This window comes from Hymenobacter convexus, assembly GCF_030580955.1.
Lineage (GTDB): Bacteria > Bacteroidota > Bacteroidia > Cytophagales > Hymenobacteraceae > Hymenobacter.
The window spans coordinates 115,344-173,014 of record NZ_JAUQON010000011.1 but is presented as its reverse complement, the minus strand read 5'-3'; the positions used below and the strand labels follow the sequence as shown (position 1 = coordinate 173,014).

Genomic DNA, 57,671 nt, shown 5'->3' with positions numbered 1-57,671 from the left:
GAAAGCCTTGGTGAAACGGCAGGCCGGCGCGCAGCACGGTGGCTAGAATGGGGAAATCGTGCAGCAGCTTGCCGGTGGTTTCGGCCAGCGGCGTCTGGATGGTTTTGTCGGTGTAGCTGAGGTGGGCGCTAATGCGGTAGGCAATGATTTCGCCCAGGCGCTGCAGGTTGCGGCGGAACCGCAGGCTGTCCTTCTGCACGTCTTTGTCGCGCAGCTCGGCCAGGAAATGGTTGGCGATGCTGGGCTCGGCGCACACCACGTGGATGTTGGCCAGGGCGTTGGCTGCTTCGGAAGGGCCCGAGGCGGCAGCAGTGGAGAGCGGAGCAGTGGCCATGCGAAAAGGAAAAGGATGGTGACGCTGGGAAACAGAACCCGGCAGGGGCCCCGAAGTTGGCACAAAAACCGGCGGCAGGCAAGAAACGGGCGGCGAAATCGTCTTATTGGTAAGGCCCACTGGGCTGGCCCCGGCGAGCCCGGGCTCCTCCTTGCCAACGATGGCCTGCGTAGGTTTGTTAAAAAATTGCCGCCGGAGCCTGCGGGCCGAAGGTGCCGGGTTACTTTATCAGAAGCATTATCTCTATTTATGCATAAACCTTTGCTTTTGGGCGCTGGACTGGCGCTGCTGGCGGGCCCCACGCTGGCCCAAACGGTGCCGCCGACGACAGCGCCCGCTCCGGCCGAAAAATCGCCTTGGGTGGTGTTCGACGGGCCCGTGCCCGAACCGGCACCGCCGCCCATCAAGACCACGCAGGGCGCCAACTACGTGCCCTACGACCTGGACACCTACCGCCTAATTGACCGCTACGCCATCAAGTTCGGGCCCGACTCGCTGCACGACCCACACACCAGCGTGCGCCCCTACACCCGCGCCGCCGTGGCCCGGCTCGGCGAGCGCATGCTCTCGCCGGACAGTGCGGCGCGCTCGGGTGGCAGCCTTTCGCGGGCCGACCGGTTCAATGCCCAATATCTGCTGAAAGACAACTGGGCCAACAGCCGGCGGGGCGCCGCGCTCAACGAAAGTACCAAGCCGTTTCTGGATTACTTCTACCGTAACCAGACCGACCTCTACCACGTCGAAACCGAGGATTTCACCCTCCGCGTGAACCCCGTGCTGCTGCTGCAGGGCGGCAAGGACAGCGACCTGAGCGGCCTGCGCTACGTGAGCACGCGGGGCGTGCAGCTGGAAGGCACTATTGACCAGAAATTGGGTTTTTACACCTTCCTGGCCGACAACCAGCAGGCCGTGCCGGGCTACGTGCAGACGCGCATCGAGCGCGACCGGATAGTGCCGCACGAAGGCTACTGGAAGTTTTTTAAGACCGTGGGCGGCAGCCAGTACGACTTTTTCACGGCCCGGGGCGGCATCACCTACGCGGCCGGCAAGCACATCAACCTGCAGCTGGCCCACGACCGCAACTTCATCGGCAACGGTTACCGCTCGCTGATTCTGTCGGACTACAGCGCACCGTATTTCTTCCTGAAGGTGAACACCCGCGTCTGGAAATTCAACTACCAGAACCTGTTTGCCGAACTCACGGCGCAGCGCACTTACGACGCCGCCGGCAGCCCCACCGACGCGGTGTACCCCAAAAAGTATCTGGCCCTGCACCACCTGAGCTTCGACGTGACGCCGAATTTCAACATCGGCGTGTTTGAGAGCACCGTGCTGGGCGGCCGGGGCATCGACAGCACCATTGTGAACGGCAAAATTGTGCGCCAGCGCCAGGGCTTTGAGCTGCAGTACCTGAACCCGGTCATCTTCTATCGGGCCGTGGAGCAGCAGGTGGGCTCGGCCGACAACGCCGTGCTTGGCCTCGATTTCAAATGGAACATTCTGCACACGGCGCAGCTGTACGGGCAGTTGGTGCTGGACGAGTTTAAGCTGAGCGAAATCCGGGCGGGCAACGGCTGGTGGTCCAATAAGCAGGCGGTGCAGCTGGGCGCCAAGTACATCGACGTGGCCGGCCTGCGCAACCTCGACTTGCAGGTGGAATTCAATTACATCCGCCCCTACACGTATCAGCACGAAGATTCCTACACCTCCTACACCAACTACCAGCAGCCCCTGGCCCACCCCATGGGCGCCAACCTGGCTGAGATTCTGGGCGTGCTCAGCTACCAGCCGCTGCCCCGCCTGATGCTGGTGGGCAAGGCCTTCTACTCGGAGCAGGGCCTTGATGTGCTGGCCAACGGCACGCCGGTGAACTACGGCGGCAACGCACTGATTTCATACAACCAGCACCCCATGGAATACGGCAACCGCGTGGGCCAGGGCAACAAAAGCCGCCTGCTGCACGCCGATTTCACGGCCACCTACCAGCCGCGCCTCAACCTGTTTCTCGACGCCAAGCTCATTGCCCGGCACCAGACTTACACCCTCACGCCCGCTTTCAACGGCAACGAAACCTACGCCTCGCTGGCCCTGCGCTGGAACATTGCCCAGCGCTTGCACGAATTTTAAATCATGGCCAACACCACCGATTTATTTCGTCCGGTTAACCAACAGGAACTGGACCTGATTGCGGCCAGCGGCTGGCGGGCCTTTCCGCCGCGCCTGCCGGAACAACCCATTTTTTACCCGGTCACAAACGAGGATTACGCTAACCAAATCAGCCGCGACTGGAACGTGCCTTATTACGGCGTGGGCTACGTGGTGCGGTTTGCGGTCGAGACGGCTTACCTAAGCCAGTTCCCGGTGCAAAACGTGGGCGACGCCCAACACAACGAGCTATGGGTGCCGGCCGAACAATTGGCCGAATTCAACCAGCATATTCAGGGCTTAATTGAAGTAACTGCTGAGTTCCGGCGTCCTTAACGGCACCTCTTTTTACGCCATGAAAACCTACCTGCGCATCCTGCAGTACGCGCGGCCCTACGCCGACTTTCTGCCGCTGTACTTCGTGCTGACGGTGCTGACCATCGTGTTCAGCATCTTCAACTTCACGCTCATCATTCCGCTGCTCAACGTGCTGTTTAACCAGACCGAGACGGCGACGAAGATACCAAAGGCGCTGCCGCACTTTGCCTTGAGCGTCAGCTACGTCACGGATGCCTTTTACTATTATTTCGGGCAGGTAATTGCGGCCTACGGGCGCATGGGGGCGCTTTCGTTTGTGTGCGGGTCGGTGGTGGTGTCGGTGTTTTTCAGCAACCTGTTTCGCTACCTTAGCCTGCGGCTCATTGCCCGGGTGCGGGCCCGCGTCATTCGGGGCCTGCGCTTCGATTTGTACCAGCGCATTCTGCAGCTGCCGCTCAGCTTTTTCAGCGGCGAGCGCAAGGGCGACCTTATGTCGCGCTTCACCAACGACGTGCAGGAAGTCGAAACCTCGGTGGTGAACACGCTGACGGGCGTCATTCGCGACCCACTGACCATTGTGTTCTACTTCGTGGTGCTCTTCACGATGTCGGCCAAGCTCACGCTGTTTTCGCTGATTCTGCTGCCGATTTCGGGCGGCATCATCGCCTCGGTGTCGAAGCGGCTGCGCAAGCAGGCCAAATTGAGCCAGAAAACGCTGGGCACCATGCTTTCGGTGATTGACGAGACGCTGGGCGGCGTACGCGTCATCAAGGCTTTTAATGCGCAGCGGTACATTCTGGGCAAGTTCATGGACCAGAACGACCAGTACGCCCGCACCTCGCGCAACATCGACAACACCCGGGATTTGGCCTCGCCCTTCTCCGAATTTGCGGGCGTGACGGTGGTGGCCGGCTTGCTCTATTTTGGGGGCATGCTGGTGCTGGGCGGGCAGTCGGACCTGACGGCGGCCAAGTTCATCGGCTACATCATCCTGTTTTCGCAGGTGCTCACGCCGGCCAAGGCGCTGTCGAGCTCGTTCGGCAACATCCAGCGCGGGCTGGTGGCCGGCGAGCGGGTGCTGAGCATCATCGACACCGAGCCGGCCATCCGCGACCGGCCCGATGCGGCCGTTTTGCCGCCCTTCGAGCGCGAAATCGAATTTCAGAACCTCAGCTTCAGCTACGGCGAAACGCCGGTGCTGTTCGACATCAACCTGACCATCAAAAAAGGCCAGACGGTGGCGCTGGTGGGCAGCAGCGGCGGCGGCAAAAGCACCCTGGCCGACCTGCTGCCCCGCTTCTACGACCCCAACGCCGGCCAGATTCTCATCGACGGCCACGACGTGCGCGCCTGCACCCTGCACTCGGTGCGCGACCAGATGGGCATCGTGACGCAGGAAAGCATCCTCTTCAACGACACAATTTTCAACAACATCCGCTTCAACACCCAGGCCACCGAGGCTGAAGTGATGGAAGCCGCCCGCATCGCCAACGCCCACGAGTTCATCGCGGCCAGCCCCGAAGGCTACCAGACGTTCATCGGCGACCGGGGCTCGCGCCTCTCGGGCGGGCAGCGGCAGCGCCTGAGCATTGCCCGCGCTATTCTGCGCAACCCGCCCATTCTGATTCTCGACGAAGCCACCTCGGCCCTCGACACCGAAAGCGAAAAGCTGGTGCAGGAAGCCCTGCAGCGCCTGATGCAAAACCGCACCTCGCTCGTCATCGCCCACCGCCTGAGCACCGTGCAGCACGCCGACGAAATTGTGGTGCTCCAGCACGGCCGCATCGTGGAGCGCGGCACCCACGACGAGCTGGTGCGGCGCGAGGGCGGCGTGTACCAGCGTTTGAGCTCCATGCAAACCAACGCCGCGCTGGTGTGAAGCAGGGCAAAACGACCGTCATGCCGAGCGCAGCCGAAGCATCTCGCGTGCCGCCACTAGCCCAATCGTTGAGTTAACAGCCCAAGCGAGATGCCTCGGTTGCGCTCGGCATGACGGTCTACCCCCAACTTCTCGTAAACCCCTATATTTCGCCCTCAACCAACTTTTTCGCCATGCTCGCCCTCAAACGCATTGTTACCGTCGCCGTAATGGTTTACCTCTTGCTGGCGCTGCTGTTTGTGCTGGCCCCGGCCGTGCGCACCACCCTGATGGACATGGGTTCGGGCCTGTCGGTGCTGGAAAAAGAGCGCAGCTTCTACTACACCCTGTTTCTGATTGGCGCTGGCTTGCTGGCCCTGCACCTCATCACCGAAAACCTGGACAGCGTGCTGCTACGCCGCTCGGTGAGCCAGCAGGAAAACAAAATCAACGAGCTCAAAGCCAAGCTCTACGACCACCAGCAGCGCGCCGCCACGCCCGTGGGTGTGCCCAGTGCCCGCACCATCGACGGCCGCACGCTGAACGAGCCCCTGCCGGCTCAGCCCATCCAAGGCCAGGCGGCCGGCCCGGTGAGTGCCACCGAATACCGGACGCCCGACCACCTGCCCAATCCCACTTTCCCGCAGAGCGACCCCAGCCTGACCAACACGCCGCCCGCCGAGCGTCCGCCGCTGGCTTAGTTATGAATATATGTTTGTCATCCTGAGCGCAGCGAAGGACCTTATCATGTTCGAACGTTAGTCGTTTAACGGCGATAAGGTCCTTCGCTGCACTCAGGAAGACAGGCTTTTTTCTCAATTCGAACAACACTTCCACCCACAGTGCCCGACGCTCGCCTTTCCGACCTCATTCACGCCGAGCTCAACGAAGCCCGCTCCGTGCTCGACCAGTTTCTGGCCGACCCGGCGAACCTGGCCCGCATTGCCGCCGCGGCTGAAGTATTTGCCGCCAGTCTGCGCGCCGGCAACAAGGCCCTTACCTGCGGCAACGGCGGCAGCCTTTGCGACGCCCAGCATTTTGCCGAAGAGCTCAGCGGGCGCTACCGCCAAAACCGGCGCGCCCTGGCCGCCATCGCCCTCACCGAAGCCTCGCACATGACCTGCGTGGCCAACGATTTCGGCTTCGAGTTCGTGTTCAGCCGCTTCGTGGAATCCCTGGGCCGGCCCGGCGATGTGCTGCTGGCTATCAGCACCAGCGGCCACTCGCCCAACATCCTGCGTGCTGCGGAGGCGGCCCGGGAGCTCGGCATGAAAGTCGTGTCCCTCACTGGCAAGGACGGCGGGGCGCTGGCCGGCCTAAGCGACGTAGAAATCCGCGTGCCGCACTTTGGCTACGCCGACCGAATTCAGGAAATCCATATCAAGGTGATTCACATCCTGATTCTGCTGATTGAGAAGCTGGTCATTACAGCCTAAACCACACAAAAAAGGCCGCTCACAAGCGGCCTTTTTTCGTGAATTAACCAACCGGGCGCGGCGGCTATTCTATTACCACGCGGCGGCTGGCGTGGATTCCTGCTGCTTCGGCTTCGGCCAGATACAGGCCGGCGGGTAGCGCAGGCCATGCCATTGGCTGGCCATTGGGCGCCACGACGCGGCTTACCACGCGGCCAGTAGCGTCGCGCAGCGTCAGTCGGAGCAGCTGGCCAGCCGCCACGTTGGCCAGTGAAAAATGCGGCGCCTGACCCCGGGCCACGGGGTTGGGCCAGGCCGTGAGGCCACCGGCAGCCACTTCACGCGGGGCGGTGGCGGCCAGGGCCAGGTTGGTTTCGGCCGAATAAGCGGCGGCGGTTGGTGTCCCGAAGCTGGCGTCGGGATAGCTGAGGCCCAGCATGTACTGAGCGGAATTCTGACGGTAGAAATACTGTGTGAAAGAACGGCTGATACTACCCTGGGTTTGGCCCAGCGCGCTCAGCAGCACGGCCGGCGCGGGCTGCCCGCTCAGGTAGAAGCTGTCTTGCTCGATGTAGCGGCGCTGCACCAGCAGCACCGGCATGGCAGCCGAGCCGGTGGTGGTGCCAGCCACGGGCACGCGCAACGTGCCCCAACCGGCCACCGAGTCGACGGTGGTGACGCGCTGCACGTAACGCAGCGGTGCCTGACTGATGCCGAAGGCCTGCACCGTGAGCAGCGAGTTGTTGAGCACGCGGCTGGCCCGCACCACCCGGCTCGTGCTGCTGAGCGGCAGCGGCACGAGCAACGTATTCACGACAATGTTCTGAGCCGGAATGGTGAGCACGTCGTTCGGGCCGCCCGTTATGGTTGCCAGCGGGAAGGTTTGGGCAGAAAGCGCGGAGCCGAGCTGGCTGAAGCCCGCCGCATCGAAGCCCTGGTAAGCCGTGGCCGGGATGGTGAACGGCCCGAGCGCCAGCGAGAAGGTATACGTGCGAACACTGCCGGCAAAGGGCGGCGTGCCAGTCACTGCCGCATAGGGGCTGGCCACCACGGCGCCCTGCGGCGTGAGGCTGCGGTAGTCCCAGGTGCGGTTGGCGCCCGTTTGGGGAGCCGTCAGGCCGGTAGCAGTGGCGGGCTGGAAGCGGTCGACGGTAGCCGCCGTGGCCGGAAATTGGGCAGTGGTAATGGTGATAGGGCTTTGCGCAGAAGCCGTTGCGCTGCCCGCCAGCAAGCAGAGAGTAAACAGTTTTTTCATAGAAGGAAGCATGGATGAACGATGGGGCAAAAATAATTCGCGCCCGAAAACAGCAGCCCCGTAGAAATACGCTATTATTCAAGAAATAAAAAATATAATTCAAAAGCAACCTGGCTAATGCCGCGGAAATAGAAAATCCGGAAAGTTGACCAGCTCAGCTATGTGCTCGATTGAGCGCAGCCGCGTCGCTAACTTCGCCAAACGTTTCAGCTTCACTTGTTAGCCTCTACCTCGTTCCATGCTCACTAAAACCTTCGGCTCGGCCGTGCAGGGCGTCAACGCCTACACCATCATCATCGAAGTGGTGGTTTCGGCCGGAACGGGGTTCAACGTGGTGGGCTTGCCCGACAATGCCATTAAGGAGAGCCAGCAGCGCATTGAAGCGGCGCTGAAGTTCCGCGGCTACCGCATGCCGCGCACCAAAACCGTGGTGAACATGGCCCCCGCCGACATCCGCAAGGAGGGCGCAGCTTATGACCTGCCCATTGCGCTCGGCATTCTGCACGCCTCGCAGCAGCTGACGACAGAACGGCTGCCGGAGTATGTGATTATGGGCGAAATGTCGCTCGATGGCGAGCTGCGGCCCATCAAGGGTGTACTACCCATCGCCATTCAGGCCCGCAAAGAAGGCTTCAAGGGCATCATTCTGCCCAAGGCCAACGCCGAAGAAGCGGCCATTGTGAACAACCTCGACGTGATTGCCGTGACCAGCATGCAGGAAGCCATCGACTTCTTCGAGGGCCGGCTGGACATCACGCCCACCACCGTCGACACCCGTGAGCTATTTCAGCACGCTGTCAATAAATACACGGCCGATTTTGCCGACGTGCAGGGCCAGGAAAACATCAAGCGGGCGCTGGAAATAGCGGCGGCCGGCGGCCACAACGTGATTATGATTGGCCCACCCGGCGCAGGCAAAACCATGCTGGCCAAGCGTCTGCCTAGCATCTTGCCGCCGCTGAGCATGCAGGAAGCCCTGGAAACCACCAAAATCCACTCCGTGGCCGGCAAGCTGGGCGGCGGGGGCCTGCTGAGCAGCCGGCCCTTTCGGGCACCGCACCACACCATTTCGGACGTGGCGCTGGTGGGCGGCGGCGGCAACCCGCAGCCGGGCGAAATCTCGCTGGCCCACAACGGCGTGCTGTTTCTGGACGAGCTGCCCGAGTTTAAGCGTACTGTGCTGGAGGTGATGCGCCAGCCGCTGGAGGAACGCCGCGTGACGATTTCGCGGGCCAAGGTCAGCATTGAGTTTCCGGCCAATTTTATGCTCATTGCCAGCATGAATCCGTGCCCGTGCGGCTATTACAACCACCCAGAGAAGGAGTGCGTGTGCGGCCCCGGCGTGGTGCAGAAGTATTTGAACAAGGTATCCGGCCCGCTGCTCGACCGCATCGACCTGCACGTGGAAGTGACGCCCGTGACCTTCGACCAGATGACGGAAACGCGCAAGGCCGAAACCAGCGCCGACATCCAGCCGCGCGTGGACAAGGCCCGCGCCGTGCAGGAAACCCGCTTTCGGGACTACGCCGACATCCATTCCAACGCCATGATGCCCCCGCAGATGGTGAAGGACATTTGCGCCATCAGTGAGGAAGGCCGCACGCTGCTGAAGACGGCCATGGAGCGCCTCGGCCTTTCGGCCCGCGCCTACGACCGGATTCTGAAAGTGGCCCGCACCATTGCCGACCTGGCCGGCACCGAAGACATTGAAATAAACCATCTGGCCGAAGCCATTCAGTACCGCAGCCTCGACCGCGAAGGCTGGGCGGGCTAACCCACCATGTACAAAGCCCTCGTCAAACCCCTCCTCTTCAACCTCGACGCCGAGCGCGCCCACCACCTGGTTTTCGATAACCTGCGCCGCGCGGCTCGGGTGCCCGGCACCCAAGCTCTGCTGCGCGGGCTCTATGATTTTCAGCATCCCGGCCTGGCTCGGGAGGTTTTCGGGCTGAAATTTCCGAACCCAGTAGGGCTGGCGGCGGGGTTCGACAAGAACGCGGCCCTGACGGATGAGCTGGCCACGCTGGGCTTCGGCTTCGTGGAAATTGGGACGGTGACGCCCCGGCCGCAACCCGGCAATCCGCAGCCGCGCCTGTTCCGGCTGCCGCAGGACGAGGCCCTGGTGAACCGCATGGGCTTCAACAACGAGGGCGCGGCGGCCGTGGCGGACCGCCTGGCCCGGCGGCGCAACCGGCCGCTCATCATCGGCGGCAACATCGGCAAGAACAAGGACACGCCCAACGAGCGCGCCGCCGACGATTACGTGGCCTGCTTCGAGGCGCTGGCGGAGGAAGTCGACTATTTTGTGGTGAACGTGAGCTCGCCCAACACGCCCAACCTGCGTCAGCTCCAGGAAAAAAAGCCGCTTATTGAGCTGCTACAGCAGGTACAGGCCCGCAATCTGAGCCGCGCCCAGCCGCGCCCCCTGCTACTCAAAATCGCGCCCGACCTCACCGATTCGCAGCTCGACGACATCCTGGAAATAGCCCACGAAACCCAGCTCAGCGGCTTGGTGGCTACTAACACCACCATCAGCCGGGCCGACCTGAGCACCGAGCCGGGCTATGTGGCCTCGCTGGGCGCGGGTGGGCTGAGCGGGCGGCCGTTGCGGGCGCGGGCCACCGAAGTCATTCGCTACCTGTACCAGAAATCCGGCGGGGCGCTGCCCATCATCGGCGCGGGCGGCATCCACTCGGCCGCCGATGCGCAGGAGAAGCTAGCGGCTGGCGCCTCGCTGATTCAGCTCTACACCGGCTTTATTTACGAAGGGCCGGCGCTGGTGAGCCGGATAAATCGGAGCCTGGTGCCAGCGTAACGCGCTGCCCGCGCACCCGGCGCTGCCACCACGCAATGACGGGCACGCCCAGCGCCGTGGGCCACAGGAAATTGTAGGGGAATGGAATGAAGTGCAGGCTGGTGACCGAAAACGCCGACACCGCCGCGATGTACGAAGCCATGAACCCGGAAATGTGGTTGAGCAGCCACTGGTTCTTGGCCCAGCGGCCGGCGTTGGCGTAGCCGCGCAGTTGGCGTGCGGCCGTGGCCGCCCCAATGCCGCCGAACACACCCACCGGAATGTTGCGCGCTATCACGGCATAGCCCACCGTGCCCAGGAACACCACTAAGCCAATACCAGCCACGGCCCAATCGAAGGCCGCCACTTGGGCGTCCCAGGCCAAGTGTTTCAGAAACAGGGAGCGGTAGCCGAACGCTGCCATGTAGAGGCTAAAAACCGCCGTAAGCAGCAGGAAAAGGCTATGGATGTGCTGCGCGCCCACCAGCGCCGTGGTGCCGGCCACGGCCATGGCCCAGAAAAACACCTTGCCCCACCGCTTGTGTGCCGGGCCGCCCTTGCGCACCGCCAGCGCCACCGGCGCCACAAAAAAACCTGTGAAGCCCGCCAGAATGTGCACGTAGCGGTTGACTGTAAAAAACGTTTCCATAGCACCGGGCGCGGCTCTTGCTGAGCCACGGCCTAAAGATGGAAAGCCCGGCAGGCTTCGTTCATGCGGATGTTGCCGAAACGTCGAATCAGCCCGCCGAACCGTTGTTTAGGGCGGATGCCGCCGCGGGGCCGCTACAGCTTCGCCCCTACTTTGAACTCGATAACATCGGCCGCGCCGCGGTGGATTTTTAGGTCGATGGCGCCGAAGAGTAGTTTGGTAAAGTGATACTTCAGGCCCAGCCGCTCGTAGTAGGGCGTGCTCGATTTGTAAGGCGCGTACACGTAGAAGCCCAGGTGCGAATCGAACGCCAGCCGGCCAAACAGCAGCTCGTGGCCCAGGAAAACGCCCGCCTTTTTCACGTCGGGCTGCGTGCCGCCGGCGCGGGTGGTGTCGTTCAGGGTCGCTTTCAGGCTGCGGTCGTTGAAGCCTTCGAGGCCCAGCAGCAGGTTGGACTTGCGGTTCATGCGGCGGCCCACGGCCAGCGTCACGGAGCTGACGAGGTATTTCTGCTTGTCGCCTTCGGTGCGCTGCTTGTAGCCCAGGCTGGTGCTCACGTTGTAGAACAGCTTGCCCACATCGGCCGGCGCCGGCGCGTTGGGGTTGGCCTGGAGCGGGTGGCGCTGCTCGTGGTAGTTCAGCCCCAGCACCACCGAGGGCAGGTTCACGCCGAAGTTGGGCTTGGTGGTGGCGCCGTTGGAGTAGTGGTTCAGGCCAGCGCCCACCAGCAGGCCCAGGTGCGGCGTGAGGGCGTAGTCGTACTCGAACCGAAACTGCAGCGTGGCGTTCAGGGCCGAGCTGGCGATGGTGTTTTTGTGGTTGGTTTCTTGGTTGTAGGGGTTGGTGAGGTAGGCCAGGCCGGCGCCGAGGCGGAAGCTGAAATCGTGCTTTTCGCCCCGCGAAAACGTCTTGCTGATGTAAGGACTGGCCGAAAAAGCGTAGCCCAGAATGGGATTGTGAAAGTCGTAGTAGGTGAGCGCCAGGCCGATTTTAGGGTACTTATACCAGCCGTGCCAGGCCGCCGCGCCGGTGGTCTGGCGCTGCAGGTTCACCTCGAAGCCCGTGGGGTGCGACGCCACCAGGTGCCGGATGGCATACGTGTGCGCCATGATGATGCTGCCCTGCGCGTAGGCCCCCACCACAAAGGGCGCGGGCGGGGCGGCCGCCAGCACGGCAGTGGTATCAACGGTTTGGGCCTGCGCTTCAGCGACCAACGAAAGAAATATCGCCGGCATCAATATCGAGCTTGTATAATACTTCATGGCAAATAATCCATTGAGAAACTGTGCGTGCCGGCCCAAGGTCAAAAATACGACTGGCAGGAGGGTGCGCTACAAGCAAAAAATTAATATGATTTGCGCAACCCGCGCCCCGTTCTAGCCGCTATAAGCCCCGATTCTGTTGCTCTTTAGAATTCCTTCAGAATTCACCTTATCATTCTTATTATCATGAAAAAAACAATTCTATCATTGGCAATGCTCCTGGGTATGGCTGGTGCTGCTAACGCTCAAACCGGTTTGAAACTGGGTCTGAAAGGCGGTTTCAACATGGCTACGTTCTCCGGCGCTGATTCGAAAGGCTCGGAGTACAAGGCGGGCTTTGCGGCTGGCGGCTTGCTCAACTACGGTTTCACCGATATGTTCTCCGTGCAAGGGGAATTGCTGTACTCGCAAAAGGGCGGCTCGCGCGACGGCGCCACCTACCTGTCCGGCACGACGGTTAAAACCGACGGAACCTACAAATCCACCCTCGGCTACATCGATGTTCCCATCCTGCTGAAAGTGAACACGGGCGACGACGGCAAAGGCTTGTTTTTCGAAGCAGGCCCGCAAGGCAGCTTCGTGATGCACCAGCGCTCCTTCACGGAAGACGGCAGTGGAAAACAAGTTGGCTCCTCCGATACCTCCACCGACCAGCTCAATAAAGTGGTGATTGGCTACGTGGCCGGCCTCGGCTACCAAATCACGAGCGGCCTGGGCCTGGGCGTGCGCTACACCGGCGATTTCTCGCAAGTAGCCAAGGACCAAAGCACTACGGTGGGCGGGGTCACGATTTCCAACCCCAACATTCACAACTCGGTTTTCCAGTTCCAGGTGCACTACCTCTTCGGCGGCAACTAAGAACCGCTTTCCCGGCAGAAACGCCCGGCTTCTTGCGAAGCCGGGCGTTTTTTTTATTTATTCATTCCATAATTCAATTCCGACTATACTAATCTCCATAGCCGAAACATTTTCCCTTAGCTTTGCGCCACACTTCACCTTTCACACTTTTTTTCTTCAAACCCATGAAAAAAGTAATTCTATCACTCGCGTTGGCCGCTGGCATTTCGGCCACGGCCTCGGCCCAGGCTACCATTGGCGTAAAAGCCGGCGTCAACTTGTCGAACGTCTCCGGCGATGGCTCGGGCGATGCTAAAAATATTGTAGGCTTCAATGCGGGCCTGATGGCTGACATCAGCTTCAGCGACCTGCTGTCGTTCCACCCCGAGCTGCTGTACTCGCAGAAGGGCGCCAAGCTGGAAAGCGGCAACATCAAACTGCAGCAGCGCACGGGCTACCTCGACGTTCCGCTGTTGCTGCGCGTGAAGGCCGACGGCTTGTTCTTCGAAGCGGGCCCGCAGGTTGGCTTTCTGATTAACCAGAAGAACGAGTATACCAACTACCCCTTCCTGGGCACGGGCTCCAACACCAGCACCGACGGCACCCGCAAAGTAGACATTGGCTACATCGCCGGCCTAGGCTACCGCCTGGAGCAGGGCCTGGAATTCGGTGTTCGCTACAACGGTGGCATCTCCGACCTGAGCGACCCGTCGGGCGGCGCGAAGACGCGCAACTCGGTGTTCCAATTCCAGGTAGGCTACTCGTTTGGCGGCAACTAAATCGCAAAACGCCTTCTGGAAAAAGCCCGGCGCTGCAGGCAGCGCCGGGCTTTTTTTTTGGAAACGGTTTGTCTCCACCCGATTCCGGTAGCGAGTTACGCTATAGCTTCGGGTCTACCTTTATTTTTTAATGCTACAATGAAAAAACCAATGCTTTCCTTGGCGGTGCTGATGGGCCTGACCAGTGCTGCGCACGCCCAAAGCGGCTTCCGCATCGGCCTTAAAGGCGGCGCCAACCTGGCCAGTTTCACAGGCACCGATAAAAAGGATACCAAATCGAAATATGGCTTTAGTGCCGGGGCCACGTTCAACTTTCCGCTTTCGGATTTGATTTCCATCCAGCCCGAGCTGCTGTATTCGCAGAAAGGCGCCAAGCTCGACTACTCGGGCAGCAGCAACAGCGATGCCTCAGTATTCAAAAACTCGAACTCCGTTTCGGGTACTTTCGGCCAGACGCTGAGCTACATCGACGTGCCTTTGCTGGTGCGCGTGAACACCGGCGGCAGCGACGGTTCCGGGTTGTTTTTCGAGTTTGGCCCACAAGGCAGCTTTCTCATTGCCCAGCGCGGTTTCATCGACAGCGGCGACAAAGCCACCGTGGTGCTGATGGGCGACCAGCGCAACAACGCGAACGCCTCGCCGACGCCTACCAGCTTGCCGGCGGTGGCCGTTGGCACCAGCACCGACGATTTCAACAAGGTCGTCGTTGGCTACGCGGTGGGCCTGGGCTACCAACTCACTAACGGGCTGAGCCTGAACGTGCGGTACAGCGGCGATATTTCGCAGGTGTACAAGGACGGCATGGGCACGGCCGATGCCTACAAACCCTACCAGGCTTTCGGGAGCAAGTTTACCAACCCCAACTTGCACAACTCCGTGTTCCAGTTGCAGGCCGGTTACGCCTTCGGCGGCAAATAAGTCGCTAAATACTTTCGGAATAGCCCGGTACTGCCCGCAGTGCCGGGCTTTTTTTGTGCCCGCCACTGCAGGCAGCGCTTCAGAGGCTGGCAGGCGCTTCCCACAACCATTGTCAGCAAGCGCTAGTATAAGCATTACAAACATAACCACCACATAATCAACTTCATCTAATCTTCATCTTTGCGCATTGATATGAAAAGAACCATCATCACCCTGGCCCTGCTGATGGGCGCCTTCGGGGCCGCCCAGGCCCAGAACGCCACTACGTTCGGCGTCACCGTGGGCTACGGCCGCGACCGGATTCTGAGCAACAACCAGTACACGTCGGTGAGCCATTCGGCGTACCAGGCGGGCCTGACGGCCGATTTTAACGTGTCGGAAAAGGTATCCTTCCACCCGGAAGTGCTGTACAGCAAGCGCTACTTCGACACGTCGAACGACGCGAACCTGAACCGCGACATCTCGTCCATCGATGTGCCGCTGCTGGTGCGCTACCACCTCAGTGGCTTGTATTTCGAAGCCGGTCCGGAAGTGGGCTTTCCCATCAAGGCCGTGAACGAGGACGCGGCCGACACCAAGAGCGAGCTGAACAGCGTTGTGCTCAACTACATGGCCGGCGTGGGCTACCGCTTCGGCAAAGGCCCGTCGCTGGGCGTGCGCTACGACGGCGGCGCCTCCAACATCTTTAAGAGCAACACCTCGACGGTGCTGGGCGCGGGCAAGTTCAAGTCGAGCGCCGTGTGGGTGGTACTGGCGTACTCGTTTGGCGGCTAAGCGGCCCGGCGGCACCATATCACTTTCGACAAAAGCCCGGTTTCCATGATGGAAACCGGGCTTTTGCCGTTGAGAGGGGCCGTAGCCGGGCGCCGGGGGCGAAGGGGCGGCGTAGCTTTGCGGCACCTATCCATCCACTTATTATCTATGAAAAAAATTGTTTTTACTCTCGCCCTGCTGGCCGGCGTGGCGGGCGCGGCGCGGGCTCAGGATGTGTCGTTGGGCCTGAAGGCAGGCCCGACCTATTCCTCGTTTGTGGGCACGCAAGCGCCCAACCAAACCTACGTCTTTGGGTTTCACGCGGGGGGCTTCGCCAATATTGGGCTCACTAAGCTGTTCGCTTTCCAGCCGGAAGTTCTGTATTCCCAGAAAGGTTCGGACCTCGGTGTGGTGGACTTCCGGCTGCATTACCTTGATGTACCCCTGGCTTTCCACGTCAATGCCGACGGACTATTCTTTGAGGCCGGGCCCCAAGTAGGCTTCCTGCTGGCGGCCAAGGCCAAAACGGGCAACACGTCCACGGACATCAGAAGCAGTTACAATACCGTGGATTTTGGCTACCTGGCGGGCCTGGGCTACCAGCGCAAAACCGGCCTGGGCATTGGCTTGCGCTACAACGGCGGCTTCACCAACATTGAAAAATCCTTCACGGTGGGCAACGTGACGGTGCAAAACAACATCCGCAACAGCGCGTTTCAGCTGTACCTGACGTATTCGTTCGGCGGGTAATCGTTGGTTCGCACCTTCGCAAAAAGCCCGGTTTCCGCAGTAAAAACCGGGCTTTTGCGTGCACAGCGCCGGAGGCAATATTTACTTGCCTTCGGTAGTTTCAAGCCTATTCCTTCCACCTTTCCTTTTCTACATGTTTAAAACACTCCTTTCCCTCGGCGCCCTTCTCAGTCTGGCGGGCGCAGCTTGCGGCCAAACCATTCGCTACGGCCTGAAAGCGGGCGTGAGCCTGGCCCGCCAGACCGACTTCGACGTTACCGGCATGCGCAACAAAGTGGGCGCCACGGCCGGGCTGATGGCCGATGCTATGCTGAGCGAAAAGCTCTCGCTGCACCCGGAACTGCTGTTTTCGCAAAAGGGCCAGCGCTTCGAGGGAAGTGGGCCGGGCGGCTATACATACAGCTACGTGTTTCGCAGCAATTATCTTGACTTGCCCGTGCTGCTACGCCTGAAACTGAGCAGCTTCTTTGCTGAGGCCGGCCCGCAGGCCGGCTACCTGCTGAGCGCGAAAGGCACCGAAACGCGCAGCTCCAGTTCCATTCCAACGCCGGTTAGCACCACTTACAGCAGCACCGAAGGGCTACGCCGGCTCGATGTGGGCTTTGTGGTGGGCGTGGGCTACCAGCTGCGCGAGCGTTGGGAGCTGGGCGCGCGCTACAACGGCGGTATCCTGGGCACCAACTCCTACAACACCACGCAACGCCGCAATTCGGTTTTCCAGTTTCAGGCAGGCTACTTATTTGGCGGCGAGTAGCGCGCCTGATGCGCGCCACGCAAAACGCCCGGCTTCTGCGCAGAAGCCGGGCGTTTTGGTTTTATCATGGACTGCTTTTGCCTTACTCGGCCGCCGCGTAGTTGCGGTAGAAGTGCGGGATGGTTTCGATGCCCTTCAGGAAGTTGAACACGCCGAAATGCTCGTTGGGCGAGTGAATGGCGTCCGAGTCGAGCCCGAAGCCGAGCAGGACAGTATCGAGGCCCAGCTCCGACTTGAACATGGCCACAATGGGGATGGAGCCGCCGCCGCGTGTGGGCACCGGGCGCTTGCCAAAGGTAGTTTCCATGGCGTCGGCGGCGGCTTTGTAGGCTACCGAGTTGGTGGGCGTCACCACGGGCTCGCCGCCGTGGTGGGGGCGCACTTCCACCGTCACGCCCTGCGGGGCGATGCTTTCGAAGTGCTTCCGGAATTTCTCGGTGATTTCGGCCGAAGTCTGGTGGGGCACCAGGCGCATCGATATTTTGGCGTGGGCCTGCGAGGCGATGACGGTTTTGGCACCCTCGCCGGTGTAGCCGCCCCAGATGCCGTTCACGTCGAGCGTGGGGCGGATGCTGGTGCGCTCCATGCTGCTGTATCCTTTCTCGCCGTAGCTGTCGGGCAGGCCAATGCTTTGCTTAAACTCCTCTTCGGAGAACGGGGCTTTGGCCATTTCGGCGCGCTCGTCGGCGCTCAGCTCGTCCACGTTGTCGTAGAAGCCGGGGATGGTGATGTGGCCGTTGGCGTCGTGCAGGCTGGCAATCATCTCGCACAGCGCATTGATGGGGTTTTGCACGGCGCCGCCGTAGAGACCGGAGTGCAGGTCGCGGTTGGGGCCGGTCACGGTCACTTCGTGGTAGCTCAGGCCGCGCAGGCCCACCTCGATGCTGGGCACGTCGTTGGCCAGAATGCCGGTGTCGGAGATGAGGATGACGTCGGCTTTCAGCTTCTCCTTGTTGGCCTTCACGAAGATTTCGAGGTTGTTGGACCCAATTTCTTCCTCGCCCTCGAACATGAACTTGATGTTGCAGGGCACCCCGCCCTGGCCGTCGCGCATCATCATCTCGAAGGCCTTGACGTGCATGTAGACCTGGCCTTTGTCGTCGCAGGCGCCGCGGGCGTAGATTTTCTCGTCCTTAATCACCGGCTCGAAGGGCGGCGAAGTCCACAGCTCGTAGGGGTCGGCGGGCTGCACGTCGTAATGGCCGTACACGAGGACGGTTTTGGCCTCGGAGCTCACGATGTAGTCGCCGTATACAATGGGGTTGCCGGCCGTGGGGCAGATTTCGACGTTCTGCACGCCGGCTTCTTCGAGGCGGGTTTTGAGAAAATCGGCGGCATTCAGCACGTCGCCGTGGAACTTGGGGTCGGCCGACACGGACGGGATGCGGAGCCAGTCCATGAGCTCATCGAGGAAGCGGGTTTGGTTATCGGCGAGGTAATTGGCCATGCGGAGCGGAATTTTAGGGGTTGGGAATGCGGAGGTAAAAGTAGCAGGCCGCCGTCTCAAAACTCTTTTTGGTAGAAATGCTCCTTGTCGAGGATGGCGGCAATGCTCCGAAGGCGACGGCGCAGGTCGGCCAGCGGGGTCACGGTGCGCTGGTCGTGGCTACTCAGCACGCCTTCGCCCTGCACGGGCGAGGCTAGCATCAGCAGAAAGTCGCCGGGGGTGGCATTATTGGTGCCGAAGGGAGAGCCTAGCTTTTTGGTTTCCTCGTCCGCGGCAAAATCAACGTAGCGTAGGTGGAAAATGGCGTCTTCGCCAACCTTGATGCGCGGCGCCCCGGCATACGTTATGCCGAGGCCGTCGCCAATCGGCCCGGTCACCAGGCGCACCACAACGGTATCGGCGGGCCGTCCCTGCCAGGTTTCGGCTACCCGGATGGTGTAGCGGGAGTGGTAGCATACGTTGCGACTCGAATCGGTGACCAGACGGAGCACCGTGCCGCGCACCACCACGTCAGCGAATAAGGAAGACTCCTCGTAGGGGGCCGCTCCGTCGATGCGAATGAACCGCTCCATGGCCCGCAAATCGATGCCGGCGCGTCGCAGGTCCGCTTCTTTGGTCACGTCGATGCGGGACTTGTAGTAGTAGCCGTCGGCGGGTCGTTTGAAGCCGGCCTTGCGCACCGCTACTGCGAAGGCAGCCTTGTGCCGGGCCGCTGCCTCGTCGGAAGCAAAGGCGGCGCGGGCGGTAGTGGGCTGAGCACGGGCCGCCGGGCCACCCAGAGCGACCCAAAGCAGGAAGGCGAGCAAAAATCGAGTTTTCATCGGCGGTTTATAAGCGTGAATCCAGCACCAGTTCGTGCACCATCACCTCGCCCAGCTTCCAGGCTTCGGCCCAGTCTTTTTCGGGGCTCTCGAAGGTGAGTAGGTAGAGCGTGTCGGTTTTGGCATTGGCCAGGGCCAACTGATACACCACGCGGGACTCGGCGTCGGGCGGGGCATCGCGGTAGCGCACGGTCCATTTGCGCCAAGAGCCTTCGACGGCGGACGCTTTTTCCAGCTGCTGCTGACCTCGGCCGAAACCGGTTCGCATCATTAGCAGTTCAGCGTACTCGGGGGCGGGGCGCCGGGTCTGGGTTTTGGCCTTGCGCACCACCTGCAGCGAGAGGCCGGTCTGGAACTCGCCGCTCTCGCCTATTTCTTCCTGCGTGAGGTAGTAGGTAGCGCCACCTTTCTGCGCCTCGGCCCGGTAGTACCAGCCGGTGGGCAACAACGCAGCGGCCTTGCTTTCGGGCAGCGGCTGCCAGCGGAACCCGGTGGGCGGCGCGGCCAATTTGGTGTCGTAGCGCTGGGCGGCGGCGGGCTGCACCAGCAGCAAAGCCACCACCGAAACGAGAAGAAAGCGAAACATGCCGGCGAAGCTAGCGCCCGCTAGACTTTTGCATCGAGCCGCAGCTGCTTTATCATCTCCTCGCCGAATTTCCAGGCCAACGGCCAGTCTTTTTCGGGGCTTTCGAAGAGCAGCAGGTAGAAGGTGTCGGTGGTGGTGTTAGCAATGGCCCACTGCTGGATGATTTTGGCGTTGGCCCCCGCATTGGCCACACGGTAGCGCACGCCGTAGAGGCGCAACGGCCCTTGCGCCTTGGTTTCCTGGCCCAGCACCTGCATGCCTGCCCCGCGGCCGGTGCGGGCGCTGAAGGCCCGGGCGTAGGCATCAGCCGCCTGCTTAGACCGAACGCTGATGCGCCGCACCACATTCAGCGACAAGCCGGTTTGGAACTGACCGTTGCCCACAATCTTCTCCCGCGTCACGAAATAGGCTTGCGCGTCGCGGCTGGCTTCGGCCTTGTAGTTCCAGGTGAAGGGCTTGAGCACGGCCGCATTCACTTCGGGCAGCAACTGCCAGTTGTAGCCCACGGGCGCCGCTACCGAGCGGCTGGCTGTGGGTGGCGGAGAGGTTTGAGCAGTGGCCGGGCGCATCAGCAGTAGGCCGCACACGGCCAAAAGGGCAGAACGTAGCATAAGGCAAGGCGTGATTGGTGGAGCTTACTTATACGGTTCAGGTCTCTCCCATGGCCGGCCTGCGCCAGCTCAATAACTCTTCGCCGGAATGCCGCTCAAAGCACAGCTGTACTTACAGCGGCACCTGCTTGGAATTCTTAAGCAGCTTGTTCCAAATAGCATCGAAGGGGAAATTAGCCCGCTCTTCAAACTCATCCCGAGAGAAAACACGGTCGGAATCCGTCCATAAGCCATAATTGCGAGTGGTTGGCGCAAACAGAATGGGCTCATGTTGCGCGGTGAATCCAACCTCGCGCATTGGGTACCCATCCTCGTCTATCTCAACCAGCCAGTAGCTGACCATTCGCATACGCCCATCGTAATCGGGGCTGGCTTTGAGCGGCAGCATTTTCTCCAAAACCCAAGCAAGGGCTTCCAGTAAGATGCCACTCTTACCGGAGGGCTCTTTATGTACTTCGGGTACTTTAATGACAGCCATTGGAAATTAACGAGTGCTGCCCCTCCCCTACTTCTTCGCCCACGGCAGCGGCACGCGGCTTTCCGTACCGGTGCGCAGCCGGCCGATATTGGCCCGGTGGGTGTAGATGAGCAGCGCCGCCAGCAGAAACCCCACCCACACCAGAAACGGCTGCTGCGGCCGGAACTGGGGCAGCAATTGCAGCAGCGCGAAGCACACCCCGGCCGTCATCGAAGCCAGGCTCACGAAGCGGAACAGCAGCAGCATCACGATGAACACGAGGATGCACACGCCCACCGTGGCCGGGGCCACGCCCAGCATCATGCCCAGGATGGTGGCCACGCCCTTGCCGCCCCGAAACTGCGCAAACACCGGGTAGATGTGCCCCACCACGGCCAGCGCACCGCAGGCCAACCGGTAGTACAGCTCGTGCTCGGGCGCAATGGCGCCCTCGCCCACCAGCCACTGCGGCAGAAAAAACGCCGCCACAAAGCCCTTTAGCGCATCAACGAACAACACAAAGGAGCCCGCCTTGGGCCCCAGTACCCGGAAGGTGTTGGTGGCGCCGGCGTTGCCGGAGCCGTGCTCCCGAATGTCGGCCAGGTTGAAGAAGCGGCGGCCTACCCACAGGGCCGTAGGGATGGAACCGAGCAGGTAGGCGGCAAAAAGGGCGAGGGCGATGTAGAGGTAGTTCATGCGGGGATAAAAGTAGGGGCTTGTTCTGACGTTCGCCTCACCCCCCGGCCCCCTCTCCTCAGGGAGAGGGGGAGCCAGACGATATTTCGGCAGAGGAGTAGCAGTGAATGGAAACAGAAAAGGTCCGCAATTGCAGACCTTTCTGTTTCCATTAAGTCGTTTGGCACCCCTTCTCCCTGAGGAGAGGGGGCCGGGGGTGAGGCGAACGTCAGAACGAGGCTTAGCTGTCCCCAAACGGGTCGTCGGCTTTCTTCTTCTTTTGCTTCTCCTCTTCCTTCTTCTTTTTCTCTTCTTCCTTTTTCAGCTTTTCGGCTTCCTTGGCCTGGCGCTCGGCCTCTTTCTTGGCTTTGGCGGGGTCGGCTTCGGGTTCAGTGGCCGGGGCGTCGGCGGCGGGAATGGCGTCGGCGGCTTTGTCCTTTTCCTTGGCCTTTTCCTTCTTGGGCTCGGCGGCGGGGGCATCGGCGGCAGCGGGCTCGGCGGCTTTCTCCTTGGTCTTCTCTTTCACCGGAGCCGCAGCCGGCTCGTCCACGGCGCCATCGCCGAAGGGGTCGTTCTCCTTCTTCTTCTTTTTCTTGGTCGAAGCCGGGGCAGCCGCTTCGGCGGGCGCGCTGCCGGGGTTGGCGTTGGCGTCTTCGCTGCCGAAGGGGTCGTCGGACTTGCCCTTCTTCTTTTTCTTCTTATCCTCGAAGTTGTCGAAGTTGCCGGTGGGGGCCGGGGCGGCGGGACGGGCGGCCAGCTTGCCGGTTTTGCCCAGGTAGTCCTTCTGGAAGTGCGAGCGGAAGTTGTCCACGTCGGAGAATTCGCCCAGGAATACGCCGTAGGTGGTGGCCGTCTGGTAGTCGCCCTTTTGCTTGGCGCCGATTTCGCCGTCGAAGGCCTCGCTGGAGGCCTTGGCCAGCAGCAGGTTGTTGGCGTATTTCAGGTAGAACCAGGTCTGGGGCTCGGGTTCGAGGTACACCTCTACCACGTCGGTCGAGTTGTCGCGGCGGATTTCCACGTGGCCCTCCACCATGGCGTTGAGGGCGGTTTTGCCCACTCCCGACAAGCCGATGGGGCCCACCGAGTACCAGGCGCGCCGCTTCTCGCTCCAGCGCAGGTTCACCTTGCTCAGCACGATGGTGTGGGCCAGCTTGGGCGAAAGGCGGATAAGCGGGTCGGCGGCGCCGCGGTGACTGGCGTAGCCTTCCACGCCCTTGTCGCCGATGAACTGGCCCAGCTTGTACAGCTCGTTGGTAGAGCCGTCCTGGGCTTCCATCGAGCCTTTCGTAACGCGGGCCAGTTCGGCGCCCATGGCCTCGATGGCCTTAGGCGGCATGTTGATGTCGAGGCCCAGCAGGGCATCCACCGAGTAGCGGGCGCTGTCGGGGTTGGCGGTGCCCACGCCGCTGGCCACCATCTTGTAATCCTTACTGGTGCCGATGAACGACATCGGCCCGCGGAAGCTGAGCGAGTTGGTTTCGTCGGTGTAGGTCATGGCCGCGCCCTCGTAGGCGTTCACGTCGTCCATGTCGCGGCGCGAAATGCTGTAGATGCCCTTTTTGTCGTCGTAGCGCAGCTTGCCATCCACCTTGAAAATCGGGATATCGGTGGTATTGGGCACCGTGGCGGCGTAGAGCGGGTACACTTTGTTGCTCTGGTCCGACATGAACAGGCCCGTCACGAGCGGTGTGCCGTCTTCGGCCTTGATGTCCTGCAAACTCAAGCTAAAGTTCTTCGGGTCGATGGAGTCCTTCACCGCAATCCACTCGGCCGACGCGCGGTTTTTGCCGAACTGCAGCTGCACCTGGCCATCGAAGGCGAAGCCGCGCCGCTGCGAGTTCAGCTGCACGTTGCCCCGGTAGCCGATGCGCGGCGTGAGTTGAAACTTGCTGTTCGAGTTCACCACGGCGGTGGCCACGGTGGGCGGGCCCACGGGCGTTTCGCCGTCGGCGGCGGGCTTGGGCTTGCTTCTGAGCAGGCCCTTGCCGCCTTTTTTAGCGTCGGCCACGGCGCCGGAGTCGGCTTGGAAGTTGGAGAAGCGCAACGCCACCGAGTCGCGCGCGGTTTTGAAGGTGTACTCGGCCGTACCCGTGAAGGTCGTTTTCGACACCACCTCGATGGCGCCCTTGCTTAGGCGGTGGAACTTGGCCAGCGAGTCGAGCACTACGGTGGCGTTGCGGAAACGCTGCAGCTTGCCGTTGGCGCCAATACTCACCTTGCCCGAATCGGGGTATACCCAGGCGTCGGCCGAGGCGATGTAGGGCACGCCGCCCACCTGCATGCGGTATTTGGCCAGGTCGTACGTGGCCGTGGCGGCTTTGAACTTCAGGCCCTGCTGGTCGGGGTTGGTGGAGTAGAAGTACGACTTCGTGGAGTCGGCATTGGCCGCCACACGCAGCTTCACCTGCTTCTTTTTGAAGTCCCAGTGTCCATCGCTCAGCGTGGTTTTAAACTTCGAGTACGGCAAATCGATGCTGGCCTTGCTGCCTTCTTCGCGCTTGAAGTCGGCGTAGCCTTTCTGCAGGTTGTACTCAAACGCCACGTCGTTGGCCGTCAGAGCCGGCTTGTTGGTTTCGGCCGATTTCACGCTGAGCGCGGCTTTGCGGCCAGAGTAGCTGTCGGTTTTGAAGGTGAACTCCGGCGACTTAATGAACGACTGCGGCCCATCGAGGCGGCCGCTGCCGCCCGCGTTGTGCGGCGTCAGCAGGGCCGTGCCCTTGAAATTATAGCCCGACGCCAGCTTGGTTTTGGGGTCCACGGGGCCGGAATAGAGCTTGATGGCCTCGCCGCTGGCCGGCGTGGCCAGGTACATCGAGTCCTGGCGCACGTTCCAGTTCATGAGGTAGCCGGTGGGCAGGGTCATTTTCGGAATGTCGGCCGTGGCCGTTTTCTTGGCCGCAATGGCGCCGGTTTTGCCCACGGCCACCACCGAGTCGCGGTAGAACACGAAGCTATTCGAGGTGAACGTGCCCGACTGGTAAGTCACCGTACCGTCGGCCTGCAGGCCTTTGCCGTCCATCTTCACCTTGTTATACACCCGGCCCCGGCCCTTGTAGAGCGGGAAGCCGTCCTTCGGCACGTCGTAGGTGAAGCCCAGCGAACCATCTTCCTGCACCGTGAGCTTGGTTTTGAGGTCGGGCAAAATGCCGCCGCTGCGGAACGTGCCATCGAAGCCCGACGCCGATTTGCTGATGCCGTTGAGCGAGTCGAGCTTGAAGGGCGGGATGTCGAACACCATCGTCGAGTCGTAGGCGCCGCCCAGCACATCCTGCTTGCCGAAGAACACGTTGGAGCCGGTTTTGGAATCGAACGACGGGTACTGCGGCTTTTTCTTGCGGCCCGACTTGTTCTTGGGGTCGTTCAAAAAGAGGCGGCCGCTGGAGGTTTTGCCCTTGTTGGTAAGGGCGAAATCGGCGCGCTTGCCGTTGGGCTTGCCCTTGGCGTCCTTGGCCTCGCTGCGAATGACGATGGAGTCAATCTTGGCCATGTCGACGTAAAAACCGTCATAATCGAACTTGAACTCGCGGCCCTTGAAGCGCATGGCCGACGCCACCACCGTGCCGCTGAAATCGATGTTGCGGTTTTTGCCAATGCGAATAATGGAGCTGTCCGGCTTCACGAATACCGTGGCCGAGTCGTCGGAAAAGTTGAAGCGCTCCACGCCGCGCACCAGCAGCTCGTTGGTGTTCAGGTTGAGCGTGGCATTGCGCCCCGAGCCCGACAAGGACTTGATGGCCAGGTGGTCGTAATCCTTCTTATCGCGGGCCGAAGCCACGTAGTGAAAGCCCTTGGGCAGAATGGTGACCTCGCCGGTCTGCGGGTTCCAGCTCACGTAGCCGTCGCGCGTCAGGCCCGAGGCGGCGCTGCGCATGTTGTCTTCTGAGGTTTGCAGGTCGCGGGCCAGGTCGCTCACGTTGATGGTTTTCACGTCGCCGTGCGTCTGGCTGTAGCCCACCAGCATCTGGAGCGGGTGCAGACGGTTGATACTTTTGAGCTGCTGATAGCGGTTGTTGGTAAAAAACTCCTTGCTCTCAAAATCGGCCGACTGCTGGTTTTTCGACGACAGCACCTCGAAGTTGATGGTGGGCTGGCGCAGGTTCCAGGTCAGGGCCTGCGTCCGGATTTCCATCTGGTGGTAGGAGTCGCTGTAGGGCGTGTTTTTATACAGGCCTTCCTCGCGCGAAAGCTTGAGCTGCTGCTTGGCCTTGGAATACTTGAGCTGCGCGCCGGGGTGCGTCACGGAGTCCTTGGCGCCTTCGTAGATGGTGACGGCGGCCCGGGTGGCCGTAATCAGCGAGTCGCCGAGCACATAGGCCCGCGAGGCGGCCTTGAACTTGGGCTTGCCGTCGAGGCTCACCGTGAGGTTGGACAGCGAGCCGTCCAAGGCCGCGCTGAGCACCCGGCCGCCGGCCATCGACAGGCCGCCACGGTACTGAATGTTGTCGCCCAGGCTCTTGATGCGGGCATCGTTGGTGAGCGAGATGAAGCGCGGGTAGCCGTTGTCCGTCGCGCCGGGCTTGCGCCGCACGGCCTTGTAGCTGAGGGCACCCTTCACGGGCGCTTCCAGCACGGCCGGGTAGGTCAACGTCACGGGCTGGGCCGTGAACTCGGGCTTGCTCATGTCGAAGTCGAAGCCCGCCAAATCGGCCGTTACCAGATTGCTTTTGATGGACCATACAAACTGCCCGCCGGTGCCAATGAAGCGGTTGGAATTGGGCACGGCCGTGCCGCTCACCTTTTTCACAAACACCGAGTCGCCGGCCGAAGCCATAAACAGGTCGGCATCTTTAATGACCAGCACGGCACCACGCGCGGGCGGCGCCTGGTAGTCCTCGTACGGCGTAGCCGAGGGCGTGAAGCTGGCGGTAGGCGTCTCAAAAGCCGCTGCCTTGGCCGCCACCTCCGATGCGGAAGGCGTTTTGGCGGCCGGGCTGGCTTTGGTGGCGGGGGCGGTTTTGGCTACCGCCTTTTTGGCCGGAGTCTTTTTCTTCACGGGCGCGCCCCAACCATCGTCGGCATCGCCCCAGCCGCCACCCGAGGGCGACGACCAAAGGTCGGCCGTGTCCCAGCCGCTGCTGCTGGCTTTCTTTTTTGGAGCGGGCTTAGGGGCCGGTTTAGCGGCCGGCTTGGCGGCCGTGGGCTTTTTGGCCACGGGCTTGGGCGCGGCGGGCAACGGGTCCTCTTTGGGCGCGGGCGCGGTGTTGAAATCGAGGTTGGAAACCGGCGCGGCAACGGGCGAATACGCAAACGACACCGTGCCGCCCACCGCCCGCAGCGAGTTGAAACCCGTGCGGTAGAGGTAGCCGCCGTTGAAAAAGCGGTTGGTGGAGGTGATGAATTTCTCGGTTTCCTGGGGCGCCTCCTTTTGCAGGGTCTGGCCCAGCACATCGAGGTACTGGTCCATCTGGGCATCGCTGAGCTTAGCCTTTGTAGCACCGCCCACAATGGCCCCGAATAAGCTCTCGAAGTGCGGCCGCGGCCGGAAATGCTGCGCCAGCATCACCTGCGACAGCGCCACGATGCGCGCCTGCTGCGACGAGGTGAGGCGGTTCGAGCCCCACAGCTCTTTCAGGCGGGCGGCCGAAGCCATGGCGGCGGCATTGCGCGTGGCGGCCATCATGCTCTGCGCGTCGAGGATGTACTGGGCCGGGTCGGTGGCCAGCGTGCCCACCTGGTAGCGCGGCGGCGCCGGCGCCGTGCCGGGCGGTGCCGCTTTGGTTTGAGCCTGGGCCGCCGAATGGCCGCCCAGCAACAAGCTCAACCACGCAGTGAATATGAGGTATCGATTCATAAAGTCAGTTTTCAGTAGTAGAAGGGCTTGCTGACAAGCCCGAGCCGTCCCGGATTTTCAATGTAGCAGTCTGCGCCGCGCCGCCCGACTGCCGCGGCCGTGCAACGACGCGCCCAGGAATCAGCGGACTGCTTTTCCAACGCAAACGCCTGGCTCGAAGGATAGTGCCCGGCGTTGCGTTAAAAACCCGGTACAAGTTAGGCACAATCAAAAAAGCAATCCAGCCATGCCCCGCATTAGCCATGAATACCTGTTGATTATCAACAATTTTCTAAATAGTATCCATTTCGGGTTTCCCGTAAATATTCAGTTTTCAGGAGCCGGCCTGGCCTTTCAGCCGCTTTTTCATGCGCAACGGTTGCTGGGCTAACGTCGCTCGGGTTGCCTCGCCGCTGCGTTACTTTGGGATATGACTACCGCTCCCATTCGCACCGCCCTGCTGGCCTACGGCATGTCGGGCAAGCTTTTTCAGGCCCCTTTTCTGGCCGCGCACCCCGGCTTCGAGCTGTATGCCGTGGCCGAGCGCACCGAGCAGCGCATGCACCACGACTACCCCGGCATCCGCAGCTTCGGCAGCGTGGCCGAGTTGCTGGCCGACCCCAGCATTGAGCTGGTGGTGGTGAACACGCCCAGCGGCACCCACTTCGAGTTGGCCAGCCAGGCCCTGCGCGCCGGCAAGCACGTGCTGCTCGAAAAACCGGTGGCCACCTCCGTAGCCCAGCTGCAGGAACTGCTGGCGCTGGCCAAGCAAATGGACCGCCACCTGCTGGCCTACCACAACCGCCGCTGGGACACCGACTTTGGCGCTGTGCGCCGCGTGGTGGAAAGCGGCCAGCTGGGCCAGCTCATCGAAGTGCATTTCCGCTTCGACCGCTACAAGCCCACGCTCAACCCCAAGAAATTCAAGGAAGACGTATTGCCCGGCAGCGGCTTGCTTTACGACCTGGGCCCGCACCTCATCGACCAGGCCATCAGCCTGTTTGGCCGGCCGCTGAGCTGCCACAAAACCGTGGGCCACTACCGCCCCGGCACCCAGGTCGACGACTATTTTTCGCTGCACCTGCGCTACCCGCAGGGCCTCAATGTGTGGCTGACCTCGGGCCTGCTCATTGCCAACCCCGTGCCCGCCTATGTGCTACACGGCTCCCAAGGCAGCTACCAGAAAGGCCGCACCGACCCGCAGGAAGCCCAGCTGCTAAGCGGCATGTCGCCCGCAGCCCCCGAATACGGCCGCGAAAAGCCCGGCGAAGAAGGCCGCTTAACGTTGGCCGGCCCTGATGGGGCGCTGACTACCACGCCCGACCCAGCCGCGCCCGGCAACTACCTGGGTTTGTTCGAAGCCGTATTCCAGGCTATTCGGTACGGCGCCCCCTACCCCATCCGGCCCGAGCAGCTGCTGTGGCAGAACGAATTGCTGGAGCAAAGTGCGTCGGCTTAGCGCGGCTTTAGAGTCGAATGGGTGTTGACGCCGGGGCAAATTCTGCGCCTGCATCATCCAGCCTTGCATCGACCTGCAAACTGCTCCCGGCAGCTATTTCCTCCCCAGCACCAGCCGCGCGCCCAGGGCCCGCTGCAAATCGGGCACGTCCCAATGGCGCAGCACGCCGGGCAGCACCTGCGAGTAAGCATCCTTGGTTTCGGGCTGTTCCAGCAGTTGCTGAAACGAGAGCGGCAACTGCTCCACGGTGAGGCGGCTAATGGCTGGGGAGGCTGCGGCCATCAGCATGGCGGGCAGGGCCGCCCGGCCGCTGGCCCGAATTTCGAGCGGGGCGGCGTGCAGATGCTCGGTATTACGGACAAACACACGGAGTTGGGCAATGTCATTTAGGCGCTGGGCCAGCAGGGGGCGGCCTGTGTGCAAAGCCAGCATTGCGTTACGGTACTCGCGGTTGTAGTATTTGGGGTCGTTGAAGGCAGCCGGGTCGGTGGTTTCGCCCAGCCCGCGCAAGTCGGCCAGCACCACGGCGGTGCCCTGGCGGAGGTAGGCTTGCAGCTGCCGGGCGCTGTCGAGCGCGGCGGCCTTGCCGGCTTCGGGCAGCCAGACAAGCACTTTGGTGGGCTCGGCGCCGGTAGGCAAGGCTAGCAGCAGCGGCAGCGGCGGCTCATCGTCGGCCCGCAAAATCCCCTTTTGCCAGGCAATACCGTCTCGCTTCAAGGTATCGAGCATCGAAATGGACATGCGCTTGGGCGAAGCCGCCACTGTTTCGCCCAGCGTCGTCGCCAATAGCTTGTGCCACTCTGCCCCGGATGCCGCGCTCCGTTGCAGTGCCATGGCTTGAGCAGCGGCTAAATGCTTCGCCGCCAGATTCTCTTCTTTCTTGAAAGCCGTGTTGACCTGGCCCGTGCTGGTGCAGCGCAATTCTTTTTCGGTTGAAACAGCCATGCGGACTTCCCGAACCGGATTCGAGTCCCCATACAACCAACGTCGGAACCACGCTACCGCCGCCTCGCGCTTGGGCTGCGAAATGCCGTGGCCGTCGTCATAGGTGAAAAAATCAAACTGCTCGGCTTTGCCCAAAGCCGCGTAAATGCGGCTCGTTTCAGCCGTGGCCGCCTGTATCTGGGTGTAGTCCACGAAGTCGTAACGGCCGGCCAGCACCAGCAGCGGCTTGGGCGCAAACATGACGGGCCAGTCGGCTAGGTCCAGCCGGGCGCGGCCGGCGCCGGGCAGCATCACGCAGCCGTCGGCGGGGCCGGTCAGCTCCAGGTTGCGCTCGCCGGCGGCCACGTAGCTGCACAAGGCGGCTACTTTCATGCGCGGCTCCAGGGCCATGAAGTAGGCCGTTTGGGTGGCGCCGCCGGAGTTGCCCAGGCAGCCCAGACGAGCAGTATCCACCTCGGCCCGGGTCAGCAGGTAGTCGAGGCCCCGCTTGTTGTCCCAATATTCCTCAGCCGACGTGGTGGTGCCCACCAGCGCCGCGCCGGCGTTCAGCAACGTGTGCTCGGTGGTGCCGCCGCGGGTGAGGGCTTTGCCGGCGGCATCGGTCAGCTGCATGCGCTCGCCCTGCGAAATGGGGTCGATGACCAACACCACAAAGCCGTGTTGCGCCAGCAAAATGGCGGTTTTCTGATACGAAAGCGTCGCCTTCGATTCCTGCTCGTGCCCGCAGAACAGCAGCACGCCCGGCTTCCGGCCCTTGCCCGTCGGCACGTATAAATTGGCCGTAACGTGGTGGTTGGGCGTGCTTTCGTAAATGACTTTCTCGATGCGAAAACCCTCCCGTGCCAGCTGGCCCGTCACTTGGGCCCGCAGGGGCGTGCGCATTGGCAGCGGCCCCAGCACCCGCCGGAAGCGCGCCCGCACGCTGTCGCGGTAGGCCGCTGCCCCAGCGGCCGACTGCGCGGCGCGGTCCAGCTCCGCCGCGCGGGGCGCGTATTGGGCGTGCATTTGCTGCAACAGATAAGTGCTGAGCGTAGCCGGGGCTTTCCAGTCCAGCACGTTGGCGCTGGGCTGCTGGGCGCGGGCGCTGAGGCTGGCGCTCACGGCTACCAACATGCACAGCAGAACCTTTCCGCGCCTCAACATGCGCTTATTGGGCCGCCACTGCCTGTAGCTCTTCCACCAAATCGGCTGAACCCACAAACAGCGGCGCGCGCTGGTGCAGGTCGGCGGTGGGGTGCACGTCGAGCACTACGTCGGCGCCGGTCACGGCCACGCCGCCGGCCTGCTCAATGATGAAAGCCAGCGGGTAGCCTTCGTAGAGCAAACGCAGCTTGCCGGTCGGCTTGTCCACGGTGGGCGGGTACATGTAGATGCCGCCCGTGAAGAGGTTGCGGTGGTAGTCGGCCACCAGCGAGCCCACGTAGCGGGCCGTGAGGCGACGCTCCTTGCAGGTCATCAAAAAGGTGCGCACGAACTCGGGGTAGTCGAACCAGTTGCCTTCGTTGCAGCTGAACACCGGTCCCTGGCGCGGAATCTTGATGTCGGGGTGCGAGAGGAAAAATTCGCCCAGCGAATTCTCATACGTGAAGCCCGCCACGCCGTGCCCGGTGGTGTACACGAGCATGGTGCTGGAGCCATACAGGATGTAACCGGCTGCCACCTGCGAGCGGCCACCCTGCAAAAAGTCCTCCTTGCGGGCCGGCCCGCCAATGCGCGACACCCGGCGGTAAATGCTGAAAATAGTACCGATGCTGATGTTCACGTCGATGTTCGACGAGCCGTCGAGTGGGTCGATGGCCACCACGTACTTGCCGTTGGTGTTGCCGGTTTCGATGATGTGCTCGTCCTCTTCCGAGAGAATGGCGCAGGCCTCGCCTCCATTGGTCAGCGCCCGAATGAAGCGAATATTGGCTTCTACGTCGAGCTTCTGCTGGTTTTCGCCCTGCACGTTTTTCTCGCCCATAGCCCCGGTGATGCGCGAGAGGCCCGCCCGGTTCACTTCGCGGTTCACGATTTTACCGGCCAGGGCAATGTCGCGCAGCAGTTGGCTCAGCTCGCCGGTGGCGTAGGCAAATTCGGCTTCCTTGCGCTTTATATAGCGCTCCAGCGTGGTACCAACGGGGGTGGCCAGGGAATTTTCGGTGGTTTGGGACATGGGTGGGATGAGGGCGGAAGCGGGCATTAGGAAGCTTGTTTCTGGGCCTGCCACAGCACTACCTGCCAGCCCTTTTTCTTGTCTTTGATTTGAACTACCACGTACTTGATGCGGGCCACGCTGGTGCTGCCATCCGGTTGGGCCGGGGAGGTGATGCGGATGGTGCCGTTCACGACGGCCGTTTTGTCGTCGTTGTACACGCGCACGTTCAGGGCATCGATGTCGATTTTGCCGTACTGGCTTTTGCCGTCCCGAATGCTCTGGATGTACTCCGCTTTGGTGTTTTGCAGGCCGCTGCCGTGCGTGTACACCAAGTCATCGCCGAAAGCTTTTTCGAGAAAGGCGTAGTCCTTTTTCACCTGCGCCTCGAAGCGCTGGCGCTCTAATGCTTCGATTTCTTTGATGACAGCCATGTTTTTGGAATTAGGTGCCTGCGCAAAGGCAAAGAGAGGCAAGGCCAGCAACAAAGCCAGCAGCAGCGGCCGCATGTTCATATCCGATACAGTTTGAGGCAAGCGGCGCGGCTCCGGTGAAGAGGCCGCGCCGCTTGCCAGGAGATTATTCGTCGTCGAGCTTGATGGGCTCCATGCGCGGCACCAACGTGAACATCAGCACCCAGGCCAGCAAATAGGCCGCGCCGCAGATGAAGAACATGATGTAGTACGCCTTGTCAATCTGGCCAATACTTTCGAAGTGCACGAACATGCGCTTCTGCACCAGCGCCGTAAGGGCGATGCCGCCCAAACCGCCGGCCATGCCACCAATGCCCGTCACCGAGCCCACCGCCCGCTTCGGGAACATGTCCGATACGGTAGTGAAGATGTTGGCACTCCAGGCCTGGTGCGCTGCTGCCGCAATGCCGATAACCAGCACCGCCAGCCACATATTCATCCCGCCCAGCCACTGCGCAAACACGATGGGGAACACGCAGAAAGCAATAACCAGCATGGCCGTTTTGCGGGCCTGGAACGCGGGCATGCCGCGCTTGATGAAGCCCAGCGGCAGGTAGCCGCCGCCCACGCTGCCAATGCTCGACAGCACGTACACCGCCGCTACCGGCAGGGCAATGTCCGTTCCTTTCAGGCCGTACTGCTTGCCCAGGAAATCGGGCAACCAGAACAGGTAGAACCACCAGATGGGGTCGGTCAGGAACTTGCCAATGACAAAGGCCCAGGTTTGCTTAAAGCGCAGCAGCGTGGCCCACGAGGTTTTGGGTTTTTCCTCCGTCACGCCCTCGGCGGGCAGGCCCACCGGAATATCAGCATTGATATACTCAAACTCCGCTTTGCTCAGACGCGGATGCTTGGAGGGCGTTTCGTAAAACATCATCCACAGCACCAGCCAGATAAAGCCCAGCGCGCCCGTAATCAGGAAGGCCCATTTCCAGCCGTAGTGTTCCGCGATGTATGGCACCGACAGCGGCGCCACAATGGCGCCCACGTTCGAGCCCGAGTTGAAGATGCCCGTGGCCAGCGCCCGCTCCCGCTGCGGAAACCACTCAGCCGTGGTTTTGATGGCCGCCGGGAAGTTGCCGGCCTCCGTGATTCCCAGGAATGCCCGCGCAATGCCGAAGCCAAACGTGCTGGCTACCAGCGCGTGGCCCATGGCCGCCACGCTCCACAAAGCCGTGGAGAGGGCGTAGCCCAGCTTGGTGCCCAGCTTGTCGATAACGCGGCCGGCGCCCACCATGCCCACTGAGTAAGCCAGTTTGAAGGCAATTTCGATGTTGGCGTAGTCGCCCGAATTCCAGTGAAACTCCTTTTCCAGGTAGGGCTTCAGCAGCGAAATAACTGCCCGGTCGAGGTAGTTGATGGTCGTGGCAAAGAAAACCAGCGAGCAAATGGTCCAGCGGTACTTGCCGATGGTAGCATTAACAGTGGCCAGCGGGGACGCCGGCGGCGCTTGAGCGGAATAAGCCATATATCGAGTTCGGGAATTTGAAACGGGGTACTCGGGCAGCACAAATTCAGGGAGAACGTCATGCTGAGCGAAGTCGAAGTATGACGTTCTTTATATCAATCATTTTTTCAGCGTCGCCACCACCTGCATCAACTCCGTGATGCTGCCGGTGAGGGCGGCGGTGTCGTCGGCATTTTTGAACAGTTGCGAGCCCATGCCCACCGCATTCACGCCGGCGCCAAACCAGGCGCTGAGGCTTTCGCGGGTGGGCTCCACGCCGCCCGTCACCATCAGCTTGATGTGGGGCATGGGTCCGCGCAGGGCTTTTATATAGTCGGGGCCCACCACGTTACCGGGGAAAATTTTCACCACCGCCGCGCCAAACTGGCTGGCGTGGTAAATCTCGGTGGGAGTCATGGCACCGGGCAGCCACGGAATGTTGCGGCTGCGGCACACATCGGCTACCTCGGCAGTAGCTAGCGGCTGCACCACAAACTCGGCGCCGGCGGCAATAAATTGCGCGGCTTCCTCAGCCTTGTAAATGGTGCCGATGCCCAGAATCATATCCGGGCATTGCTCGGCCACAAAAGCCTGGAGCTGCGTGAACACCTCCAGCGCCTTTTCCCCCCGGTTCACAAACTCAAACACGCGAATGCCGCCCGTGTAACAGGCCTGCAGAATGCGCTGCGTGTAAGCCAAATCGGCGTGGTAGAACACGGGCACTACCGGGTAGCGGAGCAGCGTGGCAAGGGTTTCTTCGGCGGAGTGTCGGGGCATGTTTTCAGTTAGTTAGCGAAGCAGGCGGCCGCTGGTGTTGCCTTTCATGATTTCTTCCACTTCGGCCACGGTCACGAGGTTGATGTCGCCGTGCACGGTGTGCTTCAGGGCCGAGGCGGCGACGCCGAAGGTAAGCGCCTGCTGGGGGTTGTCGTATTTCAGCGAGCCGTAGATGAAGCCCGCCATGAAGGCATCGCCCCCGCCAATGCGGTCCACAATGGGGTTGATGTCGTAAGTGACGGTTTCCAGAAACTGCTTGCCGTCGTAATAAATGCCTTTCAGGCCGTTGTGCGAGGCACTGTGCGTTTTGCGGCGGGTGGTGATGACCTGCTTGATTTGCGGAAACCGCATCATCACCTGCCGGGCGACTGACACGAACTTGTTGTCGGTACCAGGCTCGGGTACGATGCCAAACAGGTCATCCGCGTCGTTTTCGGAGCACACCACGATGTCGCAGCCCTGCACCAGTTCGCTCATCACCGACTGAGCCGTCTGGCCATACTGCCACAGGTTGCGGCGGTAGTTCACGTCGGCCGATACGGTGAGACCCAGGCGGCGCGCGGCGGCAATAGCCTGGCGCGTAGCCTCGGCCGTGCTGGCCGAAATGGCGGGTGTGATGCCTGTCCAGTGCAGCCAGCCGGCATCTTTCAGGATTTCATCCCAGTTGAAAGCCGCTGGGTCGAGGTGGGCGAAGGCCGAATTGGCGCGGTCGTACACCACTTTGCTGGCGCGCATCCCCGCTCCCACTTCCAGAAAATACAGTCCCAGACGGTCGCCCTGGTACACGGTGGCATCCATGTTCACGCCTAGGGCGCGGAAACTTTGAGCGGCGGCGCGGCCCAGGTCGTTGTTGGGGAAGCAGGTGACGTGCGCGGCGGGCACGCCCAAGCCGGCCAGCGAGGCGCCTACGTTAGCGTCGCCGCCGCCGTATACGATTTCAAGGCTCTGGGTCTGCGCGAACCGATAGTTCAGCGGCGGCGACAGCCGCATCATGATTTCGCCGAACGTGACAACTTGCTTCATTCTTTAGAGGTGTGGTTGAGGTCGATGCAGCGACGCGGCACTTCGCGTCTCATCGTTGCTGATATTGATGTTGTTTGGATGGCGCGGTTTTGGTCGTTCAAAGTAGAAACGCGAAGTGTCGCGTTTCTACATCGTTTGCCTACGCTGTTACGGCCGCCGTTTCGGCTACTTTGCCGAAGCCGAAATAGTGTTTGGCGTTACCGTAGCAGATGTTTTGCACCATACCGCCGAGCAGGTCCATGTCGGCCGGCAGCTCGCCGTTTTCCACGTCGTTGCCGAGCAGGTTGCAGAGCACGCGGCGGAAGTACTCGTGGCGCGGGTACGAGAGAAAGCTGCGCGAATCGGTGAGCATGCCCACGAAGCGTGAGAGCAAGCCCATGTTGCTCAGGGCGTTGATTTGCTTTTCCATGCCGTCCTTCTGGTCCAAGAACCACCAGCCGGAGCCAAACTGAATCTTGCCCGCCACCGAGCCGTCGTTGAAGTTGCCAATCATCGTGGCAATCAGCTCATTGTCGGCCGGGTTCAGGTTGTAGATGATGGTTTTCGCCAGCTTATCCTGCCCGTCGAGACGGTCGAGGAAGGTGGAAAGGGCACGGCCCTGCGAGAAGTCGCCGATGCTGTCCCAGCCCGTGTCGGGGCCCAGCTCGCGCAGCATGCGCGAGTTGTTGTTGCGCAGCGCACCGATGTGGTATTGCTGCGTCCAGCCTTTTTCCCAGTCCATCACGGCCAGCAGCACCAGCATGGCCGATTTGAATTTCAGCACTTCATCAGCAGTCAGCTCGGCACCGCCACGCACTTTCGAGAAGATGGCATCGATTTCCGCTTGTGTGTAGTCGGCGGCATAAATCTGCTCCAGGCCGTGGTCCGACAGGCGGCAGCCCAGACTGGCGAAGAAATCGTGACGGTTGCGCAAAGCCTTTTCGAGGTCGGCAAACGTACTGATTTCCAGCTCAGCCGCGGCGGCCAGCTTGTCGAGGTATTGGTTGTAAGCCGCGGCCGATTCCGGCGCCATCGCCTTGTCGGCGCGAAAGGTGGGCAGCACGTTCACGGCAAAGCCGGAGGCGGCCAGCGTCTGGTGGTGTTCCAGCGAATCGGCCGGGTCGTCGGTGGTGCAAAGGGTTTCTACCTGCATCATCTTCAGCAGGTTATGCACCGAATACTCGGCCGTTTGCAGCTTGGCGCTGCACTCGTCGTAGATGCGGCGGGCGCTGTCCTTGTTCAGCAGTTCGGTGATGCCGAAGTAGCGGCGCAGCTCCAGGTGCGTCCAGTGGTAGAGCGGGTTGCGCAGGGTGTAGGGAACGGTTTCAGCCCATTTCTCAAACTTCTCCCAGTCCGATGCGTCGCCGGTGATGTAGCGCTCGGGCACGCCGTTGGCCCGCATGGCGCGCCATTTGTAGTGGTCGCCGTAGAGCCAGATTTGGGTGATATTTTCGAACTGCTTGTCCTCGGCAATCTGGTCGGGCAGCAGGTGGTTATGATAATCGATGATGGGCATCTGCTTGGCATACTCGTGGTAGAGCGTGCTGGCCGTGGCCGTCTGCAGCAGAAAATCGTCGTTGAGAAAGGGCTTCATAAGCAACTAAGATTGGAAGGGCTGCGCCCTGATTATGCTATTGCTTCGGGGACCGAAGGTAGGCGCTGGCAGAAGCCATTACCTGCAGAAATCGGTTTTTATTAGCGAAAACGGTTGCGTAGATTATTATTCCCGTCTGTCATCCTGAGCACAGCGAAAGACCTTATCACGTCGAAACGACTTGCAATAACTCCGCCGAAGCTGGCGTGATAAGGTCCTTCGCTGCGCTCAGGATGACAGACGGAAAATAATCACAAGCTCACCCCGCGCTTCCACGGAATGAAGTCGGTCTGGTCGTGGCGCACGGCAGCAATTTCTTCCTCGCCGCTGGCCACTTTGATGACGTAATCGAGAATGCGCTCGGCGGCTTGCTCAATGGTTTCCTCGCCATCAATCACCGTTCCGGTGTTCACGTCGATGATATCGGGCATGCGGTTGGCGAGGGCCGTGTTGCTGGCCACTTTGATAACCGGGGCAATGGGGTTGCCGGTGGGCGTGCCCAGACCGGTGGTGAAAAGCACAATGTTGGCCCCCGACCCTACCTCGGCGGTGGTCGATTCTACGTCGTTGCCGGGCGTGCAGAGCAGGTTCAGGCCGGGCTTGGTCACCAGTTCTGGGTAGTCAAGCACGGCTACTACCGGCGAGGAGCCGCCCTTGCGGGCTGCGCCGGCTGATTTCATGGCGTCCGTAATCAAGCCGTCTCGGATGTTGCCGGGCGATGGGTTCATATCGAAGCCCGAGCCGACGGCTACAGCGCTGTCGCCATATGCCTTCATGAGGCTGCTGAAACGTTCGGCGGTGGGCTGGTCCACGCTGCGGTCCACCAGTTCCTGCTCCACGCCGCACAGCTCCGGGAATTCGGCCAAGATGACGGAGCCGCCCAAGGCCACCAGCATGTCGGACACGTGGCCCAAAGCCGGGTTGGCCGAGATGCCGGAGAAGCCGTCGGAGCCGCCGCACTCCAGGCCGATGTTCAGGGCCTTGAGCGGAGCCGGCTCGCGGCGGGCCTGGTTGGCAATCATCAGGCCGGCGAAGGTTTGGCGTAGGGCGGTGCTGATAAGGGTTTCCTCGGTGCCGAGCTTCTGCTGGTCGAGGATGTAGAGCGGCTTGCTGAAGTGGGGGTCGCGCTTGGCGATTTCGTCCTGCAGCATGCTGGCCTGCGCGTTCTGGCAGCCGAGGCTGAGCACGGTGGCGCCGGCCACGTTGGGGTGCGTGATGTAGCCGGCCAGCAGGCCGCACAGCGTCTGGGCATCCTGACGAATGCCGCCGCAGCCGCCTTCGTGGCTGAGGAAACGGATGCCGTCCACGTTCGGGAACGGACGTTGGCTGCGGGCAGTGTCTTCACCGGCTTCGAGGTCGGCGCTCAGTATTTCTTCGACCGAGCGGCCGGCCTGCATCAATTCCACCAGCTTGCGGGTTTCGGGCTGGTAGTTTTTGCGACGGGCATAGCCGAGGTCAGTAATCAGGGCATCCTGCAGCACCTGAATGTTGCGGTTTTCGCAGAACACCAGCGGAATTACCAGCCAGTAGTTGGCAGTGCCCACGCGGCCATCGGCGCGGTGGTAGCCCTGGAAGGTGCGGTCCTGCCAGGCCGTAACGTCAGGTGCCTGCCAAGCGGCGCGCTGGTGGCCCTGTTCGTCGTAGCTGTTGGTGGCGTGCTGCATGTTGGCCGTGGTGAGGCGGCCGCCGGGGCGAATGTCCGCCTTGGCTTTGCCCACCAGCACGCCGTACATCGTCACGGGCTGGCCCACGCTCAGGCCCAGGGGCGAAAGCTTGTGCTTGGCCGGAATGGCTTCGGTGGTGGTGACGTAGCCGTTTTCCCAGGGCACTTCGGTGCCGATGGGCAGGTCGACGAGGGCGACCAGCACGTTATCGGCGGGGTGAATGCGGGCAACTTGGTGTTTCATAGTGGAGAAACAGAAAAGGCTGAATTTAGCTGGCCAATGCTGCTTTTTTGGTGAAAAATGCGGCCAGCGTGGCCGAAGCACCCTCATCCAAAAGCTGGTTGAGGTAGTGCGTTACCTTCTCGGCGAAACCGGGCAGGCGGGTGAGGTCGTGCCCCCAGAGGGCGGTGTTGCGCAGGGCCGCATTGGTTAGCTCCTCGGGCGAGAACTTGGTCCAGAGGTCGGCGAAATAGCCGGCGCGGTCGTCCTGAATGGTGTAGGGTTCGCCGTTGGCTTCGCCCTGGCCGGTGCTGGGGCCAGTGGCCGTGTTGCGCATAAACAGCAGGTAGGCCGCGAAGCCCAGCGCCATGTAGTGCGGCACGGCCTGGTGCGTCTGGTAGTAATGCAGCAGCGTGGGCACGTTGCGCATCTGCATCTTGGCGGTGCCCTGCATGGCAATGGCCAACCAGCGGTGCTCCAGGTAGGGGTTGCGGAAACGGTCGAGCACCTGCATGCCGAAGCGCTGCCCTACTTTCTCATCCACCTGATACGGAATGCCGGGCAGCAAATCGGCCAGCATCAGGTTGTGGACGAAGCGCGCCAAATCCTCGTTTTCGAGCGACTCGCGCACCGTGGTGCAGCCCACCAGGTGGGCCAAGGCGTAACTCAGCGTGTGCGTGCCGTTGAGCAAGCGCAGCTTCAGCTCGCGGAACAGCGTGATATCGGGGCGGATAACCACGCCTTTGGCCACGGTGTGGAACGAGAGCACCTCGCGCACCTTTTCGTCGCCTTCGATGGCCCACAGGGCGTAGGCTTCGCTTATGGTCAGCAGGTCGTCCTGGTAGCCCAATTCCTCCTGCAGTTGGGCATAGAGGGCCGGCTCGGGGCGGCCAGGCACAATGCGGTCGACCAGCGTATTGCAGAAGGAGTTGGCCGATTCCAGCCAGTCGATGAAGGCGCTGCCCAGGTCGTTGCGGTGCGCCAGTTCCAATACAATGGCCTCGAGCTTGCGGCCGTTGTCGGGAATCAATTCGGTGGGCACAATCACCAGCCCGCGGCTGGCGTCGCCCTTGAATGCTTCGAAGCGCGCGTACAGCACGGCCAGCAGCTTGCCCGGAAACGAGGAAGGCGGCGTGAGGTGAATGTCCTCGTTCACCAGCTGAATGCCCACTTCGGTGGTGTTCGAAATCACCACTTGCAGCTCGGGACTGGCGGCGAAGTCCAGCACCTCGGCCCACTGGCTTTTGGCCGAGAGCACGCGGCTGATGCTGCTGCTCACCACGTTTTCTTCTACCGGCTGGCCATCCTCCACCCCGCGGATGCACACCGTGTAGAGGCCGTCCTGGCGCTCGAAGGCGGTGGCGTCGCCGCCGTCGGTGCTTTTCACCACCACCACGCGGCCCTTGAACACGCCCTGGCGGTTGGCCTCGTCAATCATGAAATCGGGCAGCCCGCGCAGCAGCACGCCCGTGCCGAATTGCAACACCTTCTCGGGCAGGTTAAAAAGCTCGGCCGTGGGCCAGGACACCGGGGCCGTGCTACGGGGCGCGGCCAGGGCCCGTTGTTTGTTCAAAGTGTCCATGTAGGTATTACAATGAGGCTAATTGTTATTGCGTAACGAAGCTAGAAGCCGGGGTTAGTTCTTCTCTCCCGTACTCACCCGCTTCTGCCACGCGGGATAGTCTTTGGTTAACAATTTTTCGGGCCAGGTACCCAGGTACAGGTAGCCGGCGCGCCGCTCGTTCTCGATTTCGGCCAGCTGGTAATGCACCTGGCTGTCACGGCCCACGTAAATCGGCCGGTCGGTATCCAACTCGTAAAAGCGGGCCCAGATGGTGGCACCGGCTTCGGGCACCATCACCCGGTCGCGGCCCGATTTCTCCTGCGGAGCGGCAATTTCCTTCACCATGAAGCCGGTGATTTTCACTTTCTCAAACCAGGCAATAGCGCTGTCAATCGACTTCTTCACCGCCGGTGAGGGGTTGTCAATACCCATCAGAAACCGCACGATTTCCACCGACTCGTCGCCGCTCAGCGAGGCCAACTCGAAGGCGCGGGCCTTGGCCGGCTGCAGGGTTTTCTCGTCGTACTGGGCACACCACGCCGTGGGCACGCCCTTGCGCACATACTGCGTTTTGAGGATGCAGTCGGTGCCCTTGTCTACAGCGGTTTGGGCTTGGGCCGGCAGCGCGGCATCGAGGCCCACGAACGGAGCCTTTTGCCGGGCCACGTTGCGCAGCACCTCCAGCACGCGCACCATGGCGTTGTCGTTGTAAGTAATCTGGTGGCGGTAGTTGCTGAAATCGGGGTAGTACTGCGGGAAGCCACCGTTAGCGTATTGCATCTTCAGCAGAAAGCGGATGCCGTTTTCGGCCCCCTCGCGGTAGGCGGCGTTGTTGGTTTTTTGATAAGCCTCGGCTAGGTAGATGATTTCCCGGCTCGTGGCATTGTTGTCGATGGTGGCGTCGTTGCGGCCCTTGTCGGCCAGCGTGCGGGTGCGAGCGGCGGCGCTTAGCGGGTGCTTGTAATCCACTTTTTCGTTGCCCACGGCCTTGGGCCAGCCGCCCACGCTGCGCTGGAATACCAGCATTTTTTCGGCGGTGCTGTCCTGCAGCGGGGGCTGGGAGGCGGTGGGACTGGCCGTGGCGGCGCTGGCGGGCGCTTTGCTTACGGTTTCGGCGGCCAGCTCTTTGCGGGCGCAAGCCGTGCTCAGGGCCAGTCCTCCCGTCAGGCAAAGTAAGTGCAGCATCGTCATGGGGCAGGATTTGGAGAAGCCGAAACCTCGGGCAAAGTCTTTTGTGAAAAAGATGAGGAGTGCCAGGCTGCCCGGCTAATAGCGGCCGTCGGGCACGCTATTTCCGGGCAGCGAAGCAGGTTGCGCTAATCAGCCCTCCGGTTAATAGCCAAAATTTTGCTGCAGGGCCGGGTCAGCGCTGAGGGTGGCCGACGGAATGGGCAGCAGTTCTTTGCCACGGCCGGGCACGTACTCAGCAGCCAGGCCCGAACCCAGGCTTTTTATCGGAGCCGTAGTGGAGCCAGGCAGCGCGTAGTCGGTGTTGGTCGGCTTGGTGTTGGCCACGTAGGCGGCGTCAATGCCTTGGCGCCAGTTCACGCGCACGGTGCCGGTGGGCGCCGTGTTGGGCGTGGGCGAAGGCTTATAGAACGAGCGGGTCCACTGCACGGGCTGCACGGCCAGCGAGGCCGCGGTGGGCGTCCGGTAGTACTGATACAGCGGCACGTTGTCGTAGGGGGCCAGGCCGAGGGCCATTTTCTCGATGTTAGCCTTCACTTCAGCCAGCTTCGTTGCGAAGAGGTTCCAGCGGAGCAGGTCATACTTGCGGATGCCTTCGCCGCCGAACTCGATGTACCGCTCGTTCACAATGGCGTTGAACAGGCCGGCCTTGGAACTCAGGCTAAAACCACCCTGCGTCAGGGTGAGCAGGGCGCGGGCGCGGTTGCCGCCGAAGCCGCGGGTGCGCACTTCCATCAGGGCATCCTGGGCAGCCTGGGTGGGGCCGTTCAGCTCGTTTTCGGTTTCGGCAAACATCAGCAGCACATCCGAGAAGCGGATGATGGGCCAGTTGTAGTCGAGGTAGTTCACAGAACCGGTCACGGGCGGAATGTGCCAGTCGCGGCGCCATTTGCCGTCCGTGGCCGAGGTCAGGGCCACGCCCGTCTGCACGTTGGCGGTGCTGGCAATGCCGTAAGTGGTGATGGTCACGTCGCGGCGCGTATCGGTCGAGTCGAAGGCGTAGAAGTAGGGCGGCGCGATGGTCACGGCCCCCTGCGTCGAGCCGTAGGTGCCCGAGGCGTTCTGCAAACGCGGGCCGTTGTAGTAGCCCACCTTGCTGCCCGAAGCACCCGTAGCCGTGGCCATGCCCACCTGGAACATGATTTCGTTGGCCGTTTCCGAGCGCAACTCGTTCATGCTCTTGAATACTTCCAGGAAGCTCGGGTTCAGCGTGTGCTCGGCGCGGGCGCTGGCCGTCATCAGGTCGGCACACTCCTGGCGGGCAATGCGGTAGTAGTCGAGGTAGTCGGCGGGGCGCTGCATGGTGTTGCCTTGCAGCGAATAGCCGCCGCGGTACAGGCAGAGGCGGGCACGCAGCGCCTTGGCGGCGCCTTTGGTGATGCGCTCACTCGGGGTGCCGGCCTGGCTGCGCCAAGGCAGCAGGTCAATTGCCAGCTGCAGGTCGGCAATCAGGCGGGTGAGGGTGGCGTTGCGGTCTGAGTTGGGCAGGTTAAAGTCCTGACCCGACACGGCCGGGGTGAATTGCACCGGCACATCGCCCCAGTTGCGCACCAGCTCAAAAATGTACTGGGCCCGCAGCGTGAGGGCTTCGCCGTGCAGGCGCTTAAGGGCCGCCTGGTCGGAGGCGCTGCCGCTGGTGTACGCGGCCATCTGCGGAATCTGCTGAATGCAGATGTTGGAGCGCTCCACGCCCTGATACAGCTGGTTCCAGGGGTTGTTAATCTCCGTGTTGGTGGGCAGGGCAATGTAGCGTGCAATGCTGCGGCGGCCCCCGTCGGCGGCGCCGGCCGAGCCAATCAGCTCGTCCGAATCGAGCGGGTAATACAGGCTGATGCGGGTGCCGTAGCCGTTGTCGCCCGACAGCGGGTCGTAGGCGCCGATGACGGCGGCGGTGGCGCCGCTCACGGTGCTGAAGGTGTACTCCGTCGTGTTGAGCGCGATGGGGTCCACTTCGAGGTAGTCTTTGCAGGAAGAAACCAGCCCGGCGGTGCCGGCCAAGGCCACGGCAGCCAGCGCCACCCGGCGGAAGGAATGAAACGATTTCATATAATCAGGTCAAAAAATCGGGTGGGAATTAAAGCGACAGGTTGACGCCGAACAGGAAGGCGCGGCTGCGGGGGTAGGCGGCGTAGTCGACGCCCGGCGTGAGGGGCGTGGCGCGGCGGGTGTTCACCTCCGGGTCGTAGCCGGTGTATTTGGTGAACGTATAGATGTTGTTCAGCGTCGCGTAGAAGCGCAGCGAGTTCACCTTGGCGCGCTGAGTCAGCGTCTTGGGCAGGGTATAGCCCACGGTCAGGTTGTTGATGCGCAGGAACGAGCCGTCTTCCACGGCCCAGGAGTGGAACACGAAGTTGCGGGTGGGCGTCCAGATGTTGGCCGTCTGGTTCACCTCCTGCAGACGGGCGATGGTGGTGATGGGGCTGCCGTCGGCCTCGATGACACGGTACCGGTCGCTCATGATGCTCAGCACGTTGCTGAACTGCGTGTTGGGCGTGTTCGAAGTAAATTCAATCTTGTTGGCGTTGTAGATGTCGTTGCCCAGCACGAAGTTGAGGAACAGGCTGGCATCAAAACCCTTGTAGGTGAACTGTTGGTTCAGGCCGCCTACTGCTTTGGGGTTGGCGTTGCCAATCACGGTCTGGTCGTTGGCGTCAATCTTGTTGTCGCCGTTCAGGTCCTTGAGCTTGAGCAGGCCCGGGCGGTAGCCACCCGTTTCGCCGATGAGGCCCAGGTCGTTCACGAAAGTGCGGTCCGTCTTGGGCGTCCAGGTGCCCAGGGCACCGTTGGCGCCGGGCACGTAGCCCGAGAAGTCGTCGGCGGTGAGGAAGCCGTCGGTCACGTAGCCGTACATCTGGCCCACCGGCTGGCCCACGCGGGCCACATAGTCCGGAATCAGCGAAGCCGTGGAGCCGGCCCAGCCCGACGAGATGGCCGGAATTTCGGTCTGGTTGTTGCCCAGGCTCTCAATGCGGCCGCGGTTGAACGAGGCGTTGGCCGTGGCCGTCCAGCTGAAGTTTTCGCTGCGCAGCACCGTGGCGGTCAGCTGCATTTCCAGGCCTTTGTTCGAAGTCGAACCGATGTTCTGCAGCTGCGAAGTGTAGCCCAGGAAGGCCGGAATCGGCTTGTTGAGCAGCAGGTCGTTGGTGGTGTTGTAGTAGGCATCGGCCGTGAACTGGAAGCGGTTGTCGAGCAGCGAGAGGTCGATACCGATGTTGCGCGACGTGGTGGTTTCCCACTTCAGGTTCGGGTTGGCGAGGCTGGTAGCCGACGAGCCGAGCACAATGCTGTGGTTCAGCGCGTACGGCGCGTTGCCGGCCGTGAACAGCTGGGCGTACAGGAAGTCGTTGATGCGGTTGTTGCCGGCCTGGCCGTAGCTCAAACGCAGCTTCAGGTCCGAAATGGTGGGGATGCCTTTGAAGAACTCCTCACGCGACACGCGCCAGGCCACCGAGGCACCGGGGAAGTAGCCCACCTTGTTGCCCGCCGGGAATTTCGACGAGCCGTCGGCCCGCAGCGTGCCGGTGAACAAGTACTTGTCGTCGTACGAATACGTCAGGCGGCCAAAGCCCGACAGCAGGCGGTAGTCGGCCGGCACGCTGGTCTGGGGCAGCACGGGCTGCGCCGTCTGGCCGGCGGGCAGCACGCCCTGGTTGATGTTGGCCAGCGCGCGCTCGGCGGTGATGTCATCCGGCAGGAAGTTGGTCTGGATGTAGAGCTGGCGGCTCTGCTGCTGGTATATTTCCTCGCCCAGCAAAATGCCGAAAGAGTGCTTGCCGATTTTGTTTGAGTAGTCCAGCACGTTCGAGTTGTTGAGCGTGGTCTGGGTCGTTTGGGTGATGGTGGCAAACGGCTTGTTGGCGTAGCCGCCCGAAGCCGAGCGCAGCACCGGCGAGTACAAGCCGTTGAAGGTGCCCAGGTTGAGGTCGGTGATGTCGAAGCCGGCCGTGGTGCGGAAGGTCAGGCCCTTGGCCAGTTCCAACGACGCGTTGGCGCCGATGTTGACGGTGCGGCGCTTGTCCTTGCGGTACTCATTGTCGATGGTCACAATGGGGTTGGACAACGAAGACTGGTCGAAGAATTCGGGGTCAAACGCCGACACGTCCACCACCTGGCCGTTGGCCTTGGGCACCTGCAGCGGCTGATACTGCACGGCATTACGCAAACGCGAGGTCGTGTTCGAGCCCGACGTGGAGGTGCCGGCGCCCAGCGTGCCCTGGTCGTTGAAGCGGGCGTTGAGGCCCACGCGCAGCTTGTCGGTGGCTTTGGTGTCGAAGCGGAAGTTTATCAGGTTGCGGGTGTAGTCGGAGCCGCGCTGAATGCCCTGCTCGTCGTTGTGCGTCAGGCTCAGCGAGTACGTGGTGGCTTTCGAGCCGCCCGATACCGATACGTTGTGCGTTTGCTGGAACGCCTCGCGGCCGAAGGTTTCATCCTGCCAGTTGATGAACGGCGCACTGCGGGCGCGCTGCAGCGTGTCGCTGTTGAAGTTGGTGCTGCCAAACAGGCTCTTGAACGTGGGCAGGCCGCCCGAAGCGTTGCCAATGATGCGCACCCGCTCGTACTGGTAGTTCAGGTAGTCGTCGGGGCCGAGCACGCCCAGCGTCTTCGTGATTTTGCGGAAGCCGGCAAAGCCGTTGTAGCTCACCACCGTGCGGCCTTCCGAGCCCTTTTTAGTGGTGATGATGATAACGCCGTTGGCGCCGCGGGCACCGTAAATGGCCGTGGCCGAAGCATCCTTCAACACGTCCACCGAGGCAATGTCCTGCGGAGCAATCACGCTCAGCGCGTTCTCAATCTGGATGCCGTCCACCACGTACAGCGGCGAGTTGTCCTGCGTCACGGAGCCGCCGCCCCGCACGCGCACCTGCACGTTGAGGTTGCCGGGGGTGCCCTCGGCGCTGGTCAGCTGCACACCGGCCAGGCGGCCGGTGAGGGCTTCGGCGGCCGAGTTTACGGGAATGTCCTTAATCTGCTGCGCGCTCACCGACGACACCGAACCGGTCACGTCGCGGCGCTGCACTTCTTGGTAGCCAATTACGACCACGTCTTCCAACTGCTTGCTGTCTGAAGCCAAGGTCACGTTGATGGTGGTTCGGTCGCCCACCGTTTCTTCCTTCGATACGTAGCCGACAAAGCTGAAACGGAGTTTGGCGCCCGCTACTTGGGCCGGCGTCAGCGTAAGGCTGTACTCGCCATTCACGCCCGTGGAGGCGCCGTTGGTGGTGCCCTCCACGAGCACTGTCACGCCCGGCAGGGTTTCGCCCTCCGCCGATTTGACGACGCCCTGCACCTGCCGGTTCTGCGCCGCAGCCAGCCCGATGCCCCCGAAGAACAGGAGCCAGACCAGGAGAAAATGTTTTTTCATGAGTGAAATGATTGGGTGGGAGTTTTTAAAAATCGGGTTAGCGCAGCGCGTCGAGCGGCACGGCGTCCATGTCGGTGTATTCGCGGTTTTCGCCGGCCATGCCCCAGATGAAGGCGTAGTTGCTGGAGCCGCAGCCGGTGTGGATGGACCACGGCGGCGAGAGAATGGCCTGCTCGTTGCTCACCCACAGGGGGCGCGTTTCGGTGGGCTCGCCCAGCAGGTGCAGCACGCGCTGGCCCTGGGGCAGGTTGAAGTAGAGATAGGCCTCCATGCGGCGGTCGTGCGTGTGGCTGGGCATGGTGTTCCACACATTGCCCGGCTTGAGCTGGGTGAGGCCCATCACCAGCTGGCAGCTCTGGATGCCTTCCTGGTAGATGTATTTGTAGATGGTGCGCTCGTTGGCCGTTTCCATCGCGCCCATTTCCACGGGCGTGGCTTCGGCCTGAGTGCGGCGGGCGGTGGGGTGCACCGCGTGCGCCGGCGAAGACAAGAGGTAGAACTTGGCCGGCCGGGCCGCGTCCACGCTGGCGAAGGCCACTTCCTTGTTGCCCATGCCCACGTAGAGGCAGTCCTGGTTACCCAACTCGTAGACCGTACCGTCCACGGTGACGGTGCCGGCGCCGCCCACGTTCAGGGCGCCCAACTCGCGGCGTTCCAGAAAGAAGTTGGCTTTCAGCGACTCCGGGCAGGGCAAGGTCAGCGCCGCGCCGGTGGGCTGAGCACCACCCACAATCATGCGGTCGTAGTGCGTGTAGGTCAGCTCGATTTCGCCGGCTGTGAAGATGTTCTCAATCAGGAAATGTTCCCGGATACCGCTCGTATTGAGCGTGGCGGTTTCGCGGGGGCCGATGGCAAAGCGCTGGGTCATCTTTTAAATGTTGAGGGTTGAAGGCTGCGTGTTGAGTTGTTCAGGGCTGTTGTTCCTGAAGTCGGGGTTGCGTTTTAAAACTCAAAATTCAACCCTCAAAACTTAACACGTCAATTACCGCCCCATCCAGCCGCCGTCGACGGTGAGGATGGTGCCGTGCACGTAGTCCGAAGCGGCCGAGGCCAGGAACACGGCCGGGCCGGCATAGTCGGTGGGCAGGGCCCAGCGGCCGGCCGGAATGCGCGAGAGGATGGCGGCGCTGCGCTCCTCGTCCTGGCGCAGGGCGGCGGTGTTGTCGGTGGCCACGTAGCCGGGGGCAATGGCGTTCACGTTCACGCCGCGGCCGGCCCATTCGTTGGCCAGGGCCTTCACCAGGCTGCCTACGCCACCTTTGCTGGCCGCGTAGCTGGGCACGTTGATGCCGCCCTGGAAAGTGAGCAGCGAGGCCGTGAAGACGATTTTGCCCGAGCCGTTCTGCAGCATCTGGCCGCCGATGGCGCGGGCCAGACGGAAGGGCGCGTCGAGGTTGATGCTGAGCACGGCGTCCCAGTCCTCGTCGGAGTGCTCGGCAGCCGGCGCGCGGCGGATGATACCGGCGTTGTTGAACAGAATGTCGATGACCGGAAAGTCGGCCTGCACCTGCTTGATGAAGCCCTGCAACTCTTCCAGCTGGCCAAAGTCGGCCTGATAGCCTTTGTATTCGCGGCCCAGGGCCTGCACGGCCAGCTCGGTTTCGCCGCCCGCCGGCATGTGGATGGATACGCCGATGATGTCGGCGCCCGCCTCGGCCAGGCCGAGGGCAATGGCTTGTCCGATACCACGGTCGCAGCCCGTCACGAGGGCGCGCTTACCAGCCAAACTAAATGCGGAAGAGAAAGCAGTCATACTAAAGGGACAATGCGAAGGGAAGAGAACTATTGAAATGGACAAAGCCATCGGATTGGGGACGGCTTTGCTTCATAAAGATTTCATTCCTCTCCGCCAAAAGCAAGAGTTGGACAATCTATTTTTGTGCAATCGTTGCCGGGAACGATGCCATGCGCCAAACCCCCGACTCCTCTGGTGCCTAAAATGCCTTTACCGGCCTAAATAACCACAAAATCACCAACAATTCAGACAGCCAGCACCACAGCCAGCAAATTGAATTTTTCTAATAAACCCAAAGGTCATCAAACGTTTGATTCAGGCAACCGGCTGCCTTGGGCGCCGAAGTCGGCGCTGGTATAAACGATGGATTGGCCCCTAAATGACGGCGGCAGCCAGGGCCCAATTGGTCCTGGCTGCCGCCGTTTAGAATACCGCGAAGCTTTGTGCTAATCCACGCTGACGGTGGGGTCCCAGTTGTTCAACACGGCTTCGCGGGTGTAGAAAGCAGCCTGCTGGGGCGTGAGTTGCCGCGACCACAGGATGCGGGCCTTGGGCGCCGCGCCGGGCCCAATAGACTTATACTCGGCAAAAAAGGCATCCTGCTTGTTGCTTTCTTTGCCCCAATGGTCCCAGCCTTTGGGCTTGATGATGTTGGCCAGTTCGCAGTTCAGCAGCACGGTTTTGCCGGTGGGCTTCCAGGGACGGGCAATGAAGTAGGACTCGGGCGGGGCCTCGCCGCCAATCTTGCAACGCTGCATCACGATGCCGTAGCGGACGCTGTCGGGCGTGGAGGCGGCCACAATGACGGTGCCGCCCGTTTTGCAAAACAGCGTACAGTCTTCGAACCACGCCGTGGCCGAGCCCAGAATGTAGTCGGTAGTGCCCTCGATATAGCAGTCTTTGTAGTACTGCCGGCTGCCGTAGCCGTACACGTACAGCGTGTCGCGGAAGCCCAGGAAGCGGCAGCCCACGAAGCGGGCGCGGTCGCCGTACACCCACATGGCGGGGCCCTGCCCTACCGTGCCGGCGGTGTTCTCGAAGGTGATGTTTTCGGCCGAAAAGTCGTTGCCGAACACCCGGAAGGTGGCGGCTTCGGAGGTGCCGAGGGGCTCGCCGTTGGCGGGGGTGCGGCCGTTGTAGTCGTCGAAAGTGAGGATGGTGGTGTTCACGTCCTCGCCCTTGAGGCGCACGAAATTTTTCTTTTTGGCCAGGTTCAGCTTCTCCTTGTAGATGCCTTTGCGGATGAAGATGACCGTGGGCGTGCGGTTGTTGAGGGGCACGGCGTCGAGGGCGGCCTGCACGGTGCGATAGTTGCCGGAGCCGTCCTGGGCCACCACCACGTTTTTGGTTTGGGCGAAGCCGGTGAGGCTGACGAGCAGCAGGACAAACAGTAGAAGCTTGGACATAGCTAATGGGTGGGATTGGGGAAAGGGATAAGCCACGAATGACTAAATCGGGTTGGGCGAATTTAAGAAGGTATTCCTGACCAGTCCAAATTAACATTCGTTGAGCCTGTTTATTTGCCAGTTTCACTACAGAATAAGCCTATTTTTATTCAAAAAATGAGCTTGCCTTACCTGCTATATCCCCGCTTTCCATCAATTGCTCAAACGCACGTGTGGCCCGCTGGCTTTTGCCAACGGGCCACACGATTATTATGCGCCAAAAAGACTACCAATTGGCCTACCAATAAATGGTGTAGAGCGCGGTGAGGATAACAATAATGGACGCCGCGCCAATCACAAAGCTGGGTTGCGGCTTGAACATGGTGCTGTCGATTTCCAGGCCCTTGGTTTTCACGCCGCGGGCGTTTTCGAACAGGCTGATGATGACCATCATGATAATGCAGATGACGAACACGAAGCCCATGCGGTCGAGGAACGGGATTTCGTAGATGCTGGAGCCTTTAGGCTGCACCGCGAAGCCGAACGGCGCCAGAAACGACAGGTCCGTATAAGTAGGCAGGAACTTGAACAGCACCGACAGCAGGAAGCCGCCGATGGTGGCAAACAGGGCCGCCGTGGATGTCGTTTTCTTCCAGAAGAAGCCCAGGATGAACATGGCGAAAATGCCCGGCGACACGAAGCCCGTGTATTCCTGAATGTACTGGAAACCGCCTTTTTTGTCGATGCCGAGGTGCGGCGCAATGAGCACGCCCAGAATCATGGCCACCACCACGGCTATTTTGCCGGTGGCGACCAGTTGCTTCTCGGTGGCATCGGTCTTGAAGACTTTGTGGTACACGTCGAGCGTGAAGATGGTGGCAATGGAGTTGGCTTTGCCGGCCAGCGAGGCCACCACGGCGGCCGTGAGGGCGGCGAAAGACAGGCCCTTGAGGCCTACCGGTAGGATGTTGAGCAGCACCGGGTAGGCTCGGTCGGGGTTGAGGTCAGCGCCGGCGCCGAATTCAGCGGCACCAAAGACGTCCTGCTTGTAGAGCACGTAGGCGGCGATGCCGGGCAGCACCACAATCACGGGCATGAGCAGCTTGAGGAAGGCGGCAAACAAAATACCGGAGCGGGCCGTGGGCAGGTCGGCACCGAGGGCGCGCTGGGTGATGTACTGGTTGCAGCCCCAGTAGTTGAGGTTCACAATCCACATGCCGCCGAGCAATACGGTAAGTCCCGGCAAATCAAGGTAGTGCTCATTGTCGCGCTTGAAAATCATCTGGAAGTGGTCGGAAGCGTGCTCGGTCATTAGGTTGAAGCCGCTGAGGGCGCCGGAGGAGCCGTAATGCGTAGCCACCAGGTTCAGGGCCAGATAGGTAGTGGCCAAACCGCCCAGAATCAGGAAGAACACCTGAATCACGTCGGTGAAACCAATCACCTTCATGCCGCCCAGCGTGATGATAACCGCGAAAGCCGCCAGCATGTACATGCAGAAGTTCAGGTTCAGGCCCGCGATGCTGCTGATGGCGATGGCGCCGAGGTAGAGAATCGAAGTCAGGTTCACCACCACGTACAAGGCCAGCCAGAACAGCGCCATAATCATGGCTACCGTCGAGTTGTACCGCTGGCTCAGGAACTGCGGCATGGTGGCAATGTTATTCTTCAGATACACCGGAATGAAGAACACGGCCACGATAACCAGCGTGATGGCCGCCATCCACTCATAAGTGGCGATGGCCAGGCCCATGGCGAAGCCCGAGCCCGACATGCCCACAAACTGCTCGGCCGAGATGTTGGAGGCAATGAGTGAGGACCCAATCGCCCACCACGTCAGGGAGCCTTCGGCGAGGAAGTAGTCCTTGGAATTGCCCTCCAGGGTACCGTCGTGGCCGGTTTTGCGCCGGTATACCCAGATGCCGTAGCCGGATACAATGATGAAGTAGACGAAGAATACGATGTAGTCAATCGTACTGAGGGCGTGCTGGTTCATTGAAGGTGTTGAAGGGAGGAGGTTGACAGAGCGAAGCGAAGTAGCCGGATTAGGGCATTCAAAAGGTAATGTTCCGGCAAAAAAACCGTTTCTGAAAGGACTTTCTTTTGACGGCCCCGCTTACCGGCCGCAAGTTCAAACAAACGTTTGCGGAACCCGGCGCCTGAAATCGTCATTTGCCTGCCTCAAACTCGTCATTCGGCGCTGGAGGGTGGAAATGGAAAAGGCCGGGCGTGTGCCCGGCCTTTTTGCTGCAGCGCATCTACCTGTCATCCTGAGCGCAGCGAAGGACCTTATCACCGATGCGACGTTTGAATTACTGCAAAACGTTTATCGGTGATAAGGTCCTTTGCTGCGCTCAGGATGACAGACGATTTTAACAATCATCTACTTACCCAGCAGCCAGGTGGCCAAATCCTTGCCGGCCTGGAAATTCTGAAACGAGGCCGGGATTTTGCGACCGTCGGTGTACTCGTTGTACAGCCACGGGTCGCCGAGGAGGAAAACCTTGCCCTTGCCCAGCCGGGCCGTGGCCATGATGATTTTGCCGTTGTTGGTAACCAACGGCTGGGCCGGGGCGGCTACCGACAGCACCGACAGTTCCTTTACGTAAGCCGTGCTGGCGTTCTTGAACACGGCTTTACCGGAGGTCAAATCGACTTTGCCCTGCTCGAACTGCGAGCCCTGCACCATGTTCACGCTCTGGTCGGTAAACTGCACGCCGAAGTTTTTGGCCAGCTCGTTGAAGTGCTTGATTTCGCAGTTGGCCGTGTCGTTGGCCAGCAGAACTAGGGTGCCGCCACCGCGCACCCATTCGGTGATAATCTTGCTGTCGGCGGGCTGGATGTAGTTGGGCTTGGGCGACTCCTTGCGCGAGTCCGGGTCGACGATGATGTAGATGCTCAGGGACTTGAGGCTGGCGGTCGTGGGCGCGGCGGGCACGGCTACGGTCTTGGCGCCCAGCTCGCGGAACTGGTTGCCCCACAGCCAGAAGCCGCCGTGCTGGCGCTCTTCCCAGGTATAGTGCCACTGCTCCTGCTCGCCGCTGAGCGGGCTTTTGCGCATCTCGTGGTTGAAGAAATAGTCGAGGCCCACGGTTTTGCCTTGGCCCAAAGCGTCTTCGGCGGCAATTTCCATCTCGGTGCTGGCCAGGATGAAGGGGCCGACGCCCTTGTAGTCGTTTTTGCGCAGCTTCTCGGTGAGGTAGTAGTCGAAGGTGCCGTCGCGGTAGGGCTTGCCGCCCAGGCCGCCCACGCTCACGGTGCCGTTGAAGGCCAGCGCGCCGTTGGTCTCGGTGGCTACAAAAGTCTTCAGGATGCCGTCGTAGCCCTTCTTGGCCACGGCCGCGTACTTTTTATCGAGGTAGCCCAGGCGCACGCCCTTGGCCAGCGCGTACACGAACATGCTGCTGCCGGAGGCTTCGGCGTAGTTGCCCTTGCGGCCTTCCTGGCCCATCACGAGGCTCCAGGTGCCGGTTTTAGGGTCCTGGTACTTGGCCAGCACGGGCGCCAGCCGCTGCAGGTCCTTGATGAGGGCGGGGCGTTGCGGGTGGTTGGCGGGGAAATAGTCGAGCACATCAACCAGCGCCATGCCGTACCAGCCAATGGCGCGGTCCCAGAAGCTGGGGCTCTGGCCGGTGGTTTTGTTGGCCCAGGGCTGCTCCTTGCTTTCGTCCCAGCCGTGGTAGAGCAGGCCGGTTTTGGGGTCAACCAAGTTTTTTTCAATCAGCGCAAACTGCTTGGCGATGTCATCGAAGCCAGCGGGCTGATTAAATACGCGGCTGTACTCGGCATAGAAAGGCTCGGCCATGTACAGGCCGTCGAGCCACATCTGGTTGGGGTAGATTTTCTTGTGCCAGAAGCCGCCTTCCTTTGTGCGCGGCTGGGTGTCGAGCTGCTTGCGCAGTAGCTGCGCGGCCTTGATGTACTTGTCCTGGTCAGGCACCGAACCCAGTTGGCTCAGCAGCAGCAGCCCGCGGCCGGGTGTGATGTGGTCAAGCTGAAACTCATCGGCCCGGTAGGTACGGATGCTGCCGTCCTTCTGCACGAAGCGGTTGAGGTCTTTCTGAATGTATGTGTAGTAGCGGGCGTCGCCGGTGCGCTCCCACACGCGCTCCAGAGCCGTGTACATCAGGCCCTGCTCGTAGTTCCAGCGGCTGGCCTTCGCTTCGCCTATCACGATGGAATCGGGATTCCAGGAGATAAAGGCATCGGCCATGCGCTGCGAGTAGGGCTTGGCGGCCGTTTGGGCAGCAGCGGTTTCACTGAGCAGCGCCAGCCCCAGGAGCGGCAACAGGAAAGAGGTGGTTTGTTTCATCTTCATTTGGGTGTAAACAGCCTGTCATGCTGAGCGCAGTCCAAGCATCTCTACCGCAATAGTAAACCCTTTCGATTGGAATACTCCCGCGGTAGAGATGCTTCGACTGCGCTCAGCATGACGTTGTTTTTGATAGCAGATTTGAATTAGCGCTGGGCCACGCTCACCGTTTTCTTGGTCAGCTTATCGCCTAGCTGCACGTCCTTCTTGGCCTTTTTGGTATCGGTATTGGTCAGGCGGATGTCCTTGCTGCGGTCGCCGGTCACGCGCAGCAGCAGCTCGGCGCCGTTGGTGTAGCGAATGCCGTCGAAGGCGAGATTGTGGCTGTTCTGCACTTCCATCACTGGCGCGGTATCGGCTGAGAGCAGCGTTACGTTTTTCAGGCGAATGTTTTCGGCTTCCTGGCACACGAGGCCTTTTTTGCATTCAAGCACCGCGTTTTCGATGCTGATGTCCTTGATGCTCATCTCGGGTAGGCCGCGCACCAGAATGCCGGTGGTGGCGCCCTTGCAAACCACGTTTTTGATGCGGAAGGTTTTGAACTGCGGCGTGCCTTCGTTCAGCGGCATGGCGGCGATGACGGGCGGCGCGGTGCTTTCGCCGGCCAGCGGCACGGGGTCTTTGGCGGCGTAGTACATATCAAACAGGATGGCTTCGCCGGCAATATTGGTCATGTCGACGCCGTCCACGAAGATGTTCTCGACCACGCCGCCGCGGCCCCGGGCCGTTTTGAAGCGCAGGCCCACGTCGGTGCCGATGAACGTGCAGTTGCTCACGTAGAGGTTGCGCGCGCCGCCCGACATTTCCGAGCCAATCACGAAGCCGCCGTGGGCGTGGTACACCTTCGTGTCGCGGATGATGAAGTTTTCGGTGGGCACGCCGCGCTTGCGGCCCTGCTCGTCGCGGCCCGATTTGATGCAGATGCCGTCGTCGCCCACGTCAAATGTGCAGCCTTCCACAATGCCGTTGCGGCACGATTCGAGGTCCAGCGCGTCGGTGTTCTGGCCGTACCAGGGGTTGCGGGCCGTCACGTTGCGCAGGGTGATGTTTTCGCACAGCAGCGGATGGATGGTCCAGGCCGGCGAGTTCTGAATCACGAAGCCTTCGAGCAGAATCTGCTTGCAGCGCGTGAGGCTGAGCATGTTGGGCCGCAGGTAGTCGCGGATGTCATCAAAGTCGGCCGGGTTGAGGCTGGTGCGCTTTTGGCCGGCCGCCGACATGACATTGCCCTTCATCGAGCCGGCCGAGGGGTACCACATGTCCTTTTTCTCGCTCAGCACACCGCCCGAGGCTACCAGGTTTTGCCACTGCGTCTCGTTGAGCTTGCTTTTCTTCACGGGCCGCCAGGCGTCACCGGCCCCGTCGAAGGAGCCGTTGCCAGTGATGGCAATGTTGGTCAAATCAACTCCCGAAATGGGGGCCTGGCTGCGGATGGCGTCCTCCCCTTCCCAGCTGGTTTTGATAAGTGGGTACTGGCTGCGGTCGGCCGTGAACTGCACGAGCGCGCCGGTGGCTAGGTGCAGGTTCACGTTGCTTTTCAGGGTGATGGGGCCCGTCAGCCATAGGCCGCGAGGCACCAGCACGGTGCCGCCGCCCACGGCGCAGGCGTCAATGGCCTTGCGGAAAGCCTCGGTGTTCAGCGTCTGGCCGTCGGCCACGGCGCCGTACTTGGCCAGGTTGAAGGTGTCCTTTTTAAAGGACGGCTGGAGCACCACCGGCAGGTCGGCTACAAGCTTGCCCTCAAACGAGGTGTGGCTGAGGTGGCTGGCCAGCCCCAGGTGCTGGGCCTGCACATCTTCGGCCACCAGCTGGGCCACGCGGGTGGCGCCGTACTCCGAGAAGTGGGTGTTGTCGTTTTTGGCCGGCGGCACGGGGTTGGGCTGGTAGTAGCCGTTCTGGTAGCTCCAGAACAGCGGCCGGGTGCCCGCCTCACCCAGTTGGGAGTACATCTTCCAGCTTTGCTCGTGCAGGTCAATCAGCGGCACCTTCTGCGCCTTGGCTACCTCGCGCACCACGCCGGGGTATTCGCCGTGGTCGTCCTTGCGCTGGCCTTTGTCGTCAAAATAGCGGCGGCCTACGGGCGTGAGCAGCACGGGGTTGGCACCTTTGGCCTTGGCCTCCTGCACGAAACGGGTGAGGAACTGGCGATACGTGGTCTGGGCCGGAGCGGCGCGCACGCTGTCGTCCAGCTTCGAGTCGTTGTGGCCGAACTGGATGAACACCCAGTCGCCGGGCTTCAGCCCTTCGAGCACCTTGGCCCAGCGGCCTTCGCGGTAGAAGCTCTTGGTGCTGCGCCCGTTCACGGCCGTGTTGCGGATGACGACGTTACCATCGAAGTACTGGCCGAACTCCATGCCCCAGCCCCGCTCGGGTTTGGTCAGGTCGGGCTTGTCGGCCATGGTGGAATCGCCGACGAGGAAAATCTGTGTTTTTGGCGCGTCTGCTGGTCGGAAGGCGACCGACAGGGAGGTCGTCAGGCCGGCCAGCAGCAACATCAAGGTTGATTTCATGGGAATCAGGAAAGGAGCCCAACGCGTTGGCTTGGCCCGTGCGAAATAGAAGCGACGGCAGTATTGCCCTAACAATATTAGGTCCGTTCGGAGGCCATCGGGTCTTACTCTGGGCGGGGCGGGCGCCTTTTTTTGCGCAATCGTTGCCGGGAACGTTATCGCACGGAGCCATTCCCGCGGCCGATTAGCTGGGCTTTGAGCGGGCCACACAACCCGTTGGCTTATTGGACAAGTTATGGCCGACCATTTCCACGCGCTGGGACCGTTCCCGGCAACGATTGCGCAATTAAAAGAAACCTAAAGCTTGTTTTCTGCGCTAAGAAGGGCTCAGATTGCATGAGTAACGACTTACTTATGCCCTGTCAGCAGCGGCTTTTTGCACTTCTCACACCCTCGCTTTCATTTTCACCATTATCCACAGATTACAATGAAAAATCATCTACTTTCTGCCCTATTGCTAGTTGCTGGGATGAGCTTGGCGGAAACCGCCGCGGCTCAAACCCAGGTTTTCGTGCAGTGGCCTCTCAAACGCAACAACGCCGACAGCACCGCCGTGCGGCAGCCCGCTACCGGCATGACGGTGGGCACCCCTACCCTACGGAACTACGTTCTCTCGAACGGCCTGGCCAATGTGGTGCCTTCGACCGGGGTGGCTACAGCCGCTTATGCTCCGTATTCGAGTGTCGGCCAAGCATTCTCTACATCTGCCACGGGTG

At 61.4% G+C, this 57,671-nt stretch carries 44 protein-coding genes (2 of these 44 cut by a window edge); 15 read left to right on the top strand and 29 right to left on the bottom strand.

Translation table 11 applies throughout. From position 1 onward, the window contains the following. Window positions 1-334, bottom strand: the 5' portion of a protein-coding gene (gene upp / locus Q4S41_RS20705) for a uracil phosphoribosyltransferase (RefSeq protein ID WP_305033042.1). Its footprint begins 374 nt before the window's first position; 334 of the gene's 708 nt are visible here — the first part of the coding sequence; its start codon is at window positions 332-334; the stop codon falls past the left edge of the window. Between the two features lie 249 nt (window positions 335-583). Between upp and Q4S41_RS20700 the strand changes: the two genes are divergently transcribed. The 5 genes from Q4S41_RS20700 to lpcA all read left to right on the top strand — a co-directional run bounded on the left by Q4S41_RS20700 (window position 584) and on the right by lpcA (window position 6,091). Continuing rightward, complete coding sequence (locus Q4S41_RS20700) at window positions 584-2,461, top strand: capsule assembly Wzi family protein (RefSeq protein WP_305033041.1); 1,878 nt, start codon at window positions 584-586, stop codon at window positions 2,459-2,461. 3 nt (window positions 2,462-2,464) lie between these two features. After that, window positions 2,465-2,815 (top strand): hypothetical protein, encoded by a 351-nt coding sequence (locus Q4S41_RS20695; RefSeq protein ID WP_305033040.1) that lies wholly within the window; start codon window positions 2,465-2,467, stop codon window positions 2,813-2,815. 19 nt (window positions 2,816-2,834) lie between these two features. After that, window positions 2,835-4,676 (top strand): ABC transporter ATP-binding protein, encoded by a 1,842-nt coding sequence (locus Q4S41_RS20690; RefSeq protein WP_305033039.1) that lies wholly within the window; start codon window positions 2,835-2,837, stop codon window positions 4,674-4,676. A gap of 173 nt (window positions 4,677-4,849) precedes the next feature. Then, window positions 4,850-5,356: a hypothetical protein gene (locus Q4S41_RS20685; RefSeq protein WP_305033038.1), complete on the top strand. Its 507-nt coding sequence runs from the start codon at window positions 4,850-4,852 to the stop codon at window positions 5,354-5,356. A 141-nt stretch (window positions 5,357-5,497) separates the two neighbouring features. Next, window positions 5,498-6,091, top strand: a complete 594-nt coding sequence (gene lpcA, locus Q4S41_RS20680; protein ID WP_305033037.1) for a D-sedoheptulose 7-phosphate isomerase — start codon at window positions 5,498-5,500, stop codon at window positions 6,089-6,091. Between the two features lie 64 nt (window positions 6,092-6,155). On the opposite strand, the gene Q4S41_RS20675 is transcribed toward lpcA, so the two are convergent. Then, window positions 6,156-7,325, bottom strand: coding sequence for a hypothetical protein (locus Q4S41_RS20675; RefSeq protein WP_305033036.1), 1,170 nt, complete (start codon window positions 7,323-7,325; stop codon window positions 6,156-6,158). A gap of 238 nt (window positions 7,326-7,563) precedes the next feature. Here Q4S41_RS20675 and Q4S41_RS20670 point away from each other — a divergent pair, with 238 nt between their 5' ends. Both Q4S41_RS20670 and Q4S41_RS20665 read left to right on the top strand, forming a co-directional pair. Further along, the gene (locus tag Q4S41_RS20670) at window positions 7,564-9,099 is read left to right on the top strand and encodes a YifB family Mg chelatase-like AAA ATPase (protein ID WP_305033035.1); all 1,536 of its coding nucleotides are present in this window, start codon (window positions 7,564-7,566) and stop codon (window positions 9,097-9,099) included. 6 nt (window positions 9,100-9,105) lie between these two features. After that, window positions 9,106-10,140, top strand: a complete 1,035-nt coding sequence (locus Q4S41_RS20665; protein ID WP_305033034.1) for a quinone-dependent dihydroorotate dehydrogenase — start codon at window positions 9,106-9,108, stop codon at window positions 10,138-10,140. Here the strand turns inward: Q4S41_RS20665 and Q4S41_RS20660 are convergent. Both Q4S41_RS20660 and Q4S41_RS20655 read right to left on the bottom strand, forming a co-directional pair. Beyond that, entirely contained in the window at window positions 10,082-10,768 is a 687-nt protein-coding gene (locus Q4S41_RS20660) for a hypothetical protein (protein ID WP_305033033.1), read from the bottom strand. The two genes, Q4S41_RS20665 and Q4S41_RS20660, sit on opposite strands and share 59 nt — an antisense overlap. A 134-nt stretch (window positions 10,769-10,902) precedes the next feature. Then, window positions 10,903-11,982: an acyloxyacyl hydrolase gene (locus Q4S41_RS20655; RefSeq protein ID WP_305033032.1), complete on the bottom strand. Its 1,080-nt coding sequence runs from the start codon at window positions 11,980-11,982 to the stop codon at window positions 10,903-10,905. A 234-nt stretch (window positions 11,983-12,216) separates the two neighbouring features. On the opposite strand from Q4S41_RS20655, the gene Q4S41_RS20650 reads away from it, so the two are divergent. From Q4S41_RS20650 to Q4S41_RS20625, 6 genes are all read left to right on the top strand, one after another. Continuing rightward, complete coding sequence (locus tag Q4S41_RS20650) at window positions 12,217-12,888, top strand: porin family protein (protein ID WP_305033031.1); 672 nt, start codon at window positions 12,217-12,219, stop codon at window positions 12,886-12,888. Window positions 12,889-13,052: 164 nt separating this feature from the next. Next, window positions 13,053-13,646, top strand: a complete 594-nt coding sequence (locus Q4S41_RS20645; RefSeq protein WP_305033030.1) for a porin family protein — start codon at window positions 13,053-13,055, stop codon at window positions 13,644-13,646. Window positions 13,647-13,784: 138 nt separating this feature from the next. Then, a complete protein-coding gene (locus tag Q4S41_RS20640) occupies window positions 13,785-14,564 on the top strand; it encodes a porin family protein (RefSeq protein ID WP_305033029.1) in 780 nt (259 codons plus the stop codon). A gap of 192 nt (window positions 14,565-14,756) precedes the next feature. Next, a complete protein-coding gene (locus tag Q4S41_RS20635; protein WP_305033028.1) occupies window positions 14,757-15,338 on the top strand; it encodes a porin family protein in 582 nt (193 codons plus the stop codon). 147 nt (window positions 15,339-15,485) lie between these two features. Beyond that, window positions 15,486-16,067, top strand: a complete 582-nt coding sequence (locus Q4S41_RS20630) for a porin family protein (protein WP_305033027.1) — start codon at window positions 15,486-15,488, stop codon at window positions 16,065-16,067. A 133-nt stretch (window positions 16,068-16,200) separates the two neighbouring features. Then, a complete protein-coding gene (locus tag Q4S41_RS20625; protein WP_305033026.1) occupies window positions 16,201-16,821 on the top strand; it encodes a porin family protein in 621 nt (206 codons plus the stop codon). 82 nt (window positions 16,822-16,903) lie between these two features. Here the strand turns inward: Q4S41_RS20625 and Q4S41_RS20620 are convergent, their stop codons facing one another. The 7 genes from Q4S41_RS20620 to Q4S41_RS20590 form a co-directional block, all read right to left on the bottom strand. Continuing rightward, complete coding sequence (locus Q4S41_RS20620) at window positions 16,904-18,268, bottom strand: dipeptidase (protein ID WP_305033025.1); 1,365 nt, start codon at window positions 18,266-18,268, stop codon at window positions 16,904-16,906. Window positions 18,269-18,324: 56 nt separating this feature from the next. After that, window positions 18,325-19,089 (bottom strand): hypothetical protein, encoded by a 765-nt coding sequence (locus Q4S41_RS20615; RefSeq protein ID WP_305033024.1) that lies wholly within the window; start codon window positions 19,087-19,089, stop codon window positions 18,325-18,327. 7 nt (window positions 19,090-19,096) lie between these two features. Then, complete coding sequence (locus Q4S41_RS20610; protein WP_305033023.1) at window positions 19,097-19,675, bottom strand: hypothetical protein; 579 nt, start codon at window positions 19,673-19,675, stop codon at window positions 19,097-19,099. 20 nt (window positions 19,676-19,695) lie between these two features. Continuing rightward, window positions 19,696-20,286 carry a hypothetical protein gene (locus Q4S41_RS20605; RefSeq protein WP_305033022.1) on the bottom strand — a complete coding sequence of 197 codons (591 nt, stop codon included), beginning with the start codon at window positions 20,284-20,286 and terminating at the stop codon, window positions 19,696-19,698. 112 nt (window positions 20,287-20,398) lie between these two features. Beyond that, window positions 20,399-20,764, bottom strand: a complete 366-nt coding sequence (locus tag Q4S41_RS20600) for a hypothetical protein (RefSeq protein WP_305033021.1) — start codon at window positions 20,762-20,764, stop codon at window positions 20,399-20,401. A gap of 27 nt (window positions 20,765-20,791) precedes the next feature. Next, the gene (gene plsY / locus Q4S41_RS20595; RefSeq protein WP_305033020.1) at window positions 20,792-21,439 is read right to left on the bottom strand and encodes a glycerol-3-phosphate 1-O-acyltransferase PlsY; all 648 of its coding nucleotides are present in this window, start codon (window positions 21,437-21,439) and stop codon (window positions 20,792-20,794) included. Window positions 21,440-21,659: 220 nt separating this feature from the next. Continuing rightward, window positions 21,660-27,209, bottom strand: a complete 5,550-nt coding sequence (locus Q4S41_RS20590) for a hypothetical protein (RefSeq protein ID WP_305033019.1) — start codon at window positions 27,207-27,209, stop codon at window positions 21,660-21,662. Window positions 27,210-27,618: 409 nt separating this feature from the next. Here Q4S41_RS20590 and Q4S41_RS20585 point away from each other — a divergent pair, with 409 nt between their 5' ends. Then, complete coding sequence (locus tag Q4S41_RS20585) at window positions 27,619-28,647, top strand: Gfo/Idh/MocA family oxidoreductase (RefSeq protein WP_305033018.1); 1,029 nt, start codon at window positions 27,619-27,621, stop codon at window positions 28,645-28,647. 93 nt (window positions 28,648-28,740) lie between these two features. Here the strand turns inward: Q4S41_RS20585 and Q4S41_RS20580 are convergent, their stop codons facing one another. From Q4S41_RS20580 to Q4S41_RS20495, 18 genes are all read right to left on the bottom strand, one after another. After that, a complete protein-coding gene (locus Q4S41_RS20580; protein ID WP_305033017.1) occupies window positions 28,741-30,705 on the bottom strand; it encodes an alpha/beta hydrolase family protein in 1,965 nt (654 codons plus the stop codon). A 34-nt stretch (window positions 30,706-30,739) separates the two neighbouring features. Further along, entirely contained in the window at window positions 30,740-31,747 is a 1,008-nt protein-coding gene (gene fbp / locus Q4S41_RS20575) for a class 1 fructose-bisphosphatase (RefSeq protein ID WP_305033016.1), read from the bottom strand. 26 nt (window positions 31,748-31,773) lie between these two features. Then, window positions 31,774-32,262, bottom strand: a complete 489-nt coding sequence (locus Q4S41_RS20570) for a nuclear transport factor 2 family protein (RefSeq protein ID WP_305033015.1) — start codon at window positions 32,260-32,262, stop codon at window positions 31,774-31,776. Window positions 32,263-32,305: 43 nt separating this feature from the next. Then, window positions 32,306-33,667, bottom strand: a complete 1,362-nt coding sequence (locus Q4S41_RS20565) for an MFS transporter (RefSeq protein WP_305033014.1) — start codon at window positions 33,665-33,667, stop codon at window positions 32,306-32,308. 99 nt (window positions 33,668-33,766) lie between these two features. Then, on the bottom strand, window positions 33,767-34,423 hold the full coding sequence (locus Q4S41_RS20560; protein WP_305033013.1) for a bifunctional 4-hydroxy-2-oxoglutarate aldolase/2-dehydro-3-deoxy-phosphogluconate aldolase: 657 nt from the start codon (window positions 34,421-34,423) through the stop codon (window positions 33,767-33,769). A 12-nt stretch (window positions 34,424-34,435) separates the two neighbouring features. Further along, window positions 34,436-35,446, bottom strand: coding sequence for a sugar kinase (locus Q4S41_RS20555; protein WP_305033012.1), 1,011 nt, complete (start codon window positions 35,444-35,446; stop codon window positions 34,436-34,438). A gap of 139 nt (window positions 35,447-35,585) precedes the next feature. Next, complete coding sequence (uxaC, locus tag Q4S41_RS20550) at window positions 35,586-37,019, bottom strand: glucuronate isomerase (protein WP_305033011.1); 1,434 nt, start codon at window positions 37,017-37,019, stop codon at window positions 35,586-35,588. Between the two features lie 251 nt (window positions 37,020-37,270). Continuing rightward, a complete protein-coding gene (locus Q4S41_RS20545) occupies window positions 37,271-38,926 on the bottom strand; it encodes a UxaA family hydrolase (RefSeq protein WP_305033010.1) in 1,656 nt (551 codons plus the stop codon). A 25-nt stretch (window positions 38,927-38,951) separates the two neighbouring features. Beyond that, window positions 38,952-40,484 (bottom strand): tagaturonate reductase, encoded by a 1,533-nt coding sequence (locus Q4S41_RS20540; RefSeq protein WP_305033009.1) that lies wholly within the window; start codon window positions 40,482-40,484, stop codon window positions 38,952-38,954. Between the two features lie 54 nt (window positions 40,485-40,538). Beyond that, window positions 40,539-41,657: a pectate lyase gene (gene pelA, locus Q4S41_RS20535; protein WP_305033008.1), complete on the bottom strand. Its 1,119-nt coding sequence runs from the start codon at window positions 41,655-41,657 to the stop codon at window positions 40,539-40,541. A 141-nt stretch (window positions 41,658-41,798) separates the two neighbouring features. After that, window positions 41,799-43,700 carry a RagB/SusD family nutrient uptake outer membrane protein gene (locus Q4S41_RS20530; protein WP_305033007.1) on the bottom strand — a complete coding sequence of 634 codons (1,902 nt, stop codon included), beginning with the start codon at window positions 43,698-43,700 and terminating at the stop codon, window positions 41,799-41,801. A 28-nt stretch (window positions 43,701-43,728) separates the two neighbouring features. Beyond that, complete coding sequence (locus tag Q4S41_RS20525; RefSeq protein WP_305033006.1) at window positions 43,729-47,016, bottom strand: SusC/RagA family TonB-linked outer membrane protein; 3,288 nt, start codon at window positions 47,014-47,016, stop codon at window positions 43,729-43,731. Window positions 47,017-47,053: 37 nt separating this feature from the next. Beyond that, the gene (gene kduI / locus Q4S41_RS20520) at window positions 47,054-47,884 is read right to left on the bottom strand and encodes a 5-dehydro-4-deoxy-D-glucuronate isomerase (protein WP_305033005.1); all 831 of its coding nucleotides are present in this window, start codon (window positions 47,882-47,884) and stop codon (window positions 47,054-47,056) included. Between the two features lie 114 nt (window positions 47,885-47,998). Then, window positions 47,999-48,769, bottom strand: a complete 771-nt coding sequence (locus Q4S41_RS20515) for an SDR family oxidoreductase (protein WP_305033004.1) — start codon at window positions 48,767-48,769, stop codon at window positions 47,999-48,001. A gap of 428 nt (window positions 48,770-49,197) precedes the next feature. Continuing rightward, window positions 49,198-50,157: a pectinesterase family protein gene (locus Q4S41_RS20510; RefSeq protein ID WP_305033003.1), complete on the bottom strand. Its 960-nt coding sequence runs from the start codon at window positions 50,155-50,157 to the stop codon at window positions 49,198-49,200. Window positions 50,158-50,434: 277 nt separating this feature from the next. Further along, window positions 50,435-52,129 carry a sodium/sugar symporter gene (locus Q4S41_RS20505; RefSeq protein ID WP_305033002.1) on the bottom strand — a complete coding sequence of 565 codons (1,695 nt, stop codon included), beginning with the start codon at window positions 52,127-52,129 and terminating at the stop codon, window positions 50,435-50,437. A 387-nt stretch (window positions 52,130-52,516) separates the two neighbouring features. Further along, window positions 52,517-54,445: a glycoside hydrolase family 88/105 protein gene (locus Q4S41_RS20500; protein ID WP_305033001.1), complete on the bottom strand. Its 1,929-nt coding sequence runs from the start codon at window positions 54,443-54,445 to the stop codon at window positions 52,517-52,519. A 146-nt stretch (window positions 54,446-54,591) separates the two neighbouring features. Beyond that, entirely contained in the window at window positions 54,592-56,955 is a 2,364-nt protein-coding gene (locus Q4S41_RS20495; RefSeq protein WP_305033000.1) for a glycosyl hydrolase family 28 protein, read from the bottom strand. A gap of 469 nt (window positions 56,956-57,424) precedes the next feature. Between Q4S41_RS20495 and Q4S41_RS20490 the strand changes: the two genes are divergently transcribed. After that, window positions 57,425-57,671, top strand: partial view of a T9SS type A sorting domain-containing protein gene (locus Q4S41_RS20490; protein WP_305032999.1) — the 5' portion only. 761 nt of this gene lie beyond the right edge of the window; the window shows 247 of its 1,008 coding nt (coding positions 1-247); it begins with the start codon at window positions 57,425-57,427; the stop codon falls past the right edge of the window.

Bases quoted from the DNA above. Each gene is read 5' to 3' on its own strand.
- Q4S41_RS20700 (WP_305033041.1), top strand. From the start codon at position 584: ATGCATAAACCTTTGCTTTTGGGCGCTGGACTGGCGCTGCTGGCGGGC.
- Q4S41_RS20695 (WP_305033040.1), top strand. From the start codon at position 2,465: ATGGCCAACACCACCGATTTATTTCGTCCGGTTAACCAACAGGAACTG.
- Q4S41_RS20690 (WP_305033039.1), top strand. From the start codon at position 2,835: ATGAAAACCTACCTGCGCATCCTGCAGTACGCGCGGCCCTACGCCGAC.
- Q4S41_RS20685 (WP_305033038.1), top strand. From the start codon at position 4,850: ATGCTCGCCCTCAAACGCATTGTTACCGTCGCCGTAATGGTTTACCTC.
- Q4S41_RS20675 (WP_305033036.1), bottom strand. From the start codon at position 7,325: ATGAAAAAACTGTTTACTCTCTGCTTGCTGGCGGGCAGCGCAACGGCT.
- Q4S41_RS20670 (WP_305033035.1), top strand. From the start codon at position 7,564: ATGCTCACTAAAACCTTCGGCTCGGCCGTGCAGGGCGTCAACGCCTAC.
- Q4S41_RS20665 (WP_305033034.1), top strand. From the start codon at position 9,106: ATGTACAAAGCCCTCGTCAAACCCCTCCTCTTCAACCTCGACGCCGAG.
- Q4S41_RS20660 (WP_305033033.1), bottom strand. From the start codon at position 10,768: ATGGAAACGTTTTTTACAGTCAACCGCTACGTGCACATTCTGGCGGGC.
- Q4S41_RS20650 (WP_305033031.1), top strand. From the start codon at position 12,217: ATGAAAAAAACAATTCTATCATTGGCAATGCTCCTGGGTATGGCTGGT.
- Q4S41_RS20645 (WP_305033030.1), top strand. From the start codon at position 13,053: ATGAAAAAAGTAATTCTATCACTCGCGTTGGCCGCTGGCATTTCGGCC.
- Q4S41_RS20640 (WP_305033029.1), top strand. From the start codon at position 13,785: ATGAAAAAACCAATGCTTTCCTTGGCGGTGCTGATGGGCCTGACCAGT.
- Q4S41_RS20635 (WP_305033028.1), top strand. From the start codon at position 14,757: ATGAAAAGAACCATCATCACCCTGGCCCTGCTGATGGGCGCCTTCGGG.
- Q4S41_RS20630 (WP_305033027.1), top strand. From the start codon at position 15,486: ATGAAAAAAATTGTTTTTACTCTCGCCCTGCTGGCCGGCGTGGCGGGC.
- Q4S41_RS20625 (WP_305033026.1), top strand. From the start codon at position 16,201: ATGTTTAAAACACTCCTTTCCCTCGGCGCCCTTCTCAGTCTGGCGGGC.
- Q4S41_RS20620 (WP_305033025.1), bottom strand. From the start codon at position 18,268: ATGGCCAATTACCTCGCCGATAACCAAACCCGCTTCCTCGATGAGCTC.
- Q4S41_RS20615 (WP_305033024.1), bottom strand. From the start codon at position 19,089: ATGAAAACTCGATTTTTGCTCGCCTTCCTGCTTTGGGTCGCTCTGGGT.
- Q4S41_RS20610 (WP_305033023.1), bottom strand. From the start codon at position 19,675: ATGTTTCGCTTTCTTCTCGTTTCGGTGGTGGCTTTGCTGCTGGTGCAG.
- Q4S41_RS20605 (WP_305033022.1), bottom strand. From the start codon at position 20,286: ATGCTACGTTCTGCCCTTTTGGCCGTGTGCGGCCTACTGCTGATGCGC.
- Q4S41_RS20600 (WP_305033021.1), bottom strand. From the start codon at position 20,764: ATGGCTGTCATTAAAGTACCCGAAGTACATAAAGAGCCCTCCGGTAAG.
- plsY (WP_305033020.1), bottom strand. From the start codon at position 21,439: ATGAACTACCTCTACATCGCCCTCGCCCTTTTTGCCGCCTACCTGCTC.
- Q4S41_RS20590 (WP_305033019.1), bottom strand. From the start codon at position 27,209: ATGAATCGATACCTCATATTCACTGCGTGGTTGAGCTTGTTGCTGGGC.
- Q4S41_RS20585 (WP_305033018.1), top strand. From the start codon at position 27,619: ATGACTACCGCTCCCATTCGCACCGCCCTGCTGGCCTACGGCATGTCG.
- Q4S41_RS20580 (WP_305033017.1), bottom strand. From the start codon at position 30,705: ATGTTGGTAGCCGTGAGCGCCAGCCTCAGCGCCCGCGCCCAGCAGCCC.
- fbp (WP_305033016.1), bottom strand. From the start codon at position 31,747: ATGTCCCAAACCACCGAAAATTCCCTGGCCACCCCCGTTGGTACCACG.
- Q4S41_RS20565 (WP_305033014.1), bottom strand. From the start codon at position 33,667: ATGGCTTATTCCGCTCAAGCGCCGCCGGCGTCCCCGCTGGCCACTGTT.
- Q4S41_RS20560 (WP_305033013.1), bottom strand. From the start codon at position 34,423: ATGCCCCGACACTCCGCCGAAGAAACCCTTGCCACGCTGCTCCGCTAC.
- Q4S41_RS20555 (WP_305033012.1), bottom strand. From the start codon at position 35,446: ATGAAGCAAGTTGTCACGTTCGGCGAAATCATGATGCGGCTGTCGCCG.
- uxaC (WP_305033011.1), bottom strand. From the start codon at position 37,019: ATGAAGCCCTTTCTCAACGACGATTTTCTGCTGCAGACGGCCACGGCC.
- Q4S41_RS20545 (WP_305033010.1), bottom strand. From the start codon at position 38,926: ATGAAACACCAAGTTGCCCGCATTCACCCCGCCGATAACGTGCTGGTC.
- Q4S41_RS20540 (WP_305033009.1), bottom strand. From the start codon at position 40,484: ATGGACACTTTGAACAAACAACGGGCCCTGGCCGCGCCCCGTAGCACG.
- pelA (WP_305033008.1), bottom strand. From the start codon at position 41,657: ATGACGATGCTGCACTTACTTTGCCTGACGGGAGGACTGGCCCTGAGC.
- Q4S41_RS20530 (WP_305033007.1), bottom strand. From the start codon at position 43,700: ATGAAATCGTTTCATTCCTTCCGCCGGGTGGCGCTGGCTGCCGTGGCC.
- Q4S41_RS20525 (WP_305033006.1), bottom strand. From the start codon at position 47,016: ATGAAAAAACATTTTCTCCTGGTCTGGCTCCTGTTCTTCGGGGGCATC.
- kduI (WP_305033005.1), bottom strand. From the start codon at position 47,884: ATGACCCAGCGCTTTGCCATCGGCCCCCGCGAAACCGCCACGCTCAAT.
- Q4S41_RS20515 (WP_305033004.1), bottom strand. From the start codon at position 48,769: ATGACTGCTTTCTCTTCCGCATTTAGTTTGGCTGGTAAGCGCGCCCTC.
- Q4S41_RS20510 (WP_305033003.1), bottom strand. From the start codon at position 50,157: ATGTCCAAGCTTCTACTGTTTGTCCTGCTGCTCGTCAGCCTCACCGGC.
- Q4S41_RS20505 (WP_305033002.1), bottom strand. From the start codon at position 52,129: ATGAACCAGCACGCCCTCAGTACGATTGACTACATCGTATTCTTCGTC.
- Q4S41_RS20500 (WP_305033001.1), bottom strand. From the start codon at position 54,445: ATGAAACAAACCACCTCTTTCCTGTTGCCGCTCCTGGGGCTGGCGCTG.
- Q4S41_RS20495 (WP_305033000.1), bottom strand. From the start codon at position 56,955: ATGAAATCAACCTTGATGTTGCTGCTGGCCGGCCTGACGACCTCCCTG.